Genomic DNA, 57126 nt, shown 5'->3' on the forward strand with positions numbered 1-57126 from the left:
GGCCGGTGGTCGGGCCCACCCGGCCCCGGACGAGCAGGTAGTAGACGGCTCCGGCGATCGGACCGCCCAGCAGGGACACTCCCGTGCACGGGAGACGGGCCACCGCCGTCATCGGGGCCGTGGGCGTCAGCCGGTGAACTCCTTGGCGACCACCTCGGCGATCTGCGCCGTGTTCAGCGCGGCGCCCTTGCGCAGGTTGTCCCCGCACAGGAACAGGTCGAGGGACTTCGGGTCGTCCAGCGACCGGCGGATCCGGCCGACCCAGGTCGGGTCGGTGCCCACGACGTCGGCCGGGGTCGGGAACTCCCCCTTGGCCGGGTCGTCCTGGACCACGACGCCCTCGGCGGAGCGGAGCAGCTCGCGGGCGGCGTCGGCGGTGACCTCCTCGGCGAAGGTGGCGTGCACGGCCAGCGAGTGGGTGGTGATCACCGGGACGCGCACACAGGTCGCGGAGACGCGCAGGTCGGGCAGGCCCAGGATCTTGCGGGACTCGTTGCGGACCTTCAGCTCCTCCGAGGCCCAGCCGTCCTCCTTGAGCGAACCCGCCCACGGCACGACGTTGTAGGCCAGCGGCGCCGGGAACGGACCCAGCTCGCCGGCGGCGGCGCGCACGTCGCCCGCCTTCTCGGCGATGCCGCGGTCCGCGCTGACCTTGGCCATCTGGTCGCGCAGGGTGTCGATGCCCTCCTGGCCCGCGCCGGAGGCGGCCTGGTAGGAAGCGACCACCAGGTCGGTGACGCCGAAGGCGCGGTGCAGCGCGCCGATCGCGACGATCATCGACAGCGTGGTGCAGTTGGGGTTGCTGATGATGCCGCGCGGACGGTTGCGGACCTGGTCCGCGTTGACCTCGGGCACGACGAGCGGAACGTCGGGGTCCATGCGGAAGGCGCCGGAGTTGTCCACGGCGATCGCACCGCGGGCGGCGGCGATCGGCGCCCACTCCTTGGACACCTCGTCCGGGACGTCGAACATGGCCACGTCGACGCCGTCGAAGACCTCGGGGGCCAGGGCCCGCACGACGACGTCCTCGCCGCGTACGCTCAGCACCTTGCCCGCGCTGCGCGGGGAGGCGATCAGGCGGATCTCGCCCCAGACGTTCTCCCGCTGGGTGAGGATGTCGAGCATGACGGTGCCGACGGCGCCGGTGGCCCCGACGATGGCCAGGGTGGGAAGACGGTTGCTCATCGGCCGGTACCTCCGTAGACGACAGCCTCGACCTGGTCGGCGTCGAGCTGGAACTCACTGTGCGCGGCCTGGACGGCCGCGTCGATCTGGGACTCCTCGACGATCACCGAGATGCGGATCTCCGAGGTGGAGATCATCTCGATGTTGGTGCCGGAGCCGGCGACCGCGTCGAAGAAGCGGGCGGTGACGCCCGGGTAGGAGCGCATGCCCGCCCCGATCAGCGAGACCTTGCCGATCTTGTCGTCGTAGCGCAGGGACTCGAAGCCGACCTTGTCCTGCACCTTCTTCAGCGAGGAGACGGCGGTCTTGCCCGACTCCTTCGGGACGGTGAAGGAGATGTCGGTACGGGAGGTGGAGACCGCCGACACGTTCTGCACGATCATGTCGATGTTGATCTCGGCGTCGGCGAGCGCCTTGAAGATCGTGGCGGCCTCGCCCACCTTGTCCGGCACGCCGACGACGGTGATCTTGGCTTCGCTCCGGTCGTGGGAGACCCCGGAGATGATCGGCTGTTCCATGCCTTCGCTTTCCTCGACTTCCGAGACGACCCAGGTCCCGGGCTTCTGGCTGAACGACGAACGGACGTGCAGGGGGATGTTGTAGCGCCGCGCGTACTCCACGCACCGCAGGTGCAGGATCTTGGTCCCGCACGCGGCCATCTCCAGCATCTCCTCGTAGGAGACCTGCGGGATGCGCTGGGCGGAGGGGACGATGCGCGGGTCGGCGGTGAAGACCCCGTCCACGTCGCTGTAGATCTCGCAGGCGTCGGCCTCCAGGGCCGCGGCCAGCGCGACCGCCGTGGTGTCGGAGCCGCCGCGCCCGAGGGAGGTGATGTCCTTGGTGTCCTGGGAGACGCCCTGGAACCCGGCGACGATGCAGATCGCGCCCTCGTCCACGGCCTCCTGGATCCGCCCCGGAGTCACGTCGATGATCTTCGCGTTGCCGTGCAGCGACGTGGTGATGACACCGGCCTGCGAACCGGTGAAGGACCGGGCCTCGTACCCCAGGTTCTCGATGGCCATCGCCACGAGGGCCATGGACATCCGCTCACCCGCGGTCACGAGCATGTCGAGCTCGCGCGCCGGCGGCATCGGGGAGACCTGTTCGGCCAGGTCCAGCAGCTCGTCGGTCGTGTCGCCCATGGCAGACACGACGACGACGACGTCATATCCCGCCTTTTTCTGAGCGACGATCCGCTGGGCTACTCGCTTGATGGCTTCCGCGTCAGCCACGGAAGACCCACCGTACTTCTGCACGATTAGGGCCACGATCGATGCTCCTGAGGAGTTGGGATCAAGTCAACAGACAATTGGAGTGTAGCCAGCCGCGTTCGCCAAACCCGGTCCGACCTGCGACGGGAGCGCGCGGCGACTTGACACGCCAGCACTCGGGCCTACCCCGAGAACCGGAGGTTACTCGTGTTTCGGTCGGATTACGGACGAATGTGAGCTAGAACTCGAGGCTGCGACGGCCCTCGAAGGCACGTCCCAGCGTCACCTCGTCGGCGTACTCGAGGTCGCCGCCGACCGGAAGGCCACTGGCCAGCCGCGTCACTTTCAGACCCATCGGTTTGACCAGCCGCGCCAGGTAGGTCGCGGTGGCCTCCCCCTCCAGGTTGGGGTCGGTCGCCAGGATCAGTTCGGTGACCTGGCCGTCCGCCAGACGGGTCATGAGTTCCTTGACGCGCAGGTCGTCGGGGCCGACGCCCTCGATGGGGCTGATCGCGCCGCCGAGCACGTGGTAGCGCCCGCGGAACTCGCGGGTGCGCTCGATGGCGACGACGTCCTTGGACTCCTCGACGACGCAGATGACGGCGCTGTCACGGCGCGCGTCACGGCAGATACGGCACTGCTCCTCCTCGGCGACGTTGCCGCACACGGAGCAGAAGCGCACCCTCTCCTTCACCTCGACCAACGCGTTGGCGAGGCGTCGGACGTCCGCGTTCTCCGCGGACAGCAGGTGGAAGGCGATACGCTGCGCGCTTTTCGGACCGACGCCGGGCAGCCGCCCGAGCTCGTCGATCAGATTCTGTACCGCGCCTTCGTACATCGCCTACCCACTCGGTCGGACCGCGTTCTCGGGGGCGGTCCGTCACCCCGTACGACCACCGTATCCGGAGCGGCGACCCGCCGCGTACGCGGCGGTGCCGCCCTCGGGTCGCGAGGGGTGGCCCGGAACCCCTAGAAGCCCGGCAGCCCGGGGATGCCGCCGCCACCGGGCATCCCGCCCATGCCCTGGGCGAGCGGGCCCATCTTCTCCTGCTGGAGCCGCTCGACCTGGGCCTCGGCGTCACGGATGGCCGCGAGCACGAGGTCGGCGATGGTCTGGGCGGTCTCCTCGGCGTCGTCCGGGTCCACGGCCCCGGGGTCGACGGTGATGTCCTCGACCTGCCCGCGCCCGTTCAGCTTGACCTGGACCAGGCCGCCGCCGGACGTCCCCTCGACCTCGGCCTCGTCGAGCGCCTGCTGGGCCTCGACCAACTGCTGCTGCATCTGCTGGGCCTGCTGGAGCAGGGCCTGCATGTCCATTCCGCCAGGGTTCACGGCCGCCTCCTCGTCGCACTCGTGGTGCGGGACTTCGCTTGTCGTGTCGCTCTCGCTGTGAGACTAACCGGTCGTCCTCCGGTGTGGGGCGTCCCCGACCCGGCGGCCGCCCGCTCCGGGGCGTCGTCGCGACGGGCTCCGTCGATCACCGTGTCGAGCGCCGTCAGGCTCCGCTGGAGCCGGTCGATCGAGGCCGCGATGCGCTCGCGCTCCTCACACAGGTTCGTGAGGAGGTCGGGCGCCGGGTCACCGCGCTCCTGGGCGTAGATGCAGGGCAGCAGCTCGTAGATGGTGCCGCTGCTCAGGCCCGCCGCGAACAGGCACTGGATGCGTTCGACGCGCTCGGGCGCGAGCGGCCCGTACTCGCGGTGCCCGCCGGGTGTGCGGGTGGACGCCAGCAGCCCCTGCTCCTCGTAGTACCGCAGCGACCGGGGGCTGACCCCCGTGAGCCGCGCCAGTTCACCGATCCGCATCACACCTCCACCACGTGATGTGCGCCACAAACACTTGAATCTCACATCCATGTCAAATTCTAGCCTCGTCCCATGAACACGACCACGACGACGGCCGACGCCGCCACCGCGCACCCGTCCGCAACGACCGACCACCCGCTGCTCACCCCGTACGCGCTCCCTTCCCTGACCCTGCCGAACCGGGTCGTCATGGCGCCGATGACACGGCTGCGCGCCGACCGGAACGGCGTCCCCCAGCCGCTCATGGCCACCTACTACACCCAGCGCTCCGGCGCGGGGCTCATCGTCACCGAGGGCGTCGCCCCGAGCCTCACCGGCCAGCAGTTCCTCACCCAGCCGGGGTTGTTCACCGAGGAGCAGGTGGCCGGGTGGCGGACGGTCACCGACGCCGTCCACGCGGGAACCGACGGAGAACGGGGGAGAACCACGCCGAAGGCGTCCGTCGAGGATGGCGGCCCGTCCCACGGCGCGAAGCGCTCCCACGGGCGACCGGGCGGGCGGATCTTCGCCCAGATCATGCACGCCGGACGCAACGGGCACCCCCTCAACCGGCCGGACGGGGGCGCCCCGCTGGCGCCCTCGGTGGTGCCGACCACGGCACCGGTGCACACGCTCGACGGCAAGGTCGCACCGGTCGCGCCGCGTGCGATGACCCTCGACGAGGTGCGCGCCGCCGTCGCCGACCACGCCGAGGCCGCCCGCGCCGCGATCCGCGCCGGGTTCGACGGCGTGGAGATCCACGGCGCCAACAGCTACCTGCCGCACCAGTTCCTCGCCGACAACACCAACCTGCGCACCGACCGCTACGGCGGCGACGTCACCGGGCGGATCCGGTTCGCGGTCGAGGTCGTCGAGGCGGTGGCCGACGCGGTCGGCGCCGAGCGGGTGGGCCTGCGGATCTCCCCCGGCAACCCGCAGTTCGAGATGGTCGAGCACGACCCGGCCCCCGTCTACCGGGCACTGCTGGCCGCGATCGACCCTCTGGGCCTGGCCTACCTGCACGTCACCGACGACCCCGACTACCCGGCGCTGGACGACCTGCGCCCCCGCTGGAGCTCCACGCTCGTCGGCAACACCGGCGAACACGAGGTGACCACCGTCGAGGGCGCGGCGCGCCTGATCGGTGCGGGCCGCGCCGACCTGGTGTCGGTCGGCCGCCCCTTCATCGCCACGCCCGACCTCGTCGAACGGATCGCCGCCGGGGTGCCGTGGTCGCCCGACCGGGAGCCCGAGCTGCACTACGCCTCGGGGCCCCGCGGATACGTCGACTACCCGCGCCACGGTGAGCGGCGGCCCGTTGACCAGCGCGGAACCGAGGGCGAAGAGTAGCCCTTGCGTCACTGTCGGTTGAAAGACCGCGCTGCGGGGCACAAACGTCCCGTTGGTGTCCCGACGGCACCACCGGCATCACCGACAGTCACGGGGGACGACGTGTTGACCGCCAGGGAGCGCCACGCGGCTCTGATCGAGGCGATGATCGCGGACGGCACACTGACCGATCCCGCGCTCATCGACACCTTCCGTGCCGTCCCCCGGCACCGCTTCATCCCCGAGTCCGGCGCCCTGACCCCGCGCGGGACCCCGCTCAGCGCCGCCACCAACCCGGAACTGTGGCTCGCCGCCGTCTACACCGACAACGCCATCGGCACCCGGTTCGAGGGGGCGGACCTCCCCCGGCAGCGCGGCGCCCGGGAACAGCCGTCGAAGCCGGGGAGGTCCGCCACCTCCTCCAGTTCCGCGCCGACGGTGCTGGCGCGCATGCTGGAGCTGGCCGACCTCGCCAACGGCCAGCACGTCCTGGAGGTCGGGACCGGGACCGGGTGGAACACGGCCCTGCTCGCCCACCGCCTGGGCGACCGCGCGGTCACCAGCCTGGAGATCGACCCCCGGGTCGCCGCGGCGGCGCGCGGGACGCTGCGCGCCGAGGGCTACACCCCCGATGTCAAGCACGCCGACGGGTACGAGGGGTGGCCGCCCCGCGCCCCCTACGACCGGATCACCTCTCCCTGCGGAGTGCGGCGCCTTCCCCCCGCCTGGGCACGACAGGTGCGTCCGGGCGGGCTGGTCGTCTGCCCGTGGGGCCTGCTGGAGGGGGCCGGGGTGATCGTCCGGTTGGAGAGCGCGGAGGACGGGTCCCTGACCGGGACCTTCCACGGCGGGGTGGGGTTCGTCCCGCTGCGCGTGCCGGGGCCGTCCGTCCCGCCGGTGCGGGACTCCGGGCAGCAGCCGGACGAGTACCGGCTCACCCAGGTCGACCCGCTGGCGCCGCTGACGGCGTTCGCGTCCGCGTTCGTGCTGTCGGTGCTGGTGCCGGACTGGCGGGTGCGGCGGCGGTGGATCGGCACGGGGTCGGGCGTGTGGGTGTGCGACCGGGCGGGGGAGTCGTGGGTGCGGGTGTACCCCTACGGCACCTCGTGGATGATCGAGCAGGGCGGGCCGCGGAGCATCTGGGACGAGTTCGAGGACGCCCTCGCGGAGTGGGAGCGGCTGGACCGGCCGGAGCCGGAGCGGTTCGGGCTCCTCGTGGACGCCGAGGGCGGGCACCGGGTGTGGTTGGACGCACCCGACGGGCCGGGATGGGAGGTGTGACCGCGCTCCGTTCCGGGGAACGCGGTCACGGACGGGGACGGGGCAGCGACCTCACGGTCACGCCCCGTCCCCGTCCCCCTTCTCCTTCTCGTTCTTCTCCCTGAGCTTGCGCAGGAGTTCGCTCCTCTGGTCCTGGGCCTGGGCGCTGGGGCCGCTCGCACCGTCCTTGGACTTTCCGCGCAGCGCGCCGCGCGAGACGGTCTTGCGCTGGCCGCCCAGTCCGAGAAGGTTGTCGCCGTTCCTGGCCATGGGCTCTCCTCTCCCTCACCGCGGGACCCGGGGTCCCGCCTCCGTACTCGGTCCCTAGAAGAGTAACCAGAAACAAGACGAGACGTCTCGTTCTTTTTTGCGGCTACCGTGGAGCCCATGGACACCCCCAAGGACGAGACCGGGGAGAGGCGGGCGCCCGACCCCCGGCGCCGCAGTGAGCGCGCACGGCGCGCCATCCTCGACGCCGCCGCCGAGCTCATCGACGAGGTCGGCTACGCGAAGCTGACGATGGACGCGATCGCCGCCAGGGCGAGGGTCGGCAAGCAGACCATCTACCGCTGGTGGCCCTCCAAGGCCGTCGTGGTCCTCGACGTGTTCGAGCGGATGACGGGCGCCCCGGGCACCCCGCTGCCGGACACCGGTGACCTGGCCGCCGACCTGCGGGCGGTGCTGCACGCCACGGTCGACGAGTTCACCACGCCCGAGACCGACCGCGTCGCGCGCGCCTTCACGGCCGAGATCCAGCACGACCCCGAACTCGCCGCGACCGTGGACGAACGGCTGACGCGACCGAACGACGAGGTCTTCCGGGAACGGCTGCGCGCCGCGCGGGACGCGGGCCAGCTCGACCCGGACCTGGACCTGGACATCGCGTTGGAGCTGGTCACCGCCCCGATCGCGCGACGGTGGCTGATGCGCACGGCACCGCTCACCCACGCGTACGTGGACGAACTCCTGGACGCGGCGCTGCGGGCCATCGGTCCGCGTTGAGGGTGTCCCGCCCCACCGCGCAGCGGCGGGTGGGTCAGTCGGCCGGAGCCTCGTGCTCGATCTCCTCGATGACGCGACCGCCCAGCTCGGACTCGATGAGCGAGGCGCCGGCCCCCGAAGAGTCCTCCGGCGATCCGCCGTTGGCGGGCTTCGCGGCGGGCTTCGCGGCGGGCTTCGCGGCGGGCTTGGCGACGGTCTTCTGGGCGGGCTCCGGTACCGATCGGCGTGCGGGCTCCGGGGCGGGGTTCCCGTACTCCGGCGGGGGCGCGGCCGAAGCGTCCTCGAAGGGGTCCGGCGGCGGCTCCTGGAGACCGGTGACGATCCTGTCCGGCGGCGGACCAGCGGGAGCGGTCGACTCGGGCGCCGGAGCCGGTTCCGGGCGCTCGGGCTCCTGGCGCGCGGGCTCGGACCGGGCGGGCTGCGGCGCGGGCGGGTCCCAGCCGGTGGGCTCGACCGGACGGGGCGCGGGCTCGGGACGCCGTGCCGCTCCGCCTCCCTGACCCGATCCGGCGGCCGCCACGCGGACCTCGACGCCGAGGACCTGCTGGACGGAGTCGGCGACCACCTGGTCGCTGCCGCTGTTGGCGAACCCCTTGGCCTCGTTGGGCCGGTTGAAGCCCAGCAGGATGGTGTTGCCCTCCACCCCGACCGGACGGACGTCGCTGCCGCTGAGGACCATCCAGGTGAACCGGCGACGGCCCTTGACCACCTCCAGGATCTGACCCCAGGCACCCTGGACGCGGCCCAGGTCCAGCGATCCGCCGGAGGACGGCTGGGCGGACGCGGGGCGCGGCGCGGGGTCGGGAGTCGTTCGCCGCGGTGGCGCGGACCAGTCGTCCGGCTCCGCGGCGGCGCGGGGCGCGGGGTCGGGTGCGGCCGGGCGCGTCGGAGGCGTGGGGTCCGGGGCGGCCTGGGGCGCCGGAGCGGGCCTTTCCGCCGGGGCCGGTGCGGGCGCCGCGGGGACCGGCGCGGGCGGAGCCGCCTGTGGGGCGGCCGGAGCCACGGGCCCCGAGGAGACGCGTCGCTCCATCTGCTCCAGACGGGCCAGGAGGGCGGCGCTCTCGGCTCCGTCGGTCCCCGGCAGCAGGACCCGCGAGCACATGAGCTCCAGGAGCAGGCGCGGAGCGGTGGCGCCGCGCATGTCGGTCAGGCCCTGGTTGAGGATCTCGGCGGCCCTGGTGAGCTCGGCCGGTCCCAGGCGGGCGGCCTGCTCCCGCATCCGCTCGGCGGCCTCCGGGTCGGCGTTGATCAGACCCTTGTCCAGGGCGTCGGGGACCGCCGCCAGGATGACCAGGTCGCGGAACCGCTCCAGCAGATCGGTCGTGAACCTGCGGGGGTCGTGACCGCCCTCGACGACGCGGTCGATGAGGGAGAACACGGCGGCGCCGTCGCGGGCGCCGAGCGCGTCGACCATGTCGCCGAGCAGGCTGGAGTCGGTGTAGCCGAGCAGGGAGACGGCGCCCTCGCGGGTGATGCCCTCCTCGCCCGAACCGGCGATGAGCTGGTCGAGCACGGAGAGACCGTCACGGGCGGAACCGGCGCCGGCGCGCACGACCAGCGGCAGCGCGGCCGGGTCGTAGGGGATCCCCTCCTCCTTGAGCAGGTCCTCGAACAGCTCCTTGAGGGTGCTCGGCGGGATGAGTCGGAAGGGGTAGTGGTGGGTGCGCGACCGGATCGTCCCGATGACCTTCTCGGGTTCGGTCGTGGCGAAGACGAACTTCAGGTGCGGTGGGGGCTCCTCGACGAGCTTGAGCAGCGCGTTGAAACCCTCGCGGGTCACCATGTGCGCCTCGTCGATGATGTAGATCTTGTAGCGCGAGCTGACCGGGGCGAAGAAGGCACGTTCGCGCAGGTCGCGGGCGTCGTCGACGCCACCGTGGGAGGCGGCGTCGATCTCGATGACGTCGATGCTGCCGCCGCCGTCGGGGGCGAGGGCCACGCAGGAGTCACAGGCGCCGCAGGGGTCGGGGGTGGGGCCCTCGACGCAGTTCAGGGAGCGCGCCAGGATGCGGGCGCTGGTCGTCTTGCCGCAGCCGCGCGGACCGCTGAAGAGGTAGGCGTGGTTGATCCGGCCGCTGCGCAGCGCCTGGCGCAGCGGATCGGTCACGTGTTCCTGTCCGCGCACCTCACCGAACGTCGCCGGACGGTACTTGCGGTACAGCGCGATGCTCACGGTGTGATCACTCCCCTGGTCCCTGCCACGGGTCCATTCAACCCGCACGCGGCGACAACTCGGACGGGATCGTGGAAAGCCGGGGGCTCGTCCGGGCCCGGAGACAGAAAAGGACCCCCCGCGCACCCGCCAGAGCCTACTTATCCTTGCTGCCTTCCGGCCCTGGGGAGGTTCATAGGATGACGCCGCACGAGGGGTCTGCTCCGAGTGTATCCGAACCCCCGGGTGCCCGGGCAACCCTCCGCCCGCCCTCGAAACCCGTTCGAACCACCTCCCGCGAACCTGTAGAGTTGTTCGCGGAGGATTCGCCTAGTGGCCTAGGGCGCACGCTTGGAAAGCGTGTTGGGAGCAATCCCTCAGGGGTTCGAATCCCCTATCCTCCGCCACGGCTAGCTGCCAGAACGAAGCCCCGGAGCGCTCAGCGCCCCGGGGCTTCGTCGTTCGTGGTCTCAGTCGGCCGCCCCCGGGCCTCCAGCCGTCCCCTTCGCGCCGCTTCTTCCTCCTTGCTCGACAGCATCGCCGCCCTTGACGGGTTTCAGCGTCTCTGACTGCCTGGAGAGGCTGATGTGCTTTCGTCACCACGGTGGGAGAACCACGATGGAACACGAGGAATACTGGCGGCTCATCGAGATCGAGCGGCGCGGCATCGCCGACCTGCTCGACGAGCTGGACGAGGAGCAGTTGGACAGCCCCTCGCTCTGCGCGGGCTGGCGGATTCGTGACGTGGCCGCTCACCTGGCCTACGTGACCGACCCGCCCTCCCCTCTCCGCATGGCCGCGGCCGCCCTGCGCGTCGGAGGGAGCTTCCACAGGCTCAACCACGGCTCCGCGGTCGAACTCGCCGACAGGTTGGGCTCCGGCCTGGCCGACCACCTGCGCCGACAGGCTGGGTCACGGCGCCTCCCGGCGGTGACCAACCACCGCAACACCCTCTTCGACGTCCTCGTCCACGGCCAGGACATCGCCATACCCCTCGACATCCCCCGGACGATGCCCGTCGATGCCGCTCGGGCGGGCGCCGATCAGGTCTGGTCCATCGGCTTCCCGTTCTCGGCGCGCAAGCGGATGCGGGGGCTCCGGTTCACCGCCGAGGACACGGACTGGACCGTGGGTGAGGGAGCCGAGGTACGCGGCCCCGTCCAGGCGCTGCTCATGGCCCTCACGGGACGTACCGTGTGCCTCGACCAGCTGAGCGGCCCCGGTGCGCCCGCGGTCGCGGACCGGCTCACCGGAGCGCACTCCGCCCTTCCCTGAGGAACGAGCCCGCACCCGACCCCCGCAGCCGGATCGCCGTCCCCGCGACCCCCGGTCGCGGCGCGGTACCGCTCGAAGTCCGCTCCCCCTCCCGAACGGGCCCAGGGTCGTCTCCGGGCTCAGCCAGCCGCCCCCGGGCCTCCAGCCGCCCCGTCACGACGACGAAACGGCTGCGGGGCCAGGGTGGTCCACACCCGGAGGAGCCATTCGAGGGGGCCGTAGGGGTGGTGACGCAGCCACCAGCGACTCACCACGGCCTGCGCGGCGAACAGCGCGAGGGCGATCACCACGGTTCCCAGCGGCGAGACCCGGCCGACGAGCGCCGCCCCGTATCCGGTGAACAGCAGGGCGCACACGAGGGACTGCCCGAGGTAGTGGGTGAGCGCCATGCGTCCGGGCGGCGCGAGCGCGTCCGTGAGCCTGGAGCCGTACCGGCCCGAGAACATCCGCAGGACGGTCGCGGCGTAGGCTGCGGCCAGCAGCGGGGCCGTGACCACGTCGACGCCCAGGGCGAGCACCTGGTAGGCGCCGCCCGGGTGTGCGAGGGACGCGTGAGCGTAGACGAGGCCGCCGGCCAGGCCCACCGTGAAGCCGACCCACTGGAGGCGGACGAGCGTCCGACCGTGCGCGAGAGGCTCCGCCAGGACGCGTCGCCGCCCCGCCGCGAGACCGAACAGGAACGCGGCCAACGCCGAGGGCGCCTGGAAGAACACGAGCAGGAACAGGACGTCGGGCAGCTCCGCCAGGTGGGCGCCGACGACCGACGCGGCGTCGCCCCGCAGCGCCTCGGCGGCCCCCGCGGCGGTCTCGGCCGCGGCCGGGTCCACACCCGCACCGCCCGCGGCGTGGAGCCCGAGGGCGATCAGGGCGTACGCGGCGCCGACGACCGCCAGGAGCACGACGGCGACGGCCGTGGCCATGCGCGGACGCAGGCGCCGCAGCGTGAGCAGGACGACGCCGAGCACCGCGTAGGTGGTGAGGATGTCGCCGGGGAAGAGCACCACCGCGTGGACCGCACCCAGGACGAACAGGCCGCTCAGGCGCCGTAGGAACCGGGGGACGAAGCGGGCGCCGCGCCGCTCGGCCGAGTCCATCTGGAGCGTGAAGCTGTAGCCGAACAGGAAGGAGAACAGGAGGAAGAACTTGGCCTCGAAGAACACCGCCACGACCGCGCGGACCGCCTGGTCCAGGGGGCTCCGGAAGGCGGGGTCCTCGATCCCGCTGCCGTGGTAGGCGGAGGCCAGGTAGCCGATGTTGACGATCAGGATGCCCAGCAGCGCGAAGCCGCGCAGGGCGTCGACCTGGGGGATCCGTGCGGTCGCGCGGTCGCGGCGCTCTGCGGTCGGCGGGGCCGTACGCCCCTGGTCTGGTACGGGCCCGTGGGTCATCCCGCACACCTCCAAGAACTATCAGATTCAGAACGAACGTTTTTATAATGAACGTAGTAAGATAGATAGCACAAGGGGGTGCGCCGTCACGCCGCCCCAGCCGACACGACGGACCCCGGAACCGCACGATGAACGCGACGAGCCCCACGCCGGAGGACGCCTCCTGGCCCCCGATCCCCACCCGCCTGCTCGTGCACGCCCTCGTCCGCGGGGACGGCACCGTCGACGCGGGCGAGCTCTACTCGGTCGCCGGCCTGCTCGGCATGACCGACCAGCAGGTCCGGCTCTGCGTCAAGCGCCTGGTGAAGGAGGGCCGGTTCACCCACGAGGGCCGGGGGCGCAAGGCCGTGCTGCGCGCCACCCCCGACGCGACGGGCGCCCTCGACCCCGACGTCGGATTCGTCCGCCACGCCTACCGTCAGGACCGCGGGCTCGCCCCCTGGGACGGGGTCTGGCGCCTCTTCGCCTTCGCCGTGCCCGAGTCCCTCAGGACCGCCCGGGACGCGCTGCGCGACACACTCCTCCACCTCGGGTCCGCGCCCCTCCAGGGCGGCCTCTACGTCTGCGCGAACGCGATCACACCGCTGGTCGAGATCCGCGCCCGCGAACTCGGTGTCCTCAGCACGCTCACTCACCTGACCAGCACGGACCTGCGCGTCGGAGAGCTCACCGACCCGACCGCCCTGGCCGCCGCCCTGTGGCCGCTCGACGAGATCTCGGCCCGGCACGTGCGCCTGGCCGACCTCGCCCGCGCCTGCCTCGCACGGCTCGACGCCCCGGAGGCGCTCACCGGCCCCGAGCGGTTGACCATGGCCGTGCGCCTGGCGGCGGCCTTCACGGAGGCCATGGAGCCCGACCCCCTCCTGCCGCCGGAGCTGCTTCCCCGTCCCTGGGCCGGCGCGGAGGCGCGCCGTCTGGCGGCCGCGTGCTGGTCCGCGCTCGCCGAGGCGGACGCCCCAGGCGGCCCCCCGTCCTCCGGCCCCCGCCTGTTCGCGCTGTACGACGGCGTCATGGACGGCCCCGACGACGCGTGAGGTCCCCTCTCGCGGGTCCGCCCTCGAACCATTTTGCAACTTGTTGCATAATGTGATTCGGGTCGGCCGGACACCGACCCGCGACGCACCGCGCGAGGAGACCACATGAGCGAGTACCCGCACCTGCTGGCACCACTGGACCTGGGCTTCACCACCCTCCCCAACCGCGTGATCATGGGCTCCATGCACGTGGGTCTGGAGGAGGTCCCGGGCGGCTTCGAGCGGATGGCCGCCTTCTACGCCGAGCGCGCCCGGGGCGGCGTCGGCCTCATCATCACCGGTGGCATCTCCCCCAACGAGGAGGGCGTCACCTTCAAGGGCGCCGCCAAGCTCACCACCGAGGCCGAGGCCGACGAACACCGGGTGATCACCGAGGCCGTCCACCGCGAGGGCGGCCGGATCGCCATGCAGATCCTGCACACCGGCCGCTACGCCTTCAGCGAGGACTCCGTCGCGCCGAGCGCGATCCAGGCGCCGATCAGCCCCTTCACCCCGCGCGAGCTGACCGACGAGGACGTCGAGCGCACCATCGACGACTTCGCCCGCGCCGCCGAACTCGCCAGGAGCGCCGGATACGACGGCGTCGAGATCATGGGCTCCGAGGGCTACCTCATCAACCAGTTCATCGTGTCCGCGACCAACAGACGCGAGGACCGGTGGGGCGGCTCCTACGAGAACCGCACGCGCTTCCCCCTGGAGATCGTGCGCCGCGTCCGCGAGCGCGTCGGCCCCGACTTCATCGTCGTCTACCGCCTGTCCATGCTCGACCTCGTGCCCGGCGGCTCCACGTTCGACGAGGTCGTCCAGCTCGCCAAGGCGGTCGAGGAGGCCGGGGCGACCATCATCAACACCGGCATCGGCTGGCACGAGGCCCGCATCCCCACCATCGCCACCTCCGTCCCGCGCGGCGCCTACAGCTGGGTGACCCGCAAGCTCATGGGCGAGGTCTCCCTCCCCCTGGTCGCCGTCAACCGGATCAACACCCCGGCGGTCGCCGAGGAGATCATCGCCGACGGCCACGCCGACATGGTCTCCCTCGCCCGTCCCCTCCTCGCCGACCCCGACTTCGTCAACAAGGCCGAGGCGGGCGCCCCCGAGGAGATCAACACCTGCATCGGCTGCAACCAGGCCTGCCTGGACCACACCTTCAGCCTCAAGATCACCTCCTGCCTCGTGAACCCCCGGGCCTGCCACGAGACCGAACTCGTCCTCTCCCCCACCCGCACCCGCAAGAACGTGGCCGTGGTCGGCGCCGGCCCCGCCGGGCTCGCCTTCTCCGTGTCCGCCGCCGAGCGCGGGCACACGGTCACCCTCTTCGACGCGGCCGACGAGATCGGCGGCCAGCTCAACATGGCCCGCCGGGTGCCCGGCAAGGAGGAGTTCGACGAGACCCTCCGCTACTACCGTGTGCAGCTCGCCAAGCACGGCGTGGACGTGCGGCTCAAGACCCGCGTCACCGCCGCCGACCTCGACGGGTACGACGAGATCGTGCTGGCCACCGGCGTCACCCCCCGCACCCCCGAGATGCCCGGCATCGACCACCCGAAGGTGGTCAGCTACGTCGACGTCCTGCGGGGCGAGGCGGCCGTCGGCGACCGTGTCGCGATCATCGGCGCGGGCGGCATCGGCTTCGACGTCGCGGAGTTCCTCACCGACGGCGGAGAGAAGGCCAGCCTGGACCCCGACGAGTTCTTCCGCCAGTGGGGCGTGGACACCGACCACACCACCCCCGGCGGCCTCACCGAGCCCACGCGCCCCGCACCGCCCCGCACCGTCCACCTCCTCCAGCGCAAGACCAGCAAGGTCGGCGCAGGACTCGGCAAGACCACCGGGTGGATCCACCGCCTCGAACTGCGTCACCGGGGCGTGGAGATGGTCGCGGGCGCCGGCTACGACCGCGTCGACGACGAGGGCCTGCACCTGACCGTCGACGGTGAGAGCCGCGTGCTCGACGTGGACACCGTCGTGGTCTGCGCGGGCCAGGACCCCCGCCGCGACCTCGCCGACGAGCTGACCGCCGCCGGGCGCCAGGCGCACCTGATCGGCGGCGCCGACGTGGCCGCCGAGCTGGACGCCAAGCGTGCGATCAAGCAGGGCACGGAGCTGGCCGCCGCCCTGTGAGCCGAACCTAGAATGTGCTCATGTCCCTGCCCCACGCGATCCTCACCGCCCTGCTGGAGAAGCCGTCCTCCGGGCTGGACCTCACCCACCGGTTCGACCGGTCGATCGGGTACTTCTGGTCCGCGACGCACCAGCAGATCTACCGCGAGCTGGGCAAGCTGGAGAAGGCGGGACTGATCCGGGCGCTGCCCTCCGACACCCCGGCCCGGGGCAAGCGCAAGACCTACGAGGTGCTGCCGACCGGCCGCACCGAGCTGGCGCGCTGGGTGGACGAGTCGGAGGACCCCCGACCGATCCGCGATCCCCTGCCGCTGCGACTGCGCGCGGCGGGGGTCGTGGGGGTCGGAGGGCTCGTGGCGGAGCTGCGCCGCCACCGGGACCTGCACTCCGCCCAGTTGGAGGAGTACCGGGGGATCGAGAAGCGCGACGCGGCCCGGGAGCGGGGCACGGACCGGGACCGCGTGCAGCGCCTGGTCCTCAGGGCGGGGATCGACATGGAGACCTTCTGGGTCGGCTGGCTGGACGAGGCGATCGAGGAGCTGGAGGGTCTCGACGGCGCGCCGGGCTGACCCGGCAGCGACGGTCGCCGGTCCCCGGTCGACCAAAGTCGCCTGCGACGCGCGCCGGAGCTTCCCCGAACAGGCATGAAAAAAGCCGCCCCCGGCGCTGCCGGGGACGGCTGGTGGCGGTGGAGGAGGGATTTGAACCCTCGAAGGGTTGCCCCTTACCCGCTTTCGAGGCGGGCGCCATCGGCCACTAGGCGACTCCACCGAGAGGCACTCTACCGGATGCGGCGCCGTGCGAAAAACCGGGAGAGGAGTTCGGCGCACCTTTCGGCGACGTCCTCGCTGACCAGATCCGGTGGAAGGACCTCAGGACGGTGGTTGAGCCGGGGGTCGCGCACCACGTCCCACACCGATCCGACCGCTCCCGCCTTCGCGTCCCTCGCCCCGAACACCAGGCGGTCCACCCGCGACAGCACCACCGCGCCCGCGCACATCAGGCACGGCTCCAGCGTCACCGCCAGCGTGCAGTCGGTCAGCCGCCACTCACCGCGCGCCCGCGCCGCCGCGCGCAACGCCAGCACCTCGGCGTGGGCCGTGGGGTCCCCGGTCGCCTCGCGCTCGTTGCGACCCGTGCCCAGGACCGTGCCGTCGGCGTCCAGCACGACCGCGCCCACGGGCACGTCGCCCGTCTCCAGAGCCCGCTCGCCCTCCTCGATCGCGAGCCCCAGGGCGGCGTCCGCGGCCTCCCGGTCGATCACCCGGTCACAGCCTCATACCGTCGAGGAGGTCCGAGAATCCGGCGCGCTCGGCCACGACGGCCAACACGTCGCTGGGCAGGACGCCCCCGCCGGTCGACAGCGAGCGGAGTTCGTCCCCGGTCACGCCGAGGTCGGTGAGCAGGTCCCCGTCCCCGGTCGGCACGGGGTTGGGCCGCGCCCCCGCGCTCTCCGCGGGCTGGGGCGCACCGAGGGCGCCCGCCTCGGACAGCAGCCCCGCGAGCGGATGGTCGTGCACCACGCGGGCGTCGGACAGGTAGACACGGGGCTCGCCGCTCTCCTCGGCCCGCACGATGGCGAACCACTCGTCGTCGGCCTCCACGAGCAGGAGGGACACATCGCTCCCCCGCTCGACGGCGAAGTCGATCATCAGGTCGGTGACGTCGTCGATCACGTCCACCGTCCCGAGATCGACCTCGGTTCCCCGCCACGCCTTCCCGTTGGGAGCGAAGACAGCTGCGAAGGTCGACACCGCGTGCCCTCCTGTTCTCCGTGGCCGTTCTCCAGCTCTCCCTACCCCATACCGTCCAGTACACGCTGGAAGGACTGGGCGAATCCCAACCGCTCGGACACGCTGGCCAGCACCTCGTCGGGATACAGGTCGAGATCGCCGGCGAGGGCGCCGAGCTCCATCTCGTCCAGCCCGAGGTCCGCGACGATCGACAGGTCCCCGGCGGGCAGCACCTGGTCGAGGTCGTCGTCATCGGGGAGGTCGATGTCCAGGTAGTCGAGCACGTCCCTGGCGACCTGCCAGTCCACGGACGCGGTCACGTCCGAGAGGAAGAGGGAGACCTCCTCGCCGTAGACCCGGACGATGATGAAGAAGTCGTCCCCGACCGCCACCAGCCCGAGGGAGCCGCTGATGCTGGGCTGCTGCCGCAGCGCGTGGATGAGACCCTTGAGGTCGTGGGTGAGGGCCACCGGGAGCAGGTCGACGTCCCAACAGTCCTCTTCCCTGTACGCGACGGCCGCGAAGTCACCCGAGTCGTCGTCGCCATGATCGAGCACTGTCATCGTCACCCCAACCCGGCCGGTGTATCGGTGCGGGCGAAGGAACACCTGATCGCCCGTGCGAGTGCCATGGTAACGATCACCGCCGTTCCGGGGTCGCCCTTGTCACCCGTCAACGCGCCCCACGTTCTCACGACTCGCGCGTGCCCGAGCCCACACCGTCGGGATCGGCCGCCTTCCGGGCCGGATCGGGCTCGTGGAACGCCACGGCGGAGACCTCGGCGCCCCGGGCACGGGTGGTACACACGGTTAGACTCGGGCTGGCCGAAACCTCCCCAGCCACCGTCCCGTTATCCCAGCTCATCCGGAGAACGCTTTGGAAACCCTGGTCGTCGACCACCCCTTGGTCGCGCACAAACTGACCACCCTGCGCGACGTGCGGACCGACTCCCCGACCTTCCGACGCCTGACCGACGAGTTGGTGACCCTGCTCGCCTACGAGGCGACGCGGGACGTGCGCGTGACCGACGTCACCATCCAGACCCCGCTCGTGGAGACCACGGGCACCCAGCTGACGCGCCCCACCCCGCTCGTCGTGCCCATCCTGCGGGCCGGCCTGGGCATGCTCGACGGCATGACCCGTCTGCTGCCGACGGCCGAGGTGGGCTTCCTGGGCATGGCCCGTGACGAGGAGACGCTCCAGCCCGCCACGTACGCCGACCGCCTCCCGCAGGACCTGTCGGGCCGCCAGTGCTACGTGCTCGACCCGATGCTGGCCACCGGCGGCACCCTGGCGGCGGCGCTCAAGCTCCTGGTCGAGCGCGGCGCCGACCACATCACCGCGATCTGCCTGCTCGCCGCGCCCGAGGGGCTCACGGCGGTGGAGCGCAAGCTGACCGAAACCCTGGACCCCGACCACGGCGCGACCCTGCGCGTGGTGACGGCCGCAGTGGACGAGCGCCTCAACGAGAACGGCTTCATCCTCCCTGGCCTGGGCGATGCCGGAGACCGGCTGTACGGCTGCTCCTGACTCCGGCCACACCCGACACAGCAGGTGTCAGCGCCCTACCGCACCCCCGGTAGGGCGCTTTTTGGTTCTTTTCGGTATGGAGTGAATGAACAGCCGAAAATCGGGCAGAGACCCAGAGGATCCCCGCACCGACCCTGGCGGCGGCCAGGACGGACGCAACCGACGACACGGCTTTGCACCACCCGAATTCATTTCGAGACGGGAACGTAACAGATGAGAGTGATCATGGTTCCTGACTGCCCGTAACCCGCGTGAACCGTCAGCCCGAAACCACCCCATACCGGGTATGGTCCACCGATATCCCCTCGTGTCCGCCCGCTTTCGACGGACGGTTCAGGCTTCCCTCGGACGACTACCCAAAGCCCCCGAGCGACCACGCTTCGCCATCCACCCCACGGCCTCGAAGGAGTGAGATGCCCAAGACTCCCGCCTCCACCACCTCGTTCTCCCCGGACCCGAGCTTCGGCCCCGTCGTCAACCGGCTGACGACGGAGTTCTCGGGCGTGCACCACGGCTCGACCGTGACCCGGTGCGTGGACGCGGCCAGACACGGAGCCGAGGACGTCACCGGCTCGGCCACCCCCGACCTCGTGGAGCGGATCGCCCGGCAGCACCTCCAGGTCCTGGCCCTGGCCTTCGCCGAACGGCGCTAGTCGACCTCCGGAGGCGACGACGGGACCGGCACGACGGTCGGAGGCCGACCGCCGTGAGTGGTGGACCGGGCGGGAGGGTCCCCGTTCCCCCATCCCGTCCCACCGACCACTCCAGTTACGGACCGTCAACCCCAGGGTTACCAACACCACCGGAACCGGACAGAGCCGGTAAGTGTCGAATGGCCGACATACCGCCACGCCGAGGGTGCGCCCCAGGCTTTACGGGCATCACCGTCAATGGAAGAATCACTGCTGGGTTGGTGGGTCAGGTGGATTCCAAGGGGAGTCAGTCGTGGCGAAGTTGAAGAAATGGGGCGGCTACGCGCTCATCGGTTTCGTGGCGTTTTATCTGCTCACGCAGCCGGAAAGCGCCGCTGGAGTGATCCAGAGCGCCCTGGGCGGCCTGATGGGCGGCGCGGAGTCGATGTCCCGCTTCGTCAACGCACTGCTGCCGTAGTGGGGAGTTGGGTCCGGTTCCATGCGGCTCGTAGCGTCGAGTAATAGCGCTCCTGCGTCGGTCAACCGCTACCTCCTGCCCCATGAGCAGGACGTCGTGACGATCAGACGCCACCCCGCGGTCCTCATCGGCCCGGTCGGAGCGGTCCTCGGAGCGCTGATCGCCGCGGGGATCCTCAGCAACACGCAGATCGCGGACAACAGCGCGGCACTGGCGATCATCTGGTGGCTGTGGCTGTTGGTGGTCGTGTGGTTCGTCTGGCGGGTCGCCGAGTGGTCGGTGGACTACTTCGTCATCACCTCGGCACGCCTGCTGCTCACGACGGGCCTGATCACCCGGCAGGTCAACATGATGCCGCTGGGCAAGGTCACCGACATGAGGTTCGAGCGGACCCTGCTGGGGCGCTTCCTCGGGTACGGCACCTTCGTGATGGAGTCGGCCGGCCAGGACCAGGCGCTGAGCAAGATCAACTTCATTCCGTACCCGGAGCAGCTCTACCTGGAGGTCGTGGGGCTCATCTTCAAGGAGTAGCCCCGCCGCCGACGTGAGTGTGGCACCCGCCGCGACGGCGGGTGCCACTCGTGCTTCCCGGACCGCCCGCCGCTGCCGCTCCGGCGATCGGGAACCCCCTCCAGCGCGGGCGTTCGGGTGTTGTTCACCTTCCGTTCACCTTGCCCCGGGGCCACAGTCCCCTATCTCACACCGCCACCGGCGCCCGCCCGCGCCACCCTCTCCGACCTGGGCGTTCCTCGGCGAGCGCGGCGCGGACAGGGGCTCGACGCGGACACCCGGACCTTCCTCGCGCCTCCACGCAAGGAAAATGGATTGACTATTAGGTGAACATAGAGTTAACTTTACTCATCAGACACGGAAACGAGGAGGGTTTCATGGCACGCAGGACCGAACGTGCGCCGCGCCTCGCTCGCTCCACGACCGACCGCCGACGCACGCGCACCGCGCCCGGGACCCGACGCCGCCTGACGGGCGACGCCGTCTGCCTCCCGCAGCCGCGCGAGGACGCCGACAGCACGCGATCGCACCACCCGATCACGCACTGGGTGATGGTCACCGACGAGAACGGCCGGTCCCGCCCCGAGGCGCGCTGGCTCTGACGAGCCGCCCCGAGGGCCTCGGCGGACCGACCCGCCGACCGGAGAGCACGCGAAGGGCCGCCCCGCGGGGCGGCCCTTCGTCGTCGCCGGGGCACCCCGGCGACACCGGACACCGCCCCTCCCGTGCCTCCACGCCTCTCGCACACCGCACTGTCGACAAATCGGCATAGCCATTAACGGAGATTCTTCTGTCCGTAAGTGGGGCCGCAGGAGCATCCAGCGGGTGACACCGGTCTCACTCCCCTGGCGTTGACACTTGACGAGACGAGACGTATCGTCTTGTGGCATGAGGCTGTACTTCTTCCTGTGATCCCGCGCCCGACGCCCACGTTCCGAGCATCCACGCCCGCTGTCCAGCGGTGCGGCTCCGTCGGCGTCGTCGCACCGCGGTCGACCGGGGAAGCCTCGACGATCCCGTCTCCTCGGACCCGCGCGCCTGCCGTCAGCGTGCGCGCCGGTCCGAAAACCTCGTCACACGGGCACCCCCCACCGATCCGCGGCCCCGTCCCACCCGGCACGCTCCACGGATCAGGAGGCCCTTCGTGTTCACCGCCCCACGCCCAGCCACGTCCCAGCTCCAGCTCACCGAGATCACCAAGCGGTACGGCGACCGCGTCGTCCTCGACCGCGCCGACCTCACCGTCAGCCCCGGCGAACGCGTCGGCGTCATCGGTGACAACGGATCCGGCAAGAGCACACTGCTGCGCCTGCTCGCCGGAGAGGAGGCCCCCTCCAACGGCGAGCTCACCGTCAGCGCCCCCGGCGGCGTCGGCTATCTGCCGCAGACCCTCGACGGGGTCTCCGGCGGGGTCCTGACCGGCACCGTCGCGGACGCCGTCGACTCCGCCCTCGCGCCACTGCGCGACCTGGAGTCACGGATCCGCGAGGCCGAGGCCGTCCTCGGCTCCGCCACCCCCGGCGAACTGGCGTCCTACGGCGACCTGGTCGCCGAGTTCGAGGCGCGCGGCGGCTACGACGCCGACGCCCGCGTCGACGCGGGTCTGCACGGTCTCGGCCTGCCCGGCCTGGACCGCGACCGCCCGCTGCGCACGCTCTCCGGCGGAGAGCGCTCCCGGTTGGCACTGGCCGCGATGTTGGCGGCCTCGCCCGAACTGCTCCTGCTCGACGAGCCCACCAACGATCTCGACGACCGCGCGGTCGCCTGGTTGGAGGAGCGGCTCCGACGGCACCGCGGCACGGTGGTCGCCGTCACCCACGACCGGGCCTTCCTCGCCCGGGTGACCACCACCGTCCTGGAGGTCGACCACGACACCCGCCGGATCCGCCGGTACGGCGACGGGTACGACGGGTTCCTCGCGGCGAAGGCCGCCGCCAGGGCCCGGTGGATCCGCGAGTACGAGGAGTGGAAGAGGGACGTCGCACGTCAGCGGCGGCTGGCGGACGTCAACGCCCAGCGCCTCGACGGCATCCCGCGCAGGATGGCCAAGGCCGCCTTCGGGCACGGCGCGTTCAGACTCCGCGGTCGCGACCACGGGGCACGGAGCCGGATCCGCATCGCCAAGGAGCGTCTGCACCGGCTGACGGAGGACCCGGTGGCCCCGCCGCCGGTACCGCTCCGGATGAGCGCCGACTTCGCGGCCGCGGACACCGCCGCCGAGACCGTCGACGCGCCCGCCGCGGTGTTGGAGGGGGTCACCGTCGGCCATCGGATCCACGTGCCCCGCCTGGCGGTGACCCGGGGGGAGCGCGTCCTGGTCACCGGCCCGAACGGGGCGGGCAAGTCCACGCTCCTGCGCCTGCTCGCCGGAGAGCTGACCCCCGACTCGGGCTCCGTGACCGTGCCCGGGCGCGTCGGCCACCTGCGGCAGGACGAGGGTCTGCCACCGGGGACCGGAACGGTCCTGGAGGCCTACGCCTCCGGGCGACCCGGTCATCCGGACGACCACCGGGACGAACTGGCCTCGCTCGGCCTCTTCCGACCGGAGGAACTGGACCGGCCGGTGGCCGTGCTCTCGGTCGGCCAGCGGCGGCGGATCGAGGTGGCCCGGCTGACCTCGGGCGCCCACGACCTGCTGCTCCTGGACGAACCCACCAACCACCTGTCCCCCGGACTGGTGGAGGAGCTGGAGGAGGCGCTGTCCCGGTACACCGGGGCGCTGGTGATCGTCACCCACGACCGCCGCGCGCGGTCGCGGTTCTCCGGCCGTCACCTGGAGCTCCACGAAGGGATGGTGACCCGCGATTCTCACTGTGCGTAGTGTCGACGTAGCTCTTTGTCGATAAATCGGCTTGACCACAAACCGAGATAGGGGCAAACCGATATCCCCGGGGCGTGGCGCGCGGCGTCACGCCCCGGGGGGCGGACCGCTATCCGGGCGCCATGTCGACGAATCGGCTGTAGTGGCCCTGGAAGGCGACCGTCACGTCGGCGGTGGGACCGTTACGGTGCTTGGCCACGATGATGTCCGCCTCGCCCGCCCGCGGGGACTCCTGGTCGTAGGCGTCCTCGCGGTACAGCAGGATCACCATGTCCGCGTCCTGTTCGATCGAGTTGTGGACGTTGACGCCGTCCGCGACGAAGTTGTGCGTGCCCGGGACCGTGGCATCGAAGACCTCCTGCTTCCCCAGGGGCTCGATCGCCACGACCTCGTCCCAGAAAACGTCGTTCGTGCAGAGCAGTTCGAGGTCGGCGTCGTCGAGCACCTCGGCCACCCGCGAGAGTCGAGCGCGGCTTGGAGCTGTCTTCCACTGGGCGCTACCACAGAACGCGGTCCCCAACGCAGAGGCGAACTCCCTGTGCGTCATCTCCTTCTCACGAAGCGTCGTGCGAACCCGGTCCCAGATCTGTAGGGGGATCGTGTCCAAGTTGGTGTTGGCCTTCCTGGAGGTCAGCTCGGACGCACATGTCACGAGACTCTCGCCGCGGGCCCCGTGGCAGCCGACGCGCTCCGCGAACCTCGCCTGGTCATCGAGTTGGGTGACATGCAGCTGGAAACAGACCCTGTGAGCACCCTTACGAGTCGCCTTGATCCGGCTCATGATGCCGACGCGGCCAAGGAGTCGTGCCACACCGTCGACCAGCCGTCGGCTCGTCGAAGCGTAGTAGATACGTGCCTGACCGTTCTTCTCATCCCAGTACACGCAGCCGTCAGTCGCCCACAGATGACGGAGGAACAGGGCGACCTGATCGTCAGTGAGGCCGAAGACCTCGTCGGGTACGAACTTCTCGTGGCTGCGCAGGCCGAAGAGACCCAGCCCGTCCAACCACGCGGCGATGGGGTTGCGCTTCCCGTGTGTCAGGCGGAATGGCGCTGGCAGCCGCAACGTGGTGACGCGCGCGGCCGCGTACTCGTCGCGCACCGCTGTGATACCGAAGTGCTTCGCCGCCTCGGTCACCGCCGCCAGATTCGCCTCGTCGACGCTCGCGTAACGGATCGGCTGGCGTCGCACGAAGGATCCGTCCCCGATCATGTGCGCGAGCATGACGACCTCGGCCTCGGGCCACTCCCTCGTCTCGATCGGCGCTGGAACGCGTCGGGGCACCGAGAGCCGGGTTCCGACGGCGAGATCCGCCAGCGGCTGCCATCCGTCGAGCGTGAGGAACGGGTGATTGGCCGAGGCCGTGACCTCCCGGCCAGAGGCCAACCTCAGCCTGAAGACCTCCTTCACCCCGCTGGAGAAGACGTGGGTCATCGTCATGGGAACGAGCCGTAGGCGCTCGTCGAGTGACCAGACCCGGATGTCCCGCTCTCCAGCGTGGTAGAGCTCTCCCATGGTCGACTCGGTCCCGGTGTCAGCCCTCCACACCCGGGTGTCGGCGGTCAGGCAGCCCGACTCACGCAGGTCGGACACCTGTGGACGTTTGTCCGTTCGCTGTTCGGGACCACGGTTGAGCTGGGAGAGCGCGATGACCGGGACCTCGAGCTCCTTGGCCAGGAGCTTGAGGGACCGGGACATCTCGGAGACCTCCTGCTGGCGGCTCTCCACCCGGCCGGGCGAGGACATCAGCTGGAGGTAGTCGACCACGACCAGCTTGAGGTCGTGCTGCTGCTTGAGCCGTCGGCACTTGGCGCGGATCTCCATCATCGACATGTTCGGGGAGTCGTCGATGAACAGCGGGGCGCTGGCCACCTCGCCCATGCGCCGGGCCAGGCGGGCCCAGTCCTCGTCGGTCATCTGCCCCGAGCGCATGGTGTGCAGGGCCACGCGCGCCTCGGCCGCGAGCAGGCGCATGACGATCTCGTTGCGCCCCATCTCCAGGCTGAAGAAGACCGAGGTCATCTCGTGCTTGATCGACGCCGCCCGGGCAAAATCCAAGGCCAGGGTGCTCTTTCCCATGGCCGGGCGGGCGGCGATGATGACCAGCTGGCCGGGGTGGAGGCCGTTGGTCAGGGCGTCGAAGTCGGCGAAGCCGGTGGGCACGCCGGTGAGGGTGCCGTCCTGGGCGCCGATCGCCTCGATCTCGTCCAGCGCGCCCGGCATGACGTCGCCGAGGATGACGTAGTCCTCGCCGGTACGCTTCTCGGCGACCTTGTAGACCTCGGCCTGCGCGTGGTCGACGAGGTCGTCCACCTCGCCGTCCCCGGCGTAGCCGATCTGGGCGATGCGCGTGCCGACCTCGACCAGGCGGCGCAGGACCGCGCGGTCGGAGACGATCTTGGCGTAGTAGCCCGCGTTCGCCGCGGTCGGGATGGCCTCGGTCAGCGTGTGCAGGTAGGTGGCGCCGCCGACGCGCGTGGCCTCGCCGCGCTTGGTCAGCTCGGCGTTGACGGAGATGGCGTCGACCGGCTCGCCCCGGGAGAAGAGGTCGACGACGCAGTCGTAGATGATCTGGTGCGCCGGACGGTAGAAGTCCGCGGACCGGATGATCTCGACGACCTGCGTGATCGCGTCCTTGGAGAGCAGCATGCCGCCGAGGACGCTCTGTTCGGCCTGGATGTCGTGCGGGGGTGTGCGCTCGTACCCGCCTTCGTCGGGCGGTGGCTCGGCAACACTCACGAACTCTCTCCCAGGGGCAGTGCCTTCGAGTCGGGTCCGGACGCGGACCGACCCTTCCAGGATGCCGCATGCCCGGGAGCGGGGACGCCGCGGAGCGGGTTGTGGACCCGTCCTTTACCACCATCTCCCGCCCCCTGCGGGGCATCCGGGACAAGGGTTGTGCACATCACCTGTGGATAACTTTGCCGCCATCCACATATACCAGCCTCCACCTGCGAAAACACAGCGCCGCCCGACACGTGAAAGATGTCTCACGACCCCCCTTTCCACAAGTTATCCACAGGCTTCGGAGAGGTTGTGGACAACCTCTCAGCGGCGGTCGAACGTCTGTCCGGTACTGTGGCGGGGTCATGCCGAAACTCCTCTCGGCGGCCCCGTTCCGCCACCGCCACGACCGCGAGATCCTCGCCCTGGCGGTCCCCTCCTTCTTCGCCCTCGTCGCCGAACCGCTGTTCCTGCTGACCGACACGGCGATCGTCGGCACCCTCGGCACCCAGGCCCTGGGCGCGCTGGGCGTGGCGGGTCAGGTGCTGCTGACGCTGGCGTCGGTGTGCATCTTCCTCGCCTACGGGACCACGGCGGCGGTCGCCCGCAGGTTCGGCGCGGGGGACGCGCGCGGCGGCATCCGGGACGGGGTCGACGGGCTGTGGCTCGCCGTCCTGCTGGGGGTGGCGGCCATCGCGGTCGGCTGGCCGCTGGGACCCGCGCTCGTCGACCTGCTGGGCGCGTCGGCGGACGTGCGCCCCCACGCGCTCACCTACCTGCGGATCAGCCTGCTGAGCACGCCGTTCCTGCTCATCGTCATGGCCGGGACGGGGGTCCTGCGCGGTCTCCAGGACGCGCGGACCCCGCTGGTGGTCGCGGTCGCGTCGTACGTGGGCAACGCGGCGCTGTGCGCGGTGTTCGTGCTGGTCCTGGACTGGGGAATCGCGGGTTCGGCCTGGTCGACGGTGATCGCGCAGGGCGCGGGGGCGTTCTGGTACGTCGCGACGATCGCCCGTGCCGCGCGCCGCGAGCGGGTGTCCCTCACGCCCAGCCTGGGCGGGCTGCGTTCCTCGGCCTCGGCGGGGTTCGCCCTGTTCCTGCGCAGTGTGTCGATGCGGGTGGTGCTCCTGGTGACGACGGCCGTCGCCGCGCGCCTGGGGGACGAGTCGATCGCCGCCCACCAGGTGAGCTACAACATCTGGGCGCTGCTGGTGTTCGCGATGGACGCGATCGCCATCGCCGGGCAGTCGATCGTGGGCCGGTACCTGGGCGCCGGGGACGTTCCCGGGACCCGGAACGCCACCCGGCGCATGGTGGAGTGGGGTGTCCTGCTCGGACTGGTGTTCATGGCGCTGCTGCTGGCCGTGCTGCCCTGGGCGTCCCTCCCGTTCACCGACGACCCCCAGGTGCGCGTCCTCATCATCGCCACGCTGGTCGTCGCCGCACTGCTGCAGCCGCTGAGCGGGGTGACCATGGTCCTCGACGGCGTGCTCATGGGCGCGGGCGACCAGCGCTACCTGGCCTGGGCGTCGCTGTGGACGATGCTCGCCTTCCTGCCGTTCGCCCTGGTCCTGCCCCGCCTGGCGGACAGCGAGCTGTGGGCGCTGGTCGGTCTGTGGGCGGCGTTCTCCGTGTGGATCCTCGCGCGGGCGGTCACGCTCGGGGTGCGTGCGCGGGGCGCCGCCTGGTTGGTGACCGGGGCCCGACGCCCCTGACCCGCGCCCCGGCGCGGGCTCCGGTCCGGGGAGGATCGGGCCCCGCGCGCTGTGCAAGGGGTCGATGGGGCGCGCGGGGTCCACTCCCCATTGTGCTCAGCCGTCCGACAGGACGGGGACGAACCGGGGAGGAACCCGCTCACCCGCCCCCGGATGTCGACACGGCGACACGTCTCCGTCACGACATGTCACCACCGGCGTCGCTCTCCCCGGCGCCGCCGGCACGCGGTGCGACGGGGTGTCACGCGGACACGTCGAACTCCCCCACGGCCGGGCCGTGGTAGAAGGGCATGGTCCGCTCGCCCTGCGGGGTGGGCGGGTAGGTGGGCAGCTGCTCCAGGGTCAGCTCGGTCCCGGCGACGCGGCTCAGGCGCCGCAGTTTCTCCCGCAGGCTGGACTCCACGTCCCTGCGCAGCTTGGGCAGCAACGCGTACAGCCGGTCGCCGGGGCACGCGGTCGCGTTGTAGTCGCGGTGGCCGACGATCGCGTCGGACGGATTGAGCTGGTAGACGAGGCAGAGCCACGTACACGTCTCCACCAGCGCCTCCATCAGCTCCTTCGGCGGCGTGACGGAGGAGTACAGACCCTCGTTCTCGATCCCGATCGTGTGCGAGTTGTGGTTGGCGGTGTGCGCGCCGAGGACGTGCCTGCCGTCCCAGATCGCGGGCAGTGACTTGTCCCGGCCCTCCATGATGTGGCCGCCGCGGCTGATCGTCAGCTGCTGGCCGGTGTCGTTCCAGCCGTTGGTGTCCATGTGGTGCCGCTGGATCGCACGGGACAGTGCGGCGGCGTGCGACTTCGAGGTGTCGGACGTGTTGGCCGTGGCCGTGTGGTGCACGACGATGTGCGTCGGCGGCTTGGGCAGGACGTCGACCGACGTCCTCGGCCGACGGGCGCCCCAGTCGGACCGCTTGTAGATCTTGGGCTTCACCGCGGCGAACGCCGTGTCCACGAAGGACACTCCCGCCGTTCCGCCGAGCAGCGCTCCCCCCGCCACCAGGGCGGACCCCCGGAGCACGGTGCGGCGGTCCACGAGTGGCGGATGATCGGGGTTGGGTCTAACGAACATGTTCGTCGTCCTCTCCGTGCGGGGTACCACTACGCGCGATACCAACACAGAGAACACGATAAGTTACAATGAGTAACTAAAGAGTGCGTTCCGGTTCCTTGGCGTGTCCCCCACGTCTCTCCCACCACACGGACCCGCACACGCGGAAGCCCCGCCTCTCCCATGGAGAAGCGGGGCACCGACGCGTGGAACGGTTCGGCTCAGAGGCCGACGACGTCCAGCTTGATCTGCGCGGAGACCTCAGAGTGCAGGCGGACCTGGACCTTGTGGGAACCGGCGGACTTGATCGGCGTCTTGATCTCGATCCGGCGCTTGTCCAGCTCGGGACCGCCGGCGGCCTTGACGGCCTCGACGATGTCCGCGGGCTTGACCGCCCCGAACAGACGACCGCCCTCGCCGGCGCGCTGCTTGAGCCGCACGGTGAGCGCGCTGACCTGGCCGGCGACCTGCTTGGCCTCGTCCAGGGTGCGGATGTCACGCGCGGCGCGCGCCCGCTGGATCAGGTCGATCTGCTTCTGACCGCCGCGCGTCCACCGGATGGCGAACCCGCGGGGCAGCAGGTAGTTGCGGCCGTAGCCGTTCTTCACCTCGACGACGTCGCCGGGGGCTCCGAGACCGTTGACCTCGTGGGTCAGGATCAGCTTCACGACAAAAACCTCCCTCGGAAAATCCCGGCTAGCGCGCGGTGCTGGTGTAGGGCAGCAGGGCCACCTCGCGCGCGTTCTTGATCGCGGTCGCGACGTCGCGCTGGTGCTGGGTGCAGTTACCCGTGACGCGGCGGGCGCGGATCTTGCCGCGCTCGGAGATGAACTTCCGGAGAAGCGTGGTGTCCTTGTAGTCGATGTAGGACTGCTTCTCCTGGCAGAAGAGGCAAACCTTCTTCTTGGGCTTGCGAGCTGCCGCCTTGGCCATCGTGGTGCTCCTTCGCAAGAGCCCCGGGGTCCTCCCGGGGATGGTCTGTGGACATGTGGATGGTGACTCGGCGCCCAGGGGCGGGCGCCGGGTCGGGTACGGGCGGGGCCGGCTAGAACGGCGGTTCGTCGGAGAAGCCTCCTCCGCCGCCGCCACCGCCGAAACCGCCGCCGCCGTTGGTCGCCCACGGGTCGTCGGCCGGAGGGCCGCTACGGCCGCCCTGCGGGCCACCGAAACCGCCGCCCTGGTTCCCGTAGCCGCCGCCCTGGGGCTGGCCGCCACCGAAACCGCCGCCGCCTCCGCCGCCGAAGCCGCCGCCACCCTGGCGCTGCGTCTTGGTCACCTTGGCGGTGGCACTGCGCAGGGCCGGGCCGACCTCGTCGACGTCGATCTCGAAGACGGTCCGCTTCTCGCCCTCGCGGGTCTCGTACGAGCGCTGCTTCAGCCTGCCCTGCACGATGACGCGCATGCCACGCTGGAGGCTCTCGGCCACGTTCTCCGCGTACTGCCGCCAGACGGTGCAGGTGAGGAACATGGACTCGCCGTCCTTCCACTCACCCGACTGGCGGTCGAAGGTGCGCGGCGTGGACGCCACACGGAAGTTGGCGACCGCGGCTCCGCTGGGCGTGAAGCGCAGTTCAGGGTCGTCGACGAGGTTGCCGACGAGCGTGATCTGGGTTTCGCCTGCCATGAATCGGCTCCGGTTCGAGATAGTCGGATCAGGCGGGGTCGCCTGCTCCCCCGATCATCCGTGTCGGTACCGACATACTCGGACGAGACGGGTGAGGGGCGCGGGCGCGAACGCCCTCTTAGTGGACCTCGGGCCGGATGACCTTGGTGCGCAGGACCGACTCGTTGATCCCGAGCTGGCGGTCCAGCTCCTTGACCGTGGCCGGCTCGGCGGTGAGGTCGATGACGGCGTAGATGCCCTCGGCGTTCTTGTCGATGTCGTAGGCGAGCCGACGCTTGCCCCAGATGTCGACCTTCTCGACCTTGCCACCGTCGTTGCGGACGACGGCGAGGAAGTTCTCCAGCGACGGGGCGACGGTGCGCTCGTCGAGGCCGGGCTCGAGGATGACCATGATTTCGTAACGACGCATAGGCGTACGTTCCTCCTCTGGACTGTTGCGGCCATGGAATCTCCATGGCAGGAGGGCAGGAGCCCGAGGCGTGCACCGCTCCGCGTGAGCGGGACGCCGGGTGGGCTCTGAGCCATACGGAATGCAAGATTACCAGCCGACACGCACCGCGTCGGCTGGCTTGTGGAGATCTGTGGACAGGTCGACAAAACGTCCTGGCGGGAGGCGTGGACACGCGAAGGGCCGGTGCGCGGGATGGCCGCGCACCGGCCCTCGGTCATGGCCGCGTGGCCGGGTCAGTCCTCCCGTGAGGGTCGGACCATGGCGTTGTTGCTGCCACCCTGCCTGCCGTTGCCGGTCCCGTCGCCCGTGCCGGTGTCACCGTCCGTGGGGTCGTCGGTGGGGTCGGGATCATCGTTGCAGTCGGGGTTCCAGAGCGGGCAGTCGTCCGGCGGGTCGGTCGGATTCGGCTCCTCGCACAGGGGGTCCCTCGGGTCGCAGTCGCCGTCGTCGTCACAGCCCGGGATCCCGTTGCCGTTTCCGTTGCCATTGCCCGGGTTGTTCGGGTCGCACACGTCGTCGTCGCTCGGCGAGGGCGACGGGTCCTCGCTCGGCGACTCGGACGCGTCCTCCGAGGGGCTCTCGCTCGGGCTCGGGCTCGGCGCGAAGTTCAGGTCCTCACCGACGTACTGCGGCGGCGGGAAGTCGTCCGGCGACAACTCCAGGATGCCGACGGCCTCCTCCATGAACGCCTTCCACACCAGTGCGGAGGTGCTGCCACCGAAGACCGAACTGTTGGCGATCCCCTCGAACGCGAGCGGGCCCCGAGTGCTCCGGCTGATCCCCACCGCCGCGGACAGGTTCGGCGTGTATCCGACGAACCACGCCGAGACCGCGCTGGACGAGGTACCCGTCTTGCCCGCCACCGGACGGCCGTCGGAAAGGCGGGCGCTGCTGCCACCGCCGTTCTCGACCACCTGGCGCATGGCATGGGTGGCGTCGGCGGCGACACCGGGTTCGAGGACCCGCTGGCCGTTCTCCAGCAGGTCCGCGTCGTCCGGCGTCACCTCGTTTCCGTCACCGTCGTACAGCGCGGTGATCATGTGCCTCGGGAGGTGCACGCCGTCGTTGGCGAAGGTGGCGTACGCACTGGCCTGGTCGAGCGCGCTCACCTCGTGGGTGCCCAGCGCGATGAGCGGGCCGCGCGCCGAGGTTTCCACCTGCTCCTCACCCACACCCAGGTCGACCGCCATCCGGTCGATGTCATCGAGACTGTTCACACGGGTGGCCAGGTCCACGTAGCTCGTGTTGATGGAGTTGGCGGTGGAGTCGATGAGATCGGTGGGATTGTGGTCCCCAAGGTCCGCGTTGTACACCGGGCTGGCGAGGCCGGGGAACTCCCTGCCGTTACTCCCGTCGAGCTGGGTGCGCAGGCCGATGCCCTGTGAGAGCGCGGTCGCCATCACGTAGGGCTTGTAGGACGAACCCGCCTGGGTTCGACGGATCAACGAGTTGTCGTCATCGGTCGTCCAGTCGTCCCCGCCGTGGAAGGCGACGATCTGGCCGGTGTCGGGGTCGATCGCGGTGAGGCCCTCCACGAGCTCCGCCTGATCGAACCCGGACACCGGCGGGAGCTCTTCGAAGGCCCTGGCTGCGGCGTCCATGAGTTCGGGGTTGAGGGACGTCTCGATCCTGTACCCACCGGTGGCGATGTCCTGGGCGGTCACGCCCTCCTCCGCGTACCGCTCCGAGATCTCGTTCATCACGGCCTGGCGGACGTAGCCGAACTTGGGATCGGGGTCGTCGTCCTCGACCTCGTACGGAATCCGCTCGGGGATCTCCAGGGCCATCGCCTCGTCACGCGGAAGACCCAGGTTCGGGTCCGCCTCGTTCATGAGCGCCAACTGCTCCTGGACGTAGGGCCAGCGCTCCTCCTCCAGGTAGGTCTTCGTCCAGGAGTCCTCGGCCGGGTTCTCGAACTCGCTCGGCAGCTGGATGATGATGCCCAGGAACGCGCCCTCGGCGTCGGTCAGCTCGTCCAGGTCCTTGTCGAAGTACCGGTCGGCCGCCATCTCGATGCCCGAGGCCCCGCGACCGAAGTAGATCGTGTTCAGGTAGGTGGTGAGGATCTCGTCCTTGGTGCGGTTCTGGTCCAGCTTGATCGCGATGAAGATCTCACGGATCTTGCGAATGTAGCGGTTCTCGCCACTGAGGTCGCCGTAGTAGTTCCGGGCCATCTGCTGGGTGATGGTGGAGCCACCGCCCGACTGCCCCGCGGACAGGACCGCGCGGCCGATGCCCATGACGTTGATGCCGCCGTCCTCGTAGAAGGTCCGCTGCTCCGCGGCGAGCACCCCGTTGACGACGGTCTGCGGCAGCTCCCCCTCCTGGACCAGGATGCGCTGGACCTCACCGGTGGTCACCGCGACTTCGGGCCTGGCCCCCTCCTCCGACGGCGCCCAGAAGATCTGGGAGGCGGACATCTCCTGCTCCGCTCGCTCCCGCAGGTCATCCGGGTCGGGGGCGGCCGCGTACAGGATCGCGAAGGCGGCCACGCCGCCGATGATCATGAGCCCGCAGAAGGCCAGCAGCGGCTTCCAGGTCTTGGACCAGGCCCGCTTGATCCACGGGCGGTCGTCCGGCTCCTCCTGGCGTCCGCGCCGACGACCACCGCCGCCGCCGCGTCCACCGCCGCCGCGTCCACCGCCGCCACGGCCGCCGCGCCCCGGGCCGCGACCGCCGCCCTCGGAACGCGCGCCGTGCTCCCGGTCCCGGGGGTCACGCGGCCCGTCCGCGCGCCGACGGCCACCGGCCGAGCCTCCGGCCGCCGCTGCCGCCGCGCCCTCCGGACGTCGCCGGGGCCGGTCGTCCTCGGGACGGCGGCGCGGACGGTCCCCGTCCTCCGGGGGCCGACGCCTGGGCCGCTCACCGGCGCCCTCCGGGGGACGGCGCCGCTGGGCGTCGGGCCGCCTGCGGGGGCCGCCCTCGGCACGCGCCTGGTCGGACTGGGGACGGGGGCGCCGGGGGCGCTCGACGGGTGCGTCGCCCCAGAAACCGCCCTCGTCGTCGGGGCGGCGGCGTCCGCCCGCGCGGCCCTCCGGCGGGGGTCCGTCCGCCCTACGTCGTCCGCCGCCTCGTGGACCGTCGCCCGGGCCCTGGGCCCTGCGACGGCCGCCGTCGGCATTCCGTCGTCGTTCGGTACTCACGTGGTCCTCGATTGCCTCTCACGGCCGGTCGGCCTGACGATTCCTGGGTGGAACGGGGGGCGGTCCCCCTGGGGGATCGGTGATCCGCGACCTGTCCGCGGTCGACCGGCGTGGGACGACTCGTTCGTCCGACTCCGCCGATGCGCCTGTCGTCGAAGGCTCATCAGAGGGACGCGCAGTCCCCCGTGTGGGTTTTCCACAGGTCGCGAAGACGTTGGCCGCGCTGTTCCCTCCTGGTCGTTGGCCTGCGGGGGCACGGCCCCCGTGCCGGTGCTCCACTCCGACAGGGACACCGCCGCGGCGAGGACGGCGTCCGGGGGTGCTACTGGCCGCACACGCAAATCACAGGTCACGTTAGAGCGATGGAACCGTATAGCACAACCCACGCGCGAGGGTAACGCGTGCGACGGGATGGTTCGACACGTTCGACCCCCGAACGCACCGAACGCCCAGGTCCGAAGCGGGTTCGGGCCGGGTTCGCACCCGATGGCGGCCGTGTGACATTCGACGCGAATCGGGCGGCGGGAACCCGGACGCGCACCGTCGCGCCGTGCCCGCGCGCCCCGCCCCGTACCCGCGTGTCACCCGTCTGACATGCGGCTCCGCCAACGGGCGAGGATAGAGTCATTGCTTACAAACCAGCCAGACATACACGTTCTGCCCGCGCCCGCGTGCCGTGCACGGGAACAGAACCGCCGTGTGAGCTGCTGACCACATACGGAAATCGGACGCGGGACGACGGTTCCGGCCACGGCCGGGGCGGTTCCGCCGTCGTGCGCTGTGGAATCCATGTTCGCGGAGAAGAAGGAGCAAGGACCTATGGGTTCGGTACGTGTAGCCGTCGTGGGCGTCGGCAACTGTGCGGCGTCACTCGTGCAGGGCGTGGAGTACTACAAGGACGCCAGCCCGGAGTCCCGGGTTCCCGGCCTGATGCACGTCCAGTTCGGCCCGTACCACGTGCGCGACATCGAGTTCGTCGCGGCCTTCGACGTGGACGCGAAGAAGGTCGGCCACGACCTGGCCGACGCCATCGTGGCCAGCGAGAACAACACGGTCAAGATCTGCGACGTCCCGCCGACCGGCGTGACCGTCATGCGCGGCCCGACCTACGACGGGCTCGGCAAGTACTACCGCGAGACGATCCAGGAGTCCCCCGAGGACGCCGTGGACGTCGTCGCCGCGCTCAAGGCCAGCAAGGCCGACGTGCTGGTGTCCTACCTGCCGGTGGGCTCGGAGGAGGCCGACAAGTTCTACGCCCAGTGCGCGATCGACGCGGGCGTGGCCTTCGTCAACGCCCTGCCCGTGTTCATCGCCTCCGACCCCGAGTGGGCGGAGAAGTTCACCGAGGCGGGCGTGCCGATCATCGGTGACGACATCAAGTCGCAGATCGGCGCGACCATCACCCACCGGGTGCTGTCCAAGCTGTTCGAGGACCGCGGCGTCGTCGTCGACCGGACCTACCAGCTGAACTTCGGCGGCAACATGGACTTCAAGAACATGTTGGAGCGCGAGCGCCTGGAGTCCAAGAAGGTCTCCAAGACCCAGTCCGTCACCTCCCAGATCCCCCACGAGCTCAACGCCGGGTCCGTGCACATCGGCCCGTCGGACCACGTGCCGTGGCTGGACGACCGCAAGTGGGCCTACATCCGCCTGGAGGGCCGCGCGTTCGGCGACGTGCCGCTGAACCTGGAGTACAAGCTGGAGGTCTGGGACTCCCCCAACTCCGCGGGCATCATCATCGACGCGGTGCGCGCCGCGAAGATCGCCAAGGACCGCGGGATCGGCGGCCCGATCCTGGAGCCCTCCTCCTACTTCATGAAGTCCCCGCCCGTGCAGTACAGCGACAGCGAGGCGCACGACGCGGTCGAGCGCTTCATCGCGGGCGACGCCGAGAGCTGACCCGTACGCCCGGGGTCCGCGGGGCCCCGGGCCAAGGCCTAGGCTGATCGCGTGTCCTTCTTCGGCGATCTGCGCGTGGTCCTGCGGGGGCCGAGGTTCCGTCGGCTGTTCGGCACCCGGCTGGTGTCCCAGTTCTCCGACGGCGTCTACCAGGCGGGCCTGGCGGGCTTCGTCTTCTTCACCCCCGAGCAGCACACGAGCGCGGGCGCGGTGGCCGCGGCCTTCGCCGTCCTGCTCCTCCCCTTCTCCGTGGTCGCGCCGTTCGCCGGTGTCCTCATCGACCGCTGGCCGCGCCGCCAGGTCCTGCTGCTGTCCTCCCTCGCCAAGGCGGCCATGGCCACCCTCACCGCGTTGCTCGTGTCGAACGGGGAGGGTCCCTCGTTCTTCGTCGCCGCGCTGCTGGTGATGAGCGTCAACCGCTTCTTCCTGTCCGGGCTCTCGGCCGGTCTGCCGTACGTCGTACCCCGCGACAAGCTGATGATGGCCAACGCGGTCACCCCGACCAGCGGCACCATCGCGAGCTTCCTCGGCGCCGGGGCGGGCGCGGCGATCGGCCTGGTCGGCGGCGAGGCCGCACTGGGCACCGGGCTGATCCTGTTCGCCGCCGCGCTGGGCTTCGCCGGGGCGGCCGGGGTGTCCCTCACCCTGGGGTACCGGGAGCTGGGCCCCCACCTGGAGCGCGAACCGGAGGCGGTGCGCGCGGCCGTGCGCAACGTCGTGCGCGGGATGGTCGCCGGTCTGCGGCACGTGTGGGAACGCCCCGCGCCCAGGGACGGCCTGCTGACGATCGGTGGTCACCGGGTCCTGTTCGGGATCGCCACGCTCATCACGCTGCTGCTGTACAACAACACGTTCACCGGCGGCGGTGTCGCCGGGCTGGCGGGGTTCTCCGTGGCGATGGGGCTCTCGGCGGTCGGGTTCTTCCTGGGCGCCGTGGCCACGCCGTGGGCGACCGCGCGGGTCAGCCCGAGCACGTGGATCGCGCTGCTGCTGGCGCTGGCCGCGGTGACGCTGGTGGCGTTCGGGCTGCCGTTCTCCCCCGTGCTGTTCCCGGTGGCCGCGTTCGTCCTGGGTCTGGTCTCCCAGGGGGTGAAGGTCACGGTCGACACGTTGGTTCAGCGACATGTCGACGACGCGTTCCGGGGCCGTGTGTTCTCCGTGTACGACGTGCTGTTCAACGCGACGTTCGTGCTGGGCGCCGCGCTCACGGCCGGACTCGTGCCGCCGTCCGGGGTGAGCGTGCCCGTGGTGGCGGGGATGGCGGTGGCCTACCTGGCCATGGCGGCGGCCTGGGCGGCCCGGGCCCGCTTGCTGTACGCTTCCGCCCACCCTCCCTGACCGGAAGAGGACCCCATGCCGACCGTGACCACCCTCCTGACCTTCACCCTCGCGTCCGTGCTGCTCGTCGTGGTCCCGGGACCGAGCGTCCTGTTCGTCGTCGGCCGGGCCATCGCGCACGGGCGCGGCGTGGCCGTGCTCTCGGTGCTCGGCAACGCGCTCGGCGGCCTGGTCCTCGTGCTGGCGGTCGCCTTCGGCGTCGGGGCGCTGGTCACCGCGTTCGCGCCGCTGTTCACGGCGGTGAAGCTGGCCGGGGCCGCCTACCTCGTCCACCTCGGCGTCCAGACCATCCGGCACCGCAAGGCCGCCTCCGACGCCCTCACCGGATCGGCCGCCGGACGGCTGTCCCACGCGCGGTCGCTGTGGGACGGGTTCGTGGTGGGGGTGACCAACCCCAAGACCCTGGTCTTCTTCGTCGCCGCGCTCCCCCAGTTCGCCGACCCCGCGCTCGGGCCGGTCGCGCCGCAGATCGCGCTGTTCGGAGCCGTCTTCCTGCTGACCGCGATCGTCTCGGACACGTGTTACGGACTGCTCGCGGGCACGGTGCGCGGGTGGTTCGCCGCCCGGCCCCGGCGGATGGAGGTCACCGGAGTGGTGTCGGGGACGCTGATGATCGGGATCGGGGCGCAGTTCGCGCTGACCGGCCGCCGCGGCTGAGCGGGTCAGGCGGCGGTGTCACCCGTGGCCAGCCCCAGAGCCGCACAGGCGTCGAGGAGCCGGCGGTCCCCGCAGGCCACCACGAGATCACTCACCGTGCCGCTGGCCTTGATCCGTGCGGGGGCGCCGCGTTAGGCACGGCGAGCCGGCTTGACCTGCCCCTCCAGGATGAGTCGGTCCAGGGTGCTGTGCTCTCCCACCGGAACGATCCTCGCGATCGGCTTCCCGTGGTCGGTGACGGTGATGGTGTGCCCCTCGCGCACCTCGCCGAGGTGTCGGGTCAGGCCGTCACGTAGATCCTTGATGCCGACTCTCATGTCCCCCTCCTCTGGTCGCCGCCTTCACCCTCGCGAATACGGCCACTTCTTCCACGCCGCACCATAGCCGCCCCCTCGGCGCCCCACCTTCTTGTTCCCGCCGATCGGACACGGACTCTCCCGACGGAGCCCAACTCTCCCATCCCAGGGTGATGGGAACGTCACTTCATGTAGTGTCCCCGGAAAGGACTCGCCTACGAGCAGGGGATGGTGCGCCATGACCGGCGGTTACGGACTCGGGAACCCGACGAGCGCCTTCGGCGCCCGGGGGGTGGCCAAGCGCATGGAGGCCGTGTCCCAGCACCTGCCGACCTACGGCGACCGCCTGCTGGACGTGGGTTGCGGGGACGGCACCTACACCGTCGAACTGGCGCGCGGGTACGTGCGGGTGGACGCCGTCGACGTGGAGCCGGAACGCCTGCGCGCGTTCGAGGAGCGGATCGCCGGAACCGAACTGGAGCACCGCGTCGGCGTGCACAAGATGTCCGCCGAATCCCTCGCCTTCGAGGCCAACACCTTCGACCGGGTGACGGCGTTCGAGGTGCTGGAGCACCTGGAGGACCTGGAGGGCGGCCTCGCGGAGATCCACCGGGTCCTCAGGCCCGGGGGCGCGTTCTCCCTGACCACGCCCAACCGGTGGTTCCCCTTCGAGACCCACGGGGTGCTCTGGGGCGAGCGGCGGCGTTCGGCCCTGACCGCCCCGTTCCTGCCGTGGGTCCGCCCCCTGCACGACCGCATGTCCGACGCCCGCGCGTTCACCACCCAGGAGATGGGCCGCCTGCTGCGCGGCGCCGGGCTGCGTGTGCGGGCGATCAGCTACATCATGCCGCCGTTCGACCGTCGGCCCCGGCCGCTCCAGACGGTCTCCGACCGCCTGGAGGGCACCCCGCTGCGCGTGTTCGGCATGGCGATGGCCGTGACCGCCGTCAAGCCCGGCCGTTAGGGCGCCTCCTGCTCCAGGTGCTCGGCGGCCCAGGCGCGCAGCGCGGCGGTCGCGTCCTCCTTGGACATCGGCCCGTTCTCCAGGCGCAGCTCCAGCAGGAAGCGGTAGGCGCGGCCGACGAGCGGCCCCGGCCTGATGCCCAGGGTCCGCTGGATCTCGTTGCCGTCCAGGTCCGGCCGGATCCGGTCGAGCTCCTCCTGCTCGGCGAGCTCGGCGATCCGGCGTTCGATGTCGTCGTAGGAGCGCGCCAGGGCGGCGGCCTTGCGGCGGTTGCGCGTGGTGCAGTCGGCGCGGGTGAGGATGTGCAGCCGCTCCAGCTGGTCCCCGGCGTCCCGGGCGTACCGGCGCACCGCGGAGTCGGTCCACTCGCCCTTGCCGTAGCCGTGGAACCGCAGGTGCAGCGCGACCAGGGTGCTGACGTCGGACACCACGTCCTTGGGGAAACGCAGCGCGGTGAGGCGTTTGCGGCTCATGGACGCGCCGACCACCTCGTGGTGGTGGAAGGTGACCCGGTTGCCGGACTCGAAGGAGCGCGTCCTGGGCTTGCCGATGTCGTGCAGCAGTGCGGCCAGGCGCAGCACGAGGTCGGGCTCGTGCCCGCGCTTGCGCTCCAGGTCGATGGCCTGGTCGAGGACGGTCAGCGAGTGCTCGTAGACGTCCTTGTGGCGGTGGTGCTCGTCGATCTCCAGCCGCATCCTGGGGACCTCGGGCAGCACGTGCCGGGCGATCCCCAGGTCGGCCATGAGCTCGATCCCGCGCCGCGGGTTCGGGCTGAGCATGAGCTTGACCAGCTCGTCCCGGATCCGCTCGGCGGAGACGATGGTCAGCCGGTCCGCCATGTCCCGGGCGGCCTCGGCCACCTCGGGAGCGAGCGTGAAACCCAGCTGGGCGGCGAAGCGGACCGCGCGCATGATGCGCAGCGGGTCGTCGCTGAAGGAGTCCTCGGGCCGCCCGGGCGTGCGCAGCACTCCGGCCCGCAGGTCGGCGAGTCCGCCGAAGGGGTCGACGAACTCCCGGCTGGGCAGGCGCACCGCCATGGCGTTGACGGTGAAGTCCCGGCGCAGCAGGTCGTCGTGGATGTCGGTGCCGTAGTTGACCTCGGGCTTGCGCGACTTGGGCGAGTAGGACTCGCTCCGGTAGGTGGTGATCTCCAGCTGCAGGCCGCGCTTGCGCAGCCCCACCGTGCCGAACTCGATCCCCACCGTCCACACGGAGTCGGCCCAGCCGTCGACGATCTCCAGGATCCGCTGGGGCACGGCGTCCGTGGTCAGGTCCACGTCGTTGGACATTCTGCCGAGCAACGCGTCGCGCACCGGCCCGCCGACGACGGCGAGCTGCTGGTCGTGCGCGGAGAAGCGGTCGCCGAGTTCGCCCGAGACGGGCTGGATCGAGTCGACCAGCGCGGTGATCGCCGCCCGCTGTTCGCCCGTCAGCGCACCCTCGACGGAACCCGTCGGGGTGTTCGGACGCTGGGCGGTGTCGTTCTCACTCGAAAACTCTGTGTTCGGCACACCACGCAGATTAGGGCATGTTCCACGGCCGCACTCCCCGCCGACGACGGCCGGCGCCCGCCGGAGGAGACGCCGGGCGGCCCCGGGCGGTATCTTCGGGAGCGGTGGTGGGACGATCCGTCGGCCTCACGTCCCGCCGACCCACGTCCGCCGCGTGCGCCGTGCGGGCACCGAGACCGATCCCGCCCCCGCGCCGTGTCCCCGGCGGGACGGCCACCTGGACCCGAATCAGGAAACCGGTCAAGCGTTGCGTCGATTTGCCTCCGCGACCGCGGTCATGGCCATGACCGCCGGTCTGCTTCCGATACCGGCCACGACAGCTCTGGCGGAGCCCGGGAACGACGAGTCGGTCGAGCCGCTCGTCGTCGAGCGCGTCACCCCGGACGCCGTCGACGCGGACAGCACCCTGCGGGTCTCCGGGGTGGTGACCAACACCACCGCGGACGGTGTCGAGGACGTCACCGTTCGGATCCGCTACTCCCGCAGCCCGTTCAGCGGCCGCGAGGACCTGGACGAGTTCGCCTCGGGCCACGGCTGGCAGCCGGGCGCGTCCGGTCCCGACGAGGACGTGGCCGCCTCCCTGGAGCCGGACGCCAGCGAGGAGTTCTCGCTCAGCGTGCCGGTCGAGGACCTCGGACTGTCGTCGTTCGGCGTGTACCCGCTGGTGATCGAGGCCGTCGACGGCGACGGTGAGCGCCTGGGCGCCCAGTACACCTTCCTCCCCTTCACCGGCGAGGACGACGAGGACGTCCCCTCGGTGGACATCGCGTGGGTGTGGCCGCTCATGGCCACGCCCCAGCGCGCGGACGACGACACCTTCCTCAGCGACGCGCTCGCGGGCTCGGTCGGCGAGGACGGCCGCCTGGGCCGCCTGCTGGAGGCGGGCGCCCAGAGCGACCTGTCCTTCGAGACCGGGGACGAGGACCTCGTCGAACTGCTCGGACTGGACGAGGAACCGCCGGAGGCCACCCCCGGGCCGGAGGCCACGGACGAGCCGACGGAGGACGCGACCGCCGAGCCCTCCGACGCCGAACCCACGGGGGACGAGGCGACGGGCGGCGAGGACGCCGAGGCCTCCCCGGAGGCGGAGGGCTCCGACGGGGAGGAGACCGGGTCGGCCGAGTCCGCGGGCGTCCCGGTCACCTGGGCCGTGGACCCCGCGACCCTGGACGACATCGTGCGCCTGGCCCGGGAGTCCCACGACGTCCTGGACGACCCCGGCGCGGTCTCCGAGGGCTCCGACCCGGGGCGCGAGGAGCGGCCGGCCGACGTCGCCGCCCAGGTGTGGCTGCGCGAGGCCCGGGCGGCCCTGGCCGAGGACACCGTCATCGCCACCCCCTACGCCTCCGTGGACCTCGCGTCCCTGCTGCGCAACGGCATGGAGGCCGACGCCACGGCCTCGCTGGAGACCGGCCGGAGCGCGGTCGAGCGGGCTCTGGGCGTGGCGGCGGACTCGTCCTTCGCGCTCCCCGCCGACGGCCTCATGGACGACGCCGTGTACGCGTTCCTGTCCGGCGACGGCGCCCACCGGTTCCTCCTGGACGAGTCGGCCATGCCCGCCGCGTCCGGCCTGTCCACCACCCCGACCGCCCAGGCCGCGCTGAGCCCGGTCGAGGGCGGCCCCGAGGAGGAGCCGTTCGCGCTGATCGCCGACCAGGGCCTGGCGGACGTGCTGGCCATGCCGTCCCGGGGGCCGGGCGAGAGCGAACTGGCCCTCCAGCGGTTCGCCGCCGAGACCGCGATGATCGCCGGGGAGAACGCCGGGAGCGACCGGGTCGTGGTCGCCTACCCCGGCCCCGACTGGAACCCGAGCGCGGAGCTGGCCGCCGGGGTCCTGGAGGCCAGCGACTCCCTGCCGTGGCTGACGCCCGAGCGGCTGGAGGACGTCGAGCTGGCCGACCCGGACGACCGGGAGACCACCCGCCGGGCGCTCACGTACCCGGAGCGCGGCTACACGGACGAGCTGACCTCGATCTACCTCGGCCAGGTCGCGGACGTCAACCGCGACGTGCGCCTGTTCAACAGCGTCCTGCTCGGGGGCAGCGACCCGTTCCGCCCGGCGGTGCTGCGGATGGAGTCGTACCACTGGCGTGAGCGGGAGGACATCGCCGGAGCCATCCGCTCGCTGGTGTCCGACTCGATCGACGAGCGCCTCGGCGACGTGCGGATCATCCCCGGCGAACCGGTCACGCTGGCCAGCAGCACGGGCACCACCGGCATCGTCGTGGCCAACGACCTGGAGGACGAGACCGTCCACGTCATCCTGTCGGTGTACTCGGAGAACTCCGAGCGGCTGAGCGTCGGCGGCTACACCCGGTCCTTCGAGATCGCCCCCGGCGCGAAGACCACCGTGTACATTCCGCTCACGGCCAGGATCAACGGCCGCACGGAACTCCAGGCGAGCCTGCAGAACGAGGCGGGCGAGCCGATCAGCGCCCATGCCACCGTGATTCCGGTCAACGCCACGGGTCTGGGCACCCAGGCGCTCCTGATCAGCGGTATCGGGCTGCTGATCCTGGTCGCGGCGCTGGCCCCGCGCGCGGTCCGCAAGTGGCTGCGCGGGCAGGCCGCGCGCGCCGCGCGGAACGCCTCCGCCGGGGACACCCCCGAGGGTTCCTCCGACGGTCGCGCGGACGCCTCCGGGGCCGCCGCGGCGAAACCGTCCACCGACGCCACCGGGGACACTGGTCACGACGCGGGCGGGAACGACGCGACGACGTGACCTGTTCCCCCGCCGACCTGTCGTCCTGTCGACACGACGACACGTCGCCCTCCCCGGTCCTACGAAAGGAAGCCTGATCCACGGTGGTCACCGACTCCCCGAACGACGGCGGACACCGCGCCGACCGTTCCGCCCAGTACCAGCCGCGCCACCGTCGGGGCCCCGTCCCTGGTGAGGACCCCCTCCGTCCGAGCGGCGGCCCCGCCCCCACCTTCGAGGAGGGGGAGCTGCCCGAGCCCGTGTTCGAGGAGGACGCCCGCCGCGACGGGGAGGACGAGGGGGCCGGGTCCTCGGGCGGGCTGATGCGGTCCAGCGCGATCATGGCCGTGGGCACCATGGCCTCCCGGATCACCGGGTTCGCGCGCACGATCGTGCTGGGCGCGGCGATCGGCACCCACCTGCTCGGCGACGCCTACAACACCGCGCACACGATCCCGTTCATCCTCAACGACCTGCTCATCGGCGGCCTGATGGCCAGCGTGATCGTGCCGTTCCTGGTCAAGCGGCGCAAGCGCGACGCCGACGGCGGCAAGGCCACCGAGGACCGGCTGTTCACGACCACGCTGCTGGCGCTGCTGCTGCTCACGACGGTCGCCGTGCTGTCGGCCGAGTTCCTCATCTGGATGTACGGGTCGCGGTTCACCGCGGCGCAGTTCGACGACTCGGTGTTCCTCGCGCGCTACCTGCTGACGCAGATCTTCTTCGTGGGCATGAGCGGCCTGCTCAGCGCCATGCTCAACACCCGGAACCGGTTCGGCGCGCCGGTGTGGGCCCCCGTGCTCAACAACCTGGTGATCATGGCCGTCGGCGGGATGTTCCTGTGGGCGGCCGGGCCGGGCAGCGAGCCGCCGGTCCCGGACGCGCAGCTGACCCTGCTCGGCGCGGGCACGGCGGCGGGCATGGCCCTCCAGGCGCTCGTGCTGTTCGTCGCGCTGCGCCGCTCCGGCTACCGCTGGCGGCCCCGGCTCGACCTGCGCGGCAGCGGCCTGGGCGAGGCCCTGCGCACCGCCGGGTGGATGATGCTGTACACGCTGCTCACGCAGGCCGGGCTGTGGATCACGACCAACATCGCCAACGCCGCCAACGTGGCGGGCATCGAGCAGGGCCGGGACGTCGGTGCGGGCATCACCGCCTACAACCTGGCGTACCAGCTCTTCCAGCTGCCGTACGCGATCATCGCGGTCTCGCTGATCACCGTGCTCCTGCCCCGGATGAGCGCGCACGCCGAGGACCGCGACTGGGCGGCGGTGCGCTCCGACTTCTCCCGGACGCTGCGGATCTCGTCCTTCGTCCTGGTGCCGCTGTCCTTCGCGATCGCGATGTACGCGGTCCCGCTGTCCATCCTGGCCTTCGCCCGCGGATCGATCTCGGTGGCCGACGCCGGCAACATCGGCCAGATCCTCGCGGTCATGGCGCTGGGCCTGGTGCCGTTCACGGTCTTCCAGCTCATGCTGCGCGTGTACTTCGCGCTCGGCGACACCCGCACCCCGGCGATGGTCGCCGTCGCCAACCTGGCCGTGCACAGCGCGCTCGCGCTGACCGCGTACCTGCTCCTGCCGCCGGACCGCGTCGTCGTGGGCGTGGCCGCCGGGTTCATGTTCTCGTTCGTGTCCGGCCTGACCATCGCGGGCAACCTGCTGAGCCGACGTCTCGGGGGGCTTGACGGGAGGCACGCGGTTGGCACATTGTTGCGCCTGCACGTGGCCGTCGTCCCGAGCGTCGCCGCAGGACTGGGCGTGCTCTGGTTCTTCGACGCCTACGTCGGCCCCGGCCTCGCCAGCTACATCGGCGCCCCCGCGGTGGGCTGCCTCCTGGGGGCGGTCCTGTTCCTGGGCGCGGCCAAGCTGCTGCGGGTGCCGGAGCTCACCTCGGCCGTGGAACTGATCCGGGGCCGCCTGCGTCGATGACCCCGAACACGTCCCCCGGCACTGACCCCGCCGGACCGGCACGCCCCCGAGAGAAGGACGGCCCGACGGTGCCCAGCGACCACCCCGGAGAGCAGGCCCGCGTCCCGGACGCCGGGCCGGACGCGCGCGAGGAGCGCCGTCGGCACCTGGTCATGCCGGAGGACGTGCTCGACACCTACGAGCGCGACGATCCGGACACCGCTCCGGAGACCGGGCTGGCGACGGTTCGGGACCCGAGCGACATCGGTGACGCGGGCACCGCCGACCGCGCCGGTCTGGAGGACGGCGACGAGATCGGCGGCACCGCGCACACCGCTCCGGGCAACATCGCCCGGTCGAGCGCGATCATGGCGGTCGGCACGATCTGCTCGCGCGTGACGGGCTTCGTCCGCACGATCGTGGTCGCGGCGGCCATCGGCACCCAGCTGCTGGGCGACGCCTACCAGGTCTCGGGCATGGTGCCGTACATGATCTACGACCTGCTCATCGGCGGGTTGCTGGCGAGCGTGTTCGTGCCGTTCCTGGTCAAGCGGCGCAAGCTCGACGCGGACGGCGGCGACCGGACCGAGCAGCGGCTGGTCACGCTCATGCTGCTGGCGCTGTTCGCGATGACGGTGCTCTCGGTCCTGGTCGCGGAGTGGTTCATCCGGATCTACGCGGGCGGGTTCGGGGACGCCCAGTACGACGTCTCGGTGATCCTCGCCCGCTACCTCGTCCTCCAGATCTTCTTCATCGGGGCGAGCGGGCTGGCGAGCGCCATGCTCAACGCGCGGGGGCGGTTCGGCGCCCCCATGTGGGCCCCGGTGGTGAACAACCTCGTCATCATCGGCGTGTGCCTGTGGTTCCTGTCCGTCGCCGGCCCGGGCAGCACCCCCGAGGACCTGCTCGCCAACCCCTCCCAGCTCGCCCTGCTGGGGCTGGGGACCGCGCTGGGCCAGGTCGTGCAGGCCGCGGTCCTGGTGTGGGCGCTGGCCGCCGCGGGCTTCCGGTGGCGGCCCCGTCTGGACCTGCGGGGGTCGGGGCTCGGCGAGGCGGCGGGGGCCGCGTCGTGGATGATGCTCTACATCGTCGTGGCGCAGGCGGGGGCGCTGGTCTCGACGAACGTGGCGACGCGGGCGGGCGCGGCGGCGGCCGACCTCGGGTACGAGACGGGCGCGGGCATCGCCGCGTACAAGTTCGCGTCCATGCTGTTCCAGCTGCCGTACGCGATCATCGCCGTGTCGGTGATCACCGCGCTGCTGCCGCGCATGAGCGAGCACGTCGCCGCGGGCCGCAAGGACCAGGTCCGCTCGGACTTCTCACGCGGGTTCCGGCTGTCGTCGGTGCTGCTCGTCCCCATCTCCGTGGCGATGCTGGTCTTCGCCGTCCCGTTCTGCGTGATGATCTACGCGCAGGGCAGCACGAGCGCGGCGGACGCGGAGGCGATCGGGCGCATCCTGATGGTCTTCGTCGTGATGCTCGTCCCGTTCACGCTGTTCCAGCTCCAGATGCGCGTGTTCTACGCCCTGGGCGACACCCGCACCCCGGCGCTGGTGTCGATCCCGGCGGAGATCGCGCACGCGACCACGGCGTTCGCGCTGCTGCTGTGGATGGAGCCGCAGTCCGTCGTCCTGTGGCTGCCGGTGCCGTACGGCCTCTACTACGTCGTCGGTTCCGTCATCATGTGGGTCCTGCTGCACCGGCGGCTCAACGGCCTCGACGGCCGCCGCACGGCGCGGGTCCTGTTCAAGCTCCACCTCGCCACCCTTCCGGCGGCCCTCCTCGGCTGGGCGGTGATCCACGTGTTCCGGGGGCTTCCCGGAGACGTGTGGCCCGCCCTGGCGGCGATGGCCGCAGGTGGCGCGGGGGGTGCCGTCCTGTTCGTCCTCACCGCGAGAATCCTGAAAGTGACCGAAGTCACATCGTTCCTCGAATTGTTCAGAACACGGCTACGACGTCGCTGATCACCAGGAATGGATGACGTTGGGTAGTCGTGCACCCGATCGCCCGAGAAGGTGAACAGTGGTCCCCTGTCCTCCAAAGATGCTGTTCAAGCGTCCTAGCATGGACTGGCATCGCTCAATCGACATAGCAACTTCCCACCGAGCTGCCCGAAGGGAGGCTGGGGACAGCACGCAGGGCCGACACCCCCTCACACGACGCACCCCCGTACCGACACGCGCCATCTCCCCCGGCGCGACGGAACCCCGTGTGAACCTCCGGCACTGCCACCCGTCACTCCCATCATGAGCACCTTCCTGATCGAGCCCGGGGCGAAGCTGGCCAACCGGTACCGACTCGACCACGTCGTGAGCGAGACCGGTGGAGCGACCCGCTGGAAGGCCACCGACGAGACCCTCGCGCGCCCCGTCGGCGTGTGGACCTTCGCCGACGGCTTCCCGCGCACCTCCGAGGTCGTGCACGCCGCACGCGCCACCAGTCGGATCCCCGACGCCCGCGTCACCCAGGTCTTCGACGCCGACGACACCGCCGCCACCCCCTACGTCGTCGAGGAGTGGGTCAGCGGCTCCTCCCTCGCCGACCTCATCGCCCAGGGCCCGATGGAGCCCGAGCGCGCCGCCGGTCTCGTCGCCGAGGCCGCCGAGGCGATCGCCGCCGCGCACGCGGGCGGCCTCCACCACCTGTGCCTCACCCCCGCCAAGCTCATGTGGAGCAGCGGCGGCGCGGTGAAGGTGATCGGCATCGGCGTGGACGCCGCACTGCTGGGCGCCAACGTCGCCAACCCGGCCGCCGTGGACGCCCAGGGGCTGGGCAGCCTGCTCTACGCGGCGCTCACCGGCCACTGGCCCGGCGGCCCGCAGGACGGCCTCCCGGCCGCCCCGCAGGGCCCCGCGGGCCCCTACCCGCCCGCACAGGTGCGCACGGGGATCACCGAACCCCTGGCCACCATCACCACCCGGGCCGTCCTGCCGCAGCTGGCCGGGCAGCTGGTGCCCGGCGGGCCGATCACCTCGCCCGCCGACCTCTGCGCCGCGCTGGCCGAGGTGCCGCGGCTCATCCCGCTGCCCGTCACCCCCACCGAGCCCGCGCCGCCGCCCGAGCAGGGCACGTCCCGGCGCACCGGCGAGTTCGACTCCACGAGCCCGCGTCGCGGCGCCCGGAACGGCTCGGCGTCCAGGAGCGCGGACCGCGCCGCGTCGACCCGGTCCGCCCCGGAGCGCCAGCCCTCCCGGATGGAGGAGCGCGCCGCCCGTACCCAGGGTTCGCCCAAGAAGATCCTCATCGCCGTGGTCGCGCTGGTCGTGTTCGCGGCGGTGGTCGTCGGCGCGTGGACGATCGGTTCGATGATGCGCCCCGGCGGCGGGGAGGAGCCGACCGGTCCGGACCCGCAGGCCTCCGAGGACCCGACGGACTCGGTGGAGCTGGAGGCACTGGACATCGCCGAGTCGCGCGGTCTCAACCCCCACGGTGACACCGACGAGCACACCGAGAACACGCCCTACACCTACGACGGCAACCCGGAGACCGCCTGGAACACCCAGGGCTACCGTGATCCCTTGGACATGATCAAACCCGGCGTCGGGCTCCAACTCGACCTCGGCGATGTCCGCGAGATCCACGAGGTCGAGCTCGACCTGACCGGGAGCGGCTACGAGTTCGACGTCCGGGTCGCGGACGGCGACGGCGCCGCGGAGGACGACTACGAGGTCGTCGGCGCGGGGAGCGGGAGTGGCGGGTCCCAGGTGGTCGAGCTCGATGAGCCCGCGTCCGGACAGTACGTCCTCATCTGGTTCACGGCTCTTCCGAACAACGGCGGCGAATGGCGGGGTACGGTCAATGAGGTCGAGATCCGGGGCGTGGCCTAGGTGCGGAGATACGTGAGCTGAACTGATGGACGCGGTCCAGGAGCTTCCCGACCGGGAGCTGTTGTCGAGGCACGCTCAGGGTGACGACCAGGCCTTCGGGGTCCTGGTGCGGCGGCACCGTGAGCGTCTGTGGGCTGTGTCCGTCCGGATGATGGGCGACCCCGAGGAGGCCTCGGACGCCCTCCAGGACGCCTTCCTGTCCGCCTTCCGCGCCGCCGACCGCTTCCGGGGCGAGGCGCAGGTGAGCACGTGGCTGCACCGGATCGTGGTCAACGCGTGCCACGACCGCCTCCGCCGCCGCAAGGTGCGCCCGGCGACCCCCACCGAGGACGAGACCCTCGACGTCATGTCCAACGAGCGCCTGGGCCGTCACGGCGGGGCGCCCGACCACGCCGCGCAGACCGAGTCGCGCCTCGACGTCCAGGCCGCCCTGGAGCAGTTGCCCCTCGACCAGCGTCTGGCGCTCACGCTCGTGGACATGCTCGGCTACCGCGTCGAGGAGGCCGCGCGGATCCTCGACGTGGCCTCCGGCACGGTCAAGAGCAGGTGCGCGCGCGGTCGCGCGAAACTTCTTCCGTCTCTCGCCCATCTAAGGAACCCTCAGCCGCCGCGAGACGTCACATCTGGGAGAGGAGGTGCCAACCCATCGTGACGCCCCATCCGGACGCGGAGGCACTCGCCTTCCTCGCCGAGGATCTACTCGAACCCGACGAGGAACGCACCGTCACCGCGCACATCGAGACCTGTTCCCTGTGCGCCGCCACACTGGACGAGCTCACGGGTGTGTCCGAGATCCTCGCGTCGGCTCCGGCCCCCGAGCTCCCGCGGGACGTCGCCGACCTCCTCGACCGGCGCATCGCCGACGCCGCGCGTGAACGCGCCGGGCGCGGGATCGCGGCCGACGCCTCCGCCCCCGCGGCGACGGGACCGGAGGACACCGCGACGGGCGCCACCGTGGCCTCCCTCGGCGCGGCCCGTCGCAGGCGCGTGTTCGGGCTGCCCAAGCTCCTGGTGGCGGCCGCCGCGGCGGTGTTCGTCGTCGGCGGTGGCGCCGCCGTGGTCGACACGGTGCTGTCGGACGGCGACGAGACGGCCCAGATCGCCGCTCCCCTGGAGGGCACGGAGGCGGTCCCCGAGCAGGGGGACGCCGCCCGCGCCTACGCCCCGGAGCTGGTGGCCACCGGGACGGTCTACACCGACGCCGCGCTCGACGAGCAGGCGGCCCGGACCTTCGACCTCGCGGCCGCCGAGGACGGCTCGGAGAGCGAGCCCGCCCCGGACGCGGCGGGCGGCCAGTCGACGGACCAGACCGTCACCCTGGAGGTCGAGCAGTGCTCCGTCCGGGTGGAGGAGGCGTTCGAGACCCGCGTCACCCTGGTGGACGACGCCTTCTACGGCGGCGACGCCGCGCGCGCCTGGGTCATGTTCGCCCCCGGGGGCGACCAGGTCGACGTGTTCGTGGTCGACCCGCGCTGCGCCCAGGGCGGCGACGCCGAACGGGGTGTGCTGGCCCGGACGGCCCTCGGCGCCCCCTGATCCCCCCGGCTCAGCCCTCCCGCCCGGGGCGGACCAGTCCGCTCTCGTAGGCGATCACCACCAGGCCCACCCGGTCGCGGGCCCCGAGCTTGGTCAGCACCCGCCCCACGTGGGTGCGCGCGGTCGCGGGGCTCAGGTGCAGCTCCGCCCCGATCTCCTGGTTGGACATGCCGCGCCCGACCAGCGCCAGGACGTCGCGCTCGCGGTCGGTGAGCACGTCCAGCCGGGCGGCCGCCTCCGGCGCGACGGTGGCGTCGGAGAGCCGTTCGATCACCCGGCGGGTGACCCCGGGCGACAGCAGCGCCTCCCCCTGGGCGACCGTGCGCACCGCGTCCCGGAGCGTGCGCGGTTCGGCGTCCTTGAGCAGGAAGCCGGACGCGCCCAGCCGCAGGGCGGTGAACACGTTGTCGTCCTCGCCGAAGGTGGTGAGCACGACCACCCGTGTGTCGACGTGTCGACCTTGCGACCTGTCGACGTGTCCCCCCGTGCGTCCCGCCGTGTCGTCCCGTCGACTCGCCGACGTGTCGACACGTCGCCTCTCCCGTTCGCGGAGGACGGCGAGGCCGTCCATGCCGGGCATCTGGAGGTCGAGCAGGACCACGTCCGGCCGGAGGCGGTCGATGTCGGCCAGGGCCGCGCGACCGTCCTCGGACTCCCCCACCACCTCGATGTCCTCGTCCCGTTCCAGGAGCGAGCGCACACCCGCGCGGACGAGGGGCTGGTCGTCGACGAGCAGGACCCGGATCACCGGTCGCCTCCGAGCGGCAGTCGGGCGCGCACGCGGAACCCGCCCTCGGGGCGGGGGCCGGCCTCCACGCTGCCCCCGACCATGCGGACCCGCTCCCGCATGCCCGCCAACCCGCTGCCCTGGGACTGTCCCCCGGACGCCGCCACGGGACGCCGCCCGGCCCCGGAGCCTCGTCCGCCGTCGTCGGTCACCACCACGTCCAACTCCTCACCCTCGCGTGCGAACACCACCCGGACCCGGCCCGCACGGGCGTGCCGGAGCGTGTTGGTCAACGCCTCCTGGACGATCCGGAAGGCGGTCGCGTCGACCATCCCCGAGACCTCGCCCGGCGCCGGAGCGCCCTCCACCCGAACGTCCACCCCGGCCGCGCGGACCGACGCCACCAGCTCGTCCAGACGGGCGAGGGAGGCGACCCGCCCGCCGTCGGGGTCGGTGTCGCGCAGGGCCCGAACGGTGGCGCGCATCTCGCTCAGGGCCTCCCTGGACGCCTGGCGGACGTGGCCGAGCTCGGAGCGGGCCCCGTCGACGTCCGCCGGGGCGTCGTCGAGCGCCTCGGCGGCCACGGCGGCGTGCAGGGAGACCACCGACAGGTGGTGGCCGACCGCGTCGTGCAGGTCGCGGGCGATCCGGATGCGTTCGAGCGCCACGGTCTCCGCCGCCTCCGCCGCCCGCGCCTGCGCGTCGAGAGCCGCGATCCGGGCCCGTTGCCGCTCCGCCCGCCCCCGCTGCCACTGCACGTGCCCCAGGGCGATGGCCGCGCCCATGATCGCCACGGTGGAGGCCAGTTCGTACCCCAGGAGGTAGGCGGGGTCGGCCCCCTGCCCGAGTCGGGCCAGGGTGGAGACGAGCACGAGCGCGGCGGCCGACCCCACCGACCACCGGGGGCGCCCCGCCTCGGCCGCCGAGTACAGCGCCGCGGCGGCGGGCACGGCCAGACCGATGGTCGGCAGGTCGAGCACGTAGTTGGCGACGATGAGCACCGACGTGGTCAGGACGACCGCGACCGGCCACCGGCGGCGGACGAGCATCAGGCCGCCGAGCACCGCGGCCAGCGCGTACGCGAGGAGGGTGAGGTTGCCGGTGTCGCTGACGTCGGCCCCGGCCGCGATCGCCACCACGGAGAAGACCGCGAACCCGAGGAGGGCGTCGACGATGACGTCCTGGCGGCCGGACTGACGTGTCATGCGGCAGATTCTACGGAGCGCGGGCCCGCCGTGGCGGTGTCTCTCGGGCGCGCGCGGGTGCGCGCCCGGCACCATGCGGGGTACGCGTACGGACGTAGGCGGTCGGGTCGGACGGCGGACGCGCGCGGCGCTCGCCGGGACCTACCGTCGGGCACGTCACCGAGCGGGCGGTCCGCTCCTCGAACCCGTGAGGCAGCCCATGACAGACCGGTCATCGCGGCCGGACGATCCTCCGCCGTCCTTCGAGCCCCCGCCGGGCGTCGCCTGGTCGCTGGTCCTGGGGCTGGGGTCGCTCGCCCTGCTGCGGCCTCTGGTGGTCGTCACCGGCCTCATGGACGCGCTGGCCTGGGGGCCCTTCCTGCAGGTGGCCCTGGCGGCGGTCATCACCCTCGTGTGGGTGCTCGCCGTGGTGGCGGCACGGGCGCCCCGCCCCCTGCTCACCCTGGTCTGCGCCGGGGCGCTCTACGGCGCGTTCTCTATCGTCCTCAGCGCGGTCCTGTCCCCCGTGCTCGGCGGCGAGCTCCGGGGGCCGCTCACGGACCCGGTGGCGTTCGCGGGCGTCCTCGTCGTCAACACGCTCTGGGGGGCCTTCGCCGGTCTGCTCGCGCTCGGCGCGGACCGGGTGCTCCACCGCCGCGCCGGGTGACCCGGACGACGCCCCGCGGTCGCCGGATCCAGGCCCTTCACCCATACCCCACCCCCGTACACTGCGGCGATGTCCCGGTGGGAATGCGGTGCGCCTACCATCGGTTGTGACTAACCGACTTTCCCCTGGGGTCACGTCCGTGGCCAGGGCAGCGACTGTGTGAAGGGCCTACGAGCGTGAGTGACGTCCGCAATGTCATCATCATCGGATCCGGTCCCGCGGGGTACACCGCGGCCGTCTACGCCGCACGCGCCGAACTGCGGCCCCTGGTGTTCGAGGGCTCGATCACGGCCGGCGGCGCGCTGATGAACACGACCGACGTCGAGAACTTCCCCGGGTTCCCCGACGGCATCATGGGCCCCGACCTGATGGACAACCTCCGCAAGCAGGCCGAGCGGTTCGGCGCCGAGCTGGTGCCCGAGGACGTCACCGACGTCGACCTCACCAAGCCGGTCAAGGAGGTCGTGGCGGGCGGCGAGACCTTCCTCGCGCACACCGTCGTCCTCGCCACCGGCTCCGGCTACCGCGAGCTGGGCGTCCCCGGTGAGAAGGAACTGTCCGGGCGCGGCACCTCGTGGTGCGCCACCTGCGACGGCTTCTTCTTCCGCGACCAGGACATCGCGGTCGTCGGCGGCGGCGACACCGCGATGGAGGAGGCCCTGTTCCTCACCCGCTTCGCCAGGTCCGTCACCGTCGTGCACCGCCGCGACGAGCTGCGCGCCAGCAAGATCATGGCCGAGCGGGCCCAGGCCAACGAGAAGATCTCGTTCCTGTGGAACACCGAGGTCGTCGAGGTGCTCGGCGAGGAGCGCGTCACCGGCCTGAAGGTCGTGAACAACCGGACCGACGAGACGAGCACCCTCGACGTCACCGGCGTCTTCGTCGCCATCGGCCACGACCCGCGGGTGGAGCTGTTCAACAAGCAGGTCGAGCTGGACGAGGAGGGCTACGTCAGGGTCGAGCACCCGTCCACGCGCACCAACCTGGACGGCGTCTTCGCCTGCGGCGACGTGGTCGACCACCAGTACCGCCAGGCGATCACCGCCGCCGGGACCGGCTGCTCCGCCGCGCTGGACGCCGAGCGCCACCTCGCCGAGATGGGCAACTGACCCGGCCCCGTCTCCCCTCCCCCACACAGACCACACCGGTTTCGTCGAACCAAGGAGAACCATGTCCACCGTCAAGACCGTCACCGACGCCACCTTCCAGGAGGAGGTCCTCGGCAGCGACAAGCCCGTCCTGGTCGACTTCTGGGCCTCCTGGTGCGGCCCCTGCAAGCAGATGGCTCCCGTGCTCGACAAGCTGGCGCAGACCCACGGGGACAAGATCGAGGTCGTCAAGCTCAACACCGACGAGAACCCGAACACGCCCCGCGAGTACAACGTGATGTCCCTGCCCACGATGAACGTCTACAAGGGCGGTGAGGTCGTCAAGCAGATCATCGGCGCCAAGCCGCTGCGTCTGCTGGAGAAGGAGCTGGCCGACTTCCTGTAGGCGGGCGTACGCCCGGAAGGCCCCCAGAGCGATTCTGGGGGCCTTCCGGCGTCTTCGGGACCCCGGGGCCAGTCACCCGGCTCCCGGGCGTCCCACGGCCACCACACGCCCTCGGCCCGATGTTTCACGTGAAACAAGGGGCGGGGCTCGCGTGGGATCAGGGCTCGCGGGTGTCCATCTGGCCGACGATGCGCTCCAGGTCCTCCATCGTGGCGAACTCCACGACGATCCGGCCCTTCTTCTTGCCCAGGTCCACCTTCACCGTGGTGTCCAGGCGGTCGGCGAGGCGGCTCGCCCACTCCTCGACCTGGGGCGGGTTGGAACGGCGGGCCGGGGCGACGCGGGAACGCCTCTCCTCCGGCTCGTCCATCTCCTCGCCCAGGGCGATGATCTCCTCCAGCGAGCGGACGGACAGGCCCTCCAGATTGACCCGCTCCGCGAGCCGCTCCTGGCGCTCGGGGTCGTCGACGCCGCACAGCGCGCGGGCGTGACCGGCGCTGAGCACCTTCGCCGCGACCCGCTTCTGCACCTTCGGGGGCAGGTTCAGCAGGCGCAGCGTGTTGGTGATGTGCGACCGCGACCGGCCGATCCGCTGGGCGAGCTCGCCGTGGGTGGCGCCGAAGTCGTCCAGCAGCTGCTTGTAGGCGGCGGCCTCCTCCAGGGCGTCGAGCTCCTGGCGGTGCAGGTTCTCCAGGAGCGCGTCGCGGAGCAGGTCGGCGTCACCGGTGTCGCGGACGATCGCGGGGATCCGGTCGAGACCGGCCTCCTTGCTCGCGCGCCAGCGGCGCTCCCCCATGATCAGCTCGTAGCGGGGAACGCCCGTCTCGTCGTCGAGCTTGCGGACGACGACGGGCTGCAGCACCCCGACCTCGCTGATGGAGTCCCGAAGCTCCTCCAGCGCCTGGTCGTCGAAGCGCTCCCGGGGCTGGCGCGGGTTGGGGGTGATCGCGCCGAGCTCGATCTCCTCCAGGTACGAACCGTCGGAGAGCCCCACCCTCTCCGGAACGCCTCCCGACGGCGCGGGCGGCCCCTGCGTGATGAGCGCCTCCAGTCCCTTGCCCAGTCCGCGCCGCTGCTGGCTCACCGGCAACTCCCTCCACTCTCCTCGAACACATCAGCGCCCCGGCTCCGCGCCGGGGCGTCACCGCCGTCAGCCGTCGACGCCCGGGGCGCGGTACGCGATCTCCCGGGCGGACTCCAGGTAGGCCACCGCACCGGTGGACCCCGGGTCGTAGGTCATCACGGACTGCCCGTAACTGGGCGCCTCGGACACGCGGACGCTGCGCGGCACCACCGTCTGGAGGACCAGCTCGCCGAAGTGCGAGCGCACCTCGTCGGCGACCTGTTGCGAGAGCCGTGTCCGGCCGTCGTACATCGTCAGCAGGATGGTGCTGATCGCCAGTCCCGGGTTGAGGTGGGACTGGACGAGCTCGACGTTGCGCAGCAGCTGACCCAGCCCCTCCAGCGCGTAGTACTCGCACTGGATCGGGATCATGACCTCGTCGCACGCCACCATCGCGTTGACCGTCAACAGGCCGAGCGACGGCGGACAGTCGATGAGGATGTAGTCGAGTTCCGACGTGTCGTACGCGTCCAGCGCGCGCCTGAGCCTGGCCTCGCGGGCGACGAGGGAGACCAGTTCGATCTCCGCGCCCGCCAGGTCGATGGTGGCCGGGGCGCACCACAGGTTCGGGATGTCCGGCACCGGCTGGGCGAGTTTGCGGATCTCCTCGTCCTCGACCAGGCAGTGGTAGATCGAGCGGGTCGTGTTGTCCCGCTCCATGCCGAGCGCCGTGGAGGCGTTCCCCTGGGGGTCGAGGTCGACCACCAGGACGCGCTGGCCGTGCATGGCCAGGGCGGCCGCGATGTTGACGGTCGTCGTGGTCTTGCCGACGCCGCCCTTCTGGTTGGCGACGCCGATCACGCGGCAGGACGTGGGGCGGGGCCAGGCGTCATCGTGCCCGCGGACCGCCATCGCGGCGTGCGCCGCGCGCGCCAGGGGCGTGTCGGGGACACCCGTCGATCCACCGGGGGCGGGGGTGTCGCCGGTCCATGTTTCACGTGAAACAGGGCGCTGGTCGTCGGGGGCGGTTTCACGTGAAACATCGAGCAGGTCTCCGTAGGCACCCGCGGGTGTTTCACGTGAAACACCGTCGTGGTCGGCTGGGTTCTGGGGCACGAATGAGTTCACCTCTTCCGTCCGCGCTTCTTCTTGCCGCCCCGCGCCTTCCGGGCTCCCGCTGACGGGGGCGGACCACCTTCGGATG

51 protein-coding genes, 2 tRNA genes, 1 other RNA gene and 1 pseudogene (1 of these 55 only partly in view) are annotated in these 57126 nt (G+C 71.4%); 28 read left to right on the top strand and 27 right to left on the bottom strand.

Going from position 1 to position 57126, the window contains the following annotated elements; genetic code table 11:
- Positions 1–126 precede the first annotated feature (126 nt).
- The 5 genes and pseudogenes from AB0I72_RS22980 to AB0I72_RS23000 all read right to left on the bottom strand — a co-directional run.
- The gene (locus AB0I72_RS22980; protein ID WP_358572049.1) at positions 127–1185 is read right to left on the bottom strand and encodes an aspartate-semialdehyde dehydrogenase; all 1059 of its coding nucleotides are present in this window, start codon (positions 1183–1185) and stop codon (positions 127–129) included.
- Positions 1182–2453, bottom strand: coding sequence for an aspartate kinase (locus tag AB0I72_RS22985; protein WP_358572051.1), 1272 nt, complete (start codon positions 2451–2453; stop codon positions 1182–1184). The genes AB0I72_RS22980 and AB0I72_RS22985 overlap by 4 nt, the downstream gene beginning before the upstream one ends.
- Before the next feature lie 181 nt (positions 2454–2634).
- A complete protein-coding gene (recR, locus tag AB0I72_RS22990) occupies positions 2635–3234 on the bottom strand; it encodes a recombination mediator RecR (RefSeq protein ID WP_358572053.1) in 600 nt (199 codons plus the stop codon).
- A 131-nt stretch (positions 3235–3365) separates the two neighbouring features.
- Positions 3366–3713 carry a YbaB/EbfC family nucleoid-associated protein gene (locus AB0I72_RS22995; RefSeq protein WP_358572288.1) on the bottom strand — a complete coding sequence of 116 codons (348 nt, stop codon included), beginning with the start codon at positions 3711–3713 and terminating at the stop codon, positions 3366–3368.
- Between the two features lie 158 nt (positions 3714–3871).
- Positions 3872–4201 (bottom strand): annotated as a pseudogene (locus AB0I72_RS23000) (MerR family transcriptional regulator); the annotation flags it as partial.
- Positions 4202–4273: 72 nt separating this feature from the next.
- Here AB0I72_RS23000 and AB0I72_RS23005 point away from each other — a divergent pair.
- Together AB0I72_RS23005 and AB0I72_RS23010 are read left to right on the top strand one after the other, a co-directional pair.
- Entirely contained in the window at positions 4274–5530 is a 1257-nt protein-coding gene (locus AB0I72_RS23005; protein WP_358572055.1) for an alkene reductase, read from the top strand.
- A 105-nt stretch (positions 5531–5635) separates the two neighbouring features.
- A complete protein-coding gene (locus AB0I72_RS23010) occupies positions 5636–6790 on the top strand; it encodes a methyltransferase domain-containing protein (protein ID WP_358572057.1) in 1155 nt (384 codons plus the stop codon).
- A 57-nt stretch (positions 6791–6847) separates the two neighbouring features.
- Here the strand turns inward: AB0I72_RS23010 and AB0I72_RS23015 are convergent, their stop codons facing one another.
- A complete protein-coding gene (locus tag AB0I72_RS23015; RefSeq protein WP_358572059.1) occupies positions 6848–7039 on the bottom strand; it encodes a DUF6243 family protein in 192 nt (63 codons plus the stop codon).
- Positions 7040–7156: 117 nt separating this feature from the next.
- Here AB0I72_RS23015 and AB0I72_RS23020 point away from each other — a divergent pair, with 117 nt between their 5' ends.
- On the top strand, positions 7157–7771 hold the full coding sequence (locus tag AB0I72_RS23020; RefSeq protein WP_358572061.1) for a TetR/AcrR family transcriptional regulator: 615 nt from the start codon (positions 7157–7159) through the stop codon (positions 7769–7771).
- Between the two features lie 34 nt (positions 7772–7805).
- Here AB0I72_RS23020 and AB0I72_RS23025 read toward each other — a convergent pair whose 3' ends face one another.
- The gene (locus AB0I72_RS23025) at positions 7806–9944 is read right to left on the bottom strand and encodes a DNA polymerase III subunit gamma and tau (protein ID WP_358572063.1); all 2139 of its coding nucleotides are present in this window, start codon (positions 9942–9944) and stop codon (positions 7806–7808) included.
- Between the two features lie 106 nt (positions 9945–10050).
- Positions 10051–10146: signal recognition particle sRNA small type (gene ffs, locus AB0I72_RS23030), an RNA gene on the bottom strand.
- Positions 10147–10242: 96 nt separating this feature from the next.
- Here ffs and AB0I72_RS23035 point away from each other — a divergent pair.
- Positions 10243–10330: transfer RNA gene (locus AB0I72_RS23035), tRNA-Ser, on the top strand.
- A gap of 211 nt (positions 10331–10541) precedes the next feature.
- Positions 10542–11198 (top strand): maleylpyruvate isomerase family mycothiol-dependent enzyme, encoded by a 657-nt coding sequence (locus tag AB0I72_RS23040; RefSeq protein WP_358572065.1) that lies wholly within the window; start codon positions 10542–10544, stop codon positions 11196–11198.
- 119 nt (positions 11199–11317) lie between these two features.
- Here AB0I72_RS23040 and AB0I72_RS23045 read toward each other — a convergent pair whose 3' ends face one another.
- Positions 11318–12586, bottom strand: coding sequence for a DUF418 domain-containing protein (locus AB0I72_RS23045; RefSeq protein WP_358572067.1), 1269 nt, complete (start codon positions 12584–12586; stop codon positions 11318–11320).
- A gap of 128 nt (positions 12587–12714) precedes the next feature.
- Here AB0I72_RS23045 and AB0I72_RS23050 point away from each other — a divergent pair, with 128 nt between their 5' ends.
- From AB0I72_RS23050 to AB0I72_RS23060, 3 genes are all read left to right on the top strand, one after another.
- Positions 12715–13620 (top strand): PaaX family transcriptional regulator C-terminal domain-containing protein, encoded by a 906-nt coding sequence (locus AB0I72_RS23050; protein ID WP_358572069.1) that lies wholly within the window; start codon positions 12715–12717, stop codon positions 13618–13620.
- 105 nt (positions 13621–13725) lie between these two features.
- Positions 13726–15741 (top strand): NADPH-dependent 2,4-dienoyl-CoA reductase, encoded by a 2016-nt coding sequence (locus AB0I72_RS23055; RefSeq protein WP_358572071.1) that lies wholly within the window; start codon positions 13726–13728, stop codon positions 15739–15741.
- 20 nt (positions 15742–15761) lie between these two features.
- Entirely contained in the window at positions 15762–16310 is a 549-nt protein-coding gene (locus tag AB0I72_RS23060; protein WP_358572073.1) for a PadR family transcriptional regulator, read from the top strand.
- A gap of 114 nt (positions 16311–16424) precedes the next feature.
- Here AB0I72_RS23060 and AB0I72_RS23065 read toward each other — a convergent pair.
- The 4 genes from AB0I72_RS23065 to AB0I72_RS23080 form a co-directional block, all read right to left on the bottom strand.
- Positions 16425–16512: transfer RNA gene (locus tag AB0I72_RS23065), tRNA-Ser, on the bottom strand.
- A gap of 10 nt (positions 16513–16522) precedes the next feature.
- The gene (gene tadA / locus AB0I72_RS23070) at positions 16523–17005 is read right to left on the bottom strand and encodes a tRNA adenosine(34) deaminase TadA (protein ID WP_358572075.1); all 483 of its coding nucleotides are present in this window, start codon (positions 17003–17005) and stop codon (positions 16523–16525) included.
- A 4-nt stretch (positions 17006–17009) separates the two neighbouring features.
- Positions 17010–17495 (bottom strand): tRNA adenosine deaminase-associated protein, encoded by a 486-nt coding sequence (locus AB0I72_RS23075; protein ID WP_358572077.1) that lies wholly within the window; start codon positions 17493–17495, stop codon positions 17010–17012.
- A 41-nt stretch (positions 17496–17536) separates the two neighbouring features.
- Positions 17537–18037, bottom strand: a complete 501-nt coding sequence (locus AB0I72_RS23080; RefSeq protein WP_075925907.1) for a tRNA adenosine deaminase-associated protein — start codon at positions 18035–18037, stop codon at positions 17537–17539.
- 313 nt (positions 18038–18350) lie between these two features.
- Here AB0I72_RS23080 and upp point away from each other — a divergent pair, with 313 nt between their 5' ends.
- From upp to AB0I72_RS23110, 6 genes are all read left to right on the top strand, one after another.
- On the top strand, positions 18351–19004 hold the full coding sequence (upp, locus tag AB0I72_RS23085) for a uracil phosphoribosyltransferase (RefSeq protein ID WP_358572080.1): 654 nt from the start codon (positions 18351–18353) through the stop codon (positions 19002–19004).
- A gap of 413 nt (positions 19005–19417) precedes the next feature.
- Complete coding sequence (locus tag AB0I72_RS23090) at positions 19418–19657, top strand: hypothetical protein (RefSeq protein ID WP_358572082.1); 240 nt, start codon at positions 19418–19420, stop codon at positions 19655–19657.
- Positions 19658–19949: 292 nt separating this feature from the next.
- Positions 19950–20114: a hypothetical protein gene (locus AB0I72_RS23095; protein WP_170293704.1), complete on the top strand. Its 165-nt coding sequence runs from the start codon at positions 19950–19952 to the stop codon at positions 20112–20114.
- A 21-nt stretch (positions 20115–20135) separates the two neighbouring features.
- Positions 20136–20645 carry a PH domain-containing protein gene (locus tag AB0I72_RS23100; protein WP_075925904.1) on the top strand — a complete coding sequence of 170 codons (510 nt, stop codon included), beginning with the start codon at positions 20136–20138 and terminating at the stop codon, positions 20643–20645.
- 356 nt (positions 20646–21001) lie between these two features.
- Positions 21002–21226: a hypothetical protein gene (locus AB0I72_RS23105; RefSeq protein ID WP_358572085.1), complete on the top strand. Its 225-nt coding sequence runs from the start codon at positions 21002–21004 to the stop codon at positions 21224–21226.
- Between the two features lie 542 nt (positions 21227–21768).
- Positions 21769–23445, top strand: a complete 1677-nt coding sequence (locus tag AB0I72_RS23110) for a TlrC/CarA/OleB/SrmB family ABC-F type ribosomal protection protein (RefSeq protein ID WP_358572087.1) — start codon at positions 21769–21771, stop codon at positions 23443–23445.
- 109 nt (positions 23446–23554) lie between these two features.
- Here AB0I72_RS23110 and AB0I72_RS23115 read toward each other — a convergent pair whose 3' ends face one another.
- Positions 23555–26185, bottom strand: coding sequence for a replicative DNA helicase (locus AB0I72_RS23115; protein WP_358572089.1), 2631 nt, complete (start codon positions 26183–26185; stop codon positions 23555–23557).
- Between the two features lie 350 nt (positions 26186–26535).
- On the opposite strand from AB0I72_RS23115, the gene AB0I72_RS23120 reads away from it, so the two are divergent.
- Complete coding sequence (locus AB0I72_RS23120; protein ID WP_358572091.1) at positions 26536–27885, top strand: MATE family efflux transporter; 1350 nt, start codon at positions 26536–26538, stop codon at positions 27883–27885.
- A 241-nt stretch (positions 27886–28126) separates the two neighbouring features.
- On the opposite strand, the gene AB0I72_RS23125 is transcribed toward AB0I72_RS23120, so the two are convergent.
- The 6 genes from AB0I72_RS23125 to AB0I72_RS23150 form a co-directional block, all read right to left on the bottom strand.
- The gene (locus AB0I72_RS23125) at positions 28127–28954 is read right to left on the bottom strand and encodes a peptidoglycan recognition family protein (protein WP_358572093.1); all 828 of its coding nucleotides are present in this window, start codon (positions 28952–28954) and stop codon (positions 28127–28129) included.
- Positions 28955–29154: 200 nt separating this feature from the next.
- Positions 29155–29601, bottom strand: a complete 447-nt coding sequence (gene rplI, locus AB0I72_RS23130; RefSeq protein WP_358572095.1) for a 50S ribosomal protein L9 — start codon at positions 29599–29601, stop codon at positions 29155–29157.
- Between the two features lie 28 nt (positions 29602–29629).
- Positions 29630–29866, bottom strand: a complete 237-nt coding sequence (gene rpsR / locus AB0I72_RS23135) for a 30S ribosomal protein S18 (RefSeq protein ID WP_075925898.1) — start codon at positions 29864–29866, stop codon at positions 29630–29632.
- Positions 29867–29978: 112 nt separating this feature from the next.
- Positions 29979–30557: a single-stranded DNA-binding protein gene (locus AB0I72_RS23140; RefSeq protein ID WP_358572098.1), complete on the bottom strand. Its 579-nt coding sequence runs from the start codon at positions 30555–30557 to the stop codon at positions 29979–29981.
- Positions 30558–30675: 118 nt separating this feature from the next.
- Positions 30676–30966, bottom strand: coding sequence for a 30S ribosomal protein S6 (rpsF, locus tag AB0I72_RS23145; protein WP_358572099.1), 291 nt, complete (start codon positions 30964–30966; stop codon positions 30676–30678).
- 275 nt (positions 30967–31241) lie between these two features.
- Positions 31242–34151 (bottom strand): transglycosylase domain-containing protein, encoded by a 2910-nt coding sequence (locus tag AB0I72_RS23150; protein ID WP_358572101.1) that lies wholly within the window; start codon positions 34149–34151, stop codon positions 31242–31244.
- 819 nt (positions 34152–34970) lie between these two features.
- Between AB0I72_RS23150 and AB0I72_RS23155 the strand changes: the two genes are divergently transcribed.
- From AB0I72_RS23155 to AB0I72_RS23165, 3 genes are read left to right on the top strand one after another with little or no spacing between them, the layout of a single operon-like run.
- Complete coding sequence (locus AB0I72_RS23155; RefSeq protein WP_358572103.1) at positions 34971–36050, top strand: inositol-3-phosphate synthase; 1080 nt, start codon at positions 34971–34973, stop codon at positions 36048–36050.
- Positions 36051–36101: 51 nt separating this feature from the next.
- Positions 36102–37388: an MFS transporter gene (locus AB0I72_RS23160; RefSeq protein ID WP_358572105.1), complete on the top strand. Its 1287-nt coding sequence runs from the start codon at positions 36102–36104 to the stop codon at positions 37386–37388.
- Positions 37389–37403: 15 nt separating this feature from the next.
- The gene (locus AB0I72_RS23165) at positions 37404–38045 is read left to right on the top strand and encodes a LysE family translocator (RefSeq protein ID WP_358572107.1); all 642 of its coding nucleotides are present in this window, start codon (positions 37404–37406) and stop codon (positions 38043–38045) included.
- A 131-nt stretch (positions 38046–38176) separates the two neighbouring features.
- Here the strand turns inward: AB0I72_RS23165 and AB0I72_RS23170 are convergent, their stop codons facing one another.
- On the bottom strand, positions 38177–38362 hold the full coding sequence (locus AB0I72_RS23170) for a type II toxin-antitoxin system prevent-host-death family antitoxin (RefSeq protein WP_358572109.1): 186 nt from the start codon (positions 38360–38362) through the stop codon (positions 38177–38179).
- A gap of 217 nt (positions 38363–38579) precedes the next feature.
- On the opposite strand from AB0I72_RS23170, the gene AB0I72_RS23175 reads away from it, so the two are divergent.
- On the top strand, positions 38580–39305 hold the full coding sequence (locus AB0I72_RS23175; RefSeq protein WP_358572111.1) for a class I SAM-dependent methyltransferase: 726 nt from the start codon (positions 38580–38582) through the stop codon (positions 39303–39305).
- Here the strand turns inward: AB0I72_RS23175 and AB0I72_RS23180 are convergent.
- The gene (locus AB0I72_RS23180; RefSeq protein ID WP_358572113.1) at positions 39302–40816 is read right to left on the bottom strand and encodes a CCA tRNA nucleotidyltransferase; all 1515 of its coding nucleotides are present in this window, start codon (positions 40814–40816) and stop codon (positions 39302–39304) included. The genes AB0I72_RS23175 and AB0I72_RS23180 overlap by 4 nt on opposite strands.
- A gap of 247 nt (positions 40817–41063) precedes the next feature.
- Between AB0I72_RS23180 and AB0I72_RS23185 the strand changes: the two genes are divergently transcribed.
- The 6 genes from AB0I72_RS23185 to AB0I72_RS23210 all read left to right on the top strand — a co-directional run bounded on the left by AB0I72_RS23185 (position 41064) and on the right by AB0I72_RS23210 (position 50787).
- Positions 41064–43538, top strand: a complete 2475-nt coding sequence (locus AB0I72_RS23185; protein ID WP_358572115.1) for a DUF6049 family protein — start codon at positions 41064–41066, stop codon at positions 43536–43538.
- Between the two features lie 83 nt (positions 43539–43621).
- The gene (murJ, locus tag AB0I72_RS23190) at positions 43622–45445 is read left to right on the top strand and encodes a murein biosynthesis integral membrane protein MurJ (RefSeq protein ID WP_358572117.1); all 1824 of its coding nucleotides are present in this window, start codon (positions 43622–43624) and stop codon (positions 45443–45445) included.
- A gap of 152 nt (positions 45446–45597) precedes the next feature.
- Complete coding sequence (gene murJ / locus AB0I72_RS23195; RefSeq protein WP_358572290.1) at positions 45598–47388, top strand: murein biosynthesis integral membrane protein MurJ; 1791 nt, start codon at positions 45598–45600, stop codon at positions 47386–47388.
- Positions 47389–47670: 282 nt separating this feature from the next.
- Entirely contained in the window at positions 47671–49251 is a 1581-nt protein-coding gene (locus AB0I72_RS23200; protein WP_358572119.1) for a protein kinase family protein, read from the top strand.
- Between the two features lie 25 nt (positions 49252–49276).
- On the top strand, positions 49277–49903 hold the full coding sequence (gene sigM, locus AB0I72_RS23205) for an RNA polymerase sigma factor SigM (protein WP_358572121.1): 627 nt from the start codon (positions 49277–49279) through the stop codon (positions 49901–49903).
- Positions 49900–50787, top strand: a complete 888-nt coding sequence (locus tag AB0I72_RS23210) for a hypothetical protein (RefSeq protein ID WP_358572123.1) — start codon at positions 49900–49902, stop codon at positions 50785–50787. Before sigM ends, AB0I72_RS23210 begins: the two co-directional genes overlap by 4 nt.
- Before the next feature lie 10 nt (positions 50788–50797).
- On the opposite strand, the gene AB0I72_RS23215 is transcribed toward AB0I72_RS23210, so the two are convergent.
- Together AB0I72_RS23215 and AB0I72_RS23220 are read right to left on the bottom strand one after the other, a co-directional pair.
- Complete coding sequence (locus AB0I72_RS23215) at positions 50798–51535, bottom strand: response regulator transcription factor (RefSeq protein WP_358572125.1); 738 nt, start codon at positions 51533–51535, stop codon at positions 50798–50800.
- Positions 51532–52719, bottom strand: coding sequence for a sensor histidine kinase (locus AB0I72_RS23220; protein WP_358572127.1), 1188 nt, complete (start codon positions 52717–52719; stop codon positions 51532–51534). Before AB0I72_RS23220 ends, AB0I72_RS23215 begins: the two co-directional genes overlap by 4 nt.
- Before the next feature lie 199 nt (positions 52720–52918).
- On the opposite strand from AB0I72_RS23220, the gene AB0I72_RS23225 reads away from it, so the two are divergent.
- The 3 genes from AB0I72_RS23225 (at position 52919) to trxA (ending at position 54859) form a co-directional block, all read left to right on the top strand.
- Positions 52919–53365 carry a hypothetical protein gene (locus tag AB0I72_RS23225; RefSeq protein ID WP_358572129.1) on the top strand — a complete coding sequence of 149 codons (447 nt, stop codon included), beginning with the start codon at positions 52919–52921 and terminating at the stop codon, positions 53363–53365.
- A 176-nt stretch (positions 53366–53541) separates the two neighbouring features.
- Complete coding sequence (gene trxB, locus AB0I72_RS23230; protein ID WP_358572131.1) at positions 53542–54474, top strand: thioredoxin-disulfide reductase; 933 nt, start codon at positions 53542–53544, stop codon at positions 54472–54474.
- 61 nt (positions 54475–54535) lie between these two features.
- On the top strand, positions 54536–54859 hold the full coding sequence (gene trxA, locus AB0I72_RS23235; RefSeq protein WP_358572133.1) for a thioredoxin: 324 nt from the start codon (positions 54536–54538) through the stop codon (positions 54857–54859).
- A 157-nt stretch (positions 54860–55016) separates the two neighbouring features.
- On the opposite strand, the gene AB0I72_RS23240 is transcribed toward trxA, so the two are convergent.
- The 3 genes from AB0I72_RS23240 to rsmG form a co-directional block, all read right to left on the bottom strand.
- Complete coding sequence (locus AB0I72_RS23240; protein WP_358572135.1) at positions 55017–55943, bottom strand: ParB/RepB/Spo0J family partition protein; 927 nt, start codon at positions 55941–55943, stop codon at positions 55017–55019.
- A 66-nt stretch (positions 55944–56009) separates the two neighbouring features.
- The gene (locus AB0I72_RS23245; RefSeq protein ID WP_358572137.1) at positions 56010–57050 is read right to left on the bottom strand and encodes an AAA family ATPase; all 1041 of its coding nucleotides are present in this window, start codon (positions 57048–57050) and stop codon (positions 56010–56012) included.
- Positions 57047–57126 carry the end of a 16S rRNA (guanine(527)-N(7))-methyltransferase RsmG gene (gene rsmG, locus AB0I72_RS23250; protein WP_358572139.1) on the bottom strand. 649 nt of this gene lie beyond the right edge of the window, so only the last 80 of its 729 coding nucleotides appear in the window; the start codon falls outside the window, past its right edge; the stop codon is at positions 57047–57049. Before rsmG ends, AB0I72_RS23245 begins: the two co-directional genes overlap by 4 nt.

This window comes from Nocardiopsis sp. NPDC049922 (assembly GCF_040660275.1).
Lineage (GTDB): Bacteria > Actinomycetota > Actinomycetes > Streptosporangiales > Streptosporangiaceae > Nocardiopsis.

Bases quoted from the DNA above. Each gene is read 5' to 3' on its own strand.
- AB0I72_RS23175 (WP_358572111.1), top strand. From the start codon at position 38,580: ATGACCGGCGGTTACGGACTCGGGAACCCGACGAGCGCCTTCGGCGCC.
- rpsF (WP_358572099.1), bottom strand. From the start codon at position 30,966: ATGCGTCGTTACGAAATCATGGTCATCCTCGAGCCCGGCCTCGACGAG.
- AB0I72_RS23140 (WP_358572098.1), bottom strand. From the start codon at position 30,557: ATGGCAGGCGAAACCCAGATCACGCTCGTCGGCAACCTCGTCGACGAC.
- AB0I72_RS22995 (WP_358572288.1), bottom strand. From the start codon at position 3,713: ATGGACATGCAGGCCCTGCTCCAGCAGGCCCAGCAGATGCAGCAGCAG.
- AB0I72_RS23165 (WP_358572107.1), top strand. From the start codon at position 37,404: ATGCCGACCGTGACCACCCTCCTGACCTTCACCCTCGCGTCCGTGCTG.
- AB0I72_RS23080 (WP_075925907.1), bottom strand. From the start codon at position 18,037: ATGACAGTGCTCGATCATGGCGACGACGACTCGGGTGACTTCGCGGCC.
- AB0I72_RS23120 (WP_358572091.1), top strand. From the start codon at position 26,536: ATGCCGAAACTCCTCTCGGCGGCCCCGTTCCGCCACCGCCACGACCGC.
- AB0I72_RS22980 (WP_358572049.1), bottom strand. From the start codon at position 1,185: ATGAGCAACCGTCTTCCCACCCTGGCCATCGTCGGGGCCACCGGCGCC.
- AB0I72_RS23090 (WP_358572082.1), top strand. From the start codon at position 19,418: ATGCCCAAGACTCCCGCCTCCACCACCTCGTTCTCCCCGGACCCGAGC.
- recR (WP_358572053.1), bottom strand. From the start codon at position 3,234: ATGTACGAAGGCGCGGTACAGAATCTGATCGACGAGCTCGGGCGGCTG.
- AB0I72_RS23005 (WP_358572055.1), top strand. From the start codon at position 4,274: ATGAACACGACCACGACGACGGCCGACGCCGCCACCGCGCACCCGTCC.
- AB0I72_RS23105 (WP_358572085.1), top strand. From the start codon at position 21,002: ATGGCACGCAGGACCGAACGTGCGCCGCGCCTCGCTCGCTCCACGACC.
- AB0I72_RS23170 (WP_358572109.1), bottom strand. From the start codon at position 38,362: ATGAGAGTCGGCATCAAGGATCTACGTGACGGCCTGACCCGACACCTC.
- AB0I72_RS23020 (WP_358572061.1), top strand. From the start codon at position 7,157: ATGGACACCCCCAAGGACGAGACCGGGGAGAGGCGGGCGCCCGACCCC.
- sigM (WP_358572121.1), top strand. From the start codon at position 49,277: ATGGACGCGGTCCAGGAGCTTCCCGACCGGGAGCTGTTGTCGAGGCAC.
- AB0I72_RS23220 (WP_358572127.1), bottom strand. From the start codon at position 52,719: ATGACACGTCAGTCCGGCCGCCAGGACGTCATCGTCGACGCCCTCCTC.
- AB0I72_RS23040 (WP_358572065.1), top strand. From the start codon at position 10,542: ATGGAACACGAGGAATACTGGCGGCTCATCGAGATCGAGCGGCGCGGC.
- AB0I72_RS23060 (WP_358572073.1), top strand. From the start codon at position 15,762: ATGTCCCTGCCCCACGCGATCCTCACCGCCCTGCTGGAGAAGCCGTCC.
- AB0I72_RS23225 (WP_358572129.1), top strand. From the start codon at position 52,919: ATGACAGACCGGTCATCGCGGCCGGACGATCCTCCGCCGTCCTTCGAG.
- AB0I72_RS23015 (WP_358572059.1), bottom strand. From the start codon at position 7,039: ATGGCCAGGAACGGCGACAACCTTCTCGGACTGGGCGGCCAGCGCAAG.
- AB0I72_RS23100 (WP_075925904.1), top strand. From the start codon at position 20,136: ATGCGGCTCGTAGCGTCGAGTAATAGCGCTCCTGCGTCGGTCAACCGC.
- rpsR (WP_075925898.1), bottom strand. From the start codon at position 29,866: ATGGCCAAGGCGGCAGCTCGCAAGCCCAAGAAGAAGGTTTGCCTCTTC.
- AB0I72_RS23125 (WP_358572093.1), bottom strand. From the start codon at position 28,954: ATGTTCGTTAGACCCAACCCCGATCATCCGCCACTCGTGGACCGCCGC.
- trxA (WP_358572133.1), top strand. From the start codon at position 54,536: ATGTCCACCGTCAAGACCGTCACCGACGCCACCTTCCAGGAGGAGGTC.
- murJ (WP_358572290.1), top strand. From the start codon at position 45,598: ATGCCGGAGGACGTGCTCGACACCTACGAGCGCGACGATCCGGACACC.
- AB0I72_RS23200 (WP_358572119.1), top strand. From the start codon at position 47,671: ATGAGCACCTTCCTGATCGAGCCCGGGGCGAAGCTGGCCAACCGGTAC.
- AB0I72_RS23045 (WP_358572067.1), bottom strand. From the start codon at position 12,586: ATGACCCACGGGCCCGTACCAGACCAGGGGCGTACGGCCCCGCCGACC.
- AB0I72_RS23055 (WP_358572071.1), top strand. From the start codon at position 13,726: ATGAGCGAGTACCCGCACCTGCTGGCACCACTGGACCTGGGCTTCACC.
- AB0I72_RS23155 (WP_358572103.1), top strand. From the start codon at position 34,971: ATGGGTTCGGTACGTGTAGCCGTCGTGGGCGTCGGCAACTGTGCGGCG.
- AB0I72_RS23050 (WP_358572069.1), top strand. From the start codon at position 12,715: ATGAACGCGACGAGCCCCACGCCGGAGGACGCCTCCTGGCCCCCGATC.